Origin of the sequence: uncultured Parabacteroides sp. (assembly GCF_905196875.1) — a bacterium.
GTDB lineage: Bacteria > Bacteroidota > Bacteroidia > Bacteroidales > Tannerellaceae > Parabacteroides.
In genome coordinates, this window is the sequence record NZ_CAJJWO010000031.1 from 1 (window position 1) to 57,671 (window position 57,671).

General features: G+C 45.3%; 38 protein-coding genes (1 of these 38 running past the window's edge). 9 read left to right on the forward strand and 29 right to left on the reverse strand.

The window, feature by feature from the left end; translation table 11 throughout:
- Positions 1-99: 99 nt before the first annotated feature.
- From QZ076_RS11855 to QZ076_RS11895, 9 genes are all read right to left on the reverse strand, one after another.
- Positions 100-1,029 (reverse strand): DUF5106 domain-containing protein, encoded by a 930-nt coding sequence (locus tag QZ076_RS11855; protein WP_293713520.1) that lies wholly within the window; start codon positions 1,027-1,029, stop codon positions 100-102.
- Positions 1,030-1,171: 142 nt separating this feature from the next.
- Positions 1,172-7,576, reverse strand: a complete 6,405-nt coding sequence (locus QZ076_RS11860; protein WP_293713521.1) for a hypothetical protein — start codon at positions 7,574-7,576, stop codon at positions 1,172-1,174.
- A gap of 15 nt (positions 7,577-7,591) precedes the next feature.
- Positions 7,592-9,535, reverse strand: a complete 1,944-nt coding sequence (locus tag QZ076_RS11865) for a fimbria major subunit (RefSeq protein ID WP_293713522.1) — start codon at positions 9,533-9,535, stop codon at positions 7,592-7,594.
- A gap of 101 nt (positions 9,536-9,636) precedes the next feature.
- The gene (locus QZ076_RS11870; protein WP_293713523.1) at positions 9,637-11,319 is read right to left on the reverse strand and encodes an Mfa1 family fimbria major subunit; all 1,683 of its coding nucleotides are present in this window, start codon (positions 11,317-11,319) and stop codon (positions 9,637-9,639) included.
- A 754-nt stretch (positions 11,320-12,073) separates the two neighbouring features.
- Positions 12,074-13,240 (reverse strand): SusF/SusE family outer membrane protein, encoded by a 1,167-nt coding sequence (locus tag QZ076_RS11875; RefSeq protein WP_293713524.1) that lies wholly within the window; start codon positions 13,238-13,240, stop codon positions 12,074-12,076.
- 22 nt (positions 13,241-13,262) lie between these two features.
- Entirely contained in the window at positions 13,263-14,894 is a 1,632-nt protein-coding gene (locus QZ076_RS11880) for a RagB/SusD family nutrient uptake outer membrane protein (RefSeq protein ID WP_293713525.1), read from the reverse strand.
- Positions 14,895-14,906: 12 nt separating this feature from the next.
- Positions 14,907-17,924, reverse strand: coding sequence for a TonB-dependent receptor (locus tag QZ076_RS11885; protein ID WP_293713526.1), 3,018 nt, complete (start codon positions 17,922-17,924; stop codon positions 14,907-14,909).
- 57 nt (positions 17,925-17,981) lie between these two features.
- Positions 17,982-20,192, reverse strand: coding sequence for a glycoside hydrolase family 97 protein (locus QZ076_RS11890; protein ID WP_293713527.1), 2,211 nt, complete (start codon positions 20,190-20,192; stop codon positions 17,982-17,984).
- 16 nt (positions 20,193-20,208) lie between these two features.
- The gene (locus QZ076_RS11895) at positions 20,209-22,065 is read right to left on the reverse strand and encodes a glycoside hydrolase family 13 protein (protein WP_293713528.1); all 1,857 of its coding nucleotides are present in this window, start codon (positions 22,063-22,065) and stop codon (positions 20,209-20,211) included.
- A 207-nt stretch (positions 22,066-22,272) separates the two neighbouring features.
- Between QZ076_RS11895 and QZ076_RS11900 the strand changes: the two genes are divergently transcribed.
- Positions 22,273-23,865: a DUF6377 domain-containing protein gene (locus QZ076_RS11900; RefSeq protein WP_293713529.1), complete on the forward strand. Its 1,593-nt coding sequence runs from the start codon at positions 22,273-22,275 to the stop codon at positions 23,863-23,865.
- A 51-nt stretch (positions 23,866-23,916) separates the two neighbouring features.
- On the opposite strand, the gene QZ076_RS11905 is transcribed toward QZ076_RS11900, so the two are convergent.
- The 8 genes from QZ076_RS11905 to QZ076_RS11940 all read right to left on the reverse strand — a co-directional run bounded on the left by QZ076_RS11905 (position 23,917) and on the right by QZ076_RS11940 (position 32,695).
- A complete protein-coding gene (locus QZ076_RS11905; RefSeq protein ID WP_293713530.1) occupies positions 23,917-24,195 on the reverse strand; it encodes an HU family DNA-binding protein in 279 nt (92 codons plus the stop codon).
- 37 nt (positions 24,196-24,232) lie between these two features.
- On the reverse strand, positions 24,233-24,538 hold the full coding sequence (locus tag QZ076_RS11910) for a hypothetical protein (protein ID WP_293713531.1): 306 nt from the start codon (positions 24,536-24,538) through the stop codon (positions 24,233-24,235).
- 15 nt (positions 24,539-24,553) lie between these two features.
- On the reverse strand, positions 24,554-25,231 hold the full coding sequence (locus QZ076_RS11915; RefSeq protein WP_293713532.1) for a DUF1566 domain-containing protein: 678 nt from the start codon (positions 25,229-25,231) through the stop codon (positions 24,554-24,556).
- 33 nt (positions 25,232-25,264) lie between these two features.
- Positions 25,265-26,935, reverse strand: coding sequence for a hypothetical protein (locus QZ076_RS11920; protein ID WP_293713533.1), 1,671 nt, complete (start codon positions 26,933-26,935; stop codon positions 25,265-25,267).
- Between the two features lie 34 nt (positions 26,936-26,969).
- Entirely contained in the window at positions 26,970-28,646 is a 1,677-nt protein-coding gene (locus QZ076_RS11925; protein ID WP_293713534.1) for a fimbrillin family protein, read from the reverse strand.
- A 26-nt stretch (positions 28,647-28,672) separates the two neighbouring features.
- Positions 28,673-30,424 carry a DUF1566 domain-containing protein gene (locus QZ076_RS11930; RefSeq protein ID WP_293713535.1) on the reverse strand — a complete coding sequence of 584 codons (1,752 nt, stop codon included), beginning with the start codon at positions 30,422-30,424 and terminating at the stop codon, positions 28,673-28,675.
- A gap of 94 nt (positions 30,425-30,518) precedes the next feature.
- Positions 30,519-31,688, reverse strand: a complete 1,170-nt coding sequence (locus tag QZ076_RS11935; RefSeq protein ID WP_293713536.1) for a fimbrial protein — start codon at positions 31,686-31,688, stop codon at positions 30,519-30,521.
- A 155-nt stretch (positions 31,689-31,843) separates the two neighbouring features.
- Positions 31,844-32,695: a DUF4469 domain-containing protein gene (locus tag QZ076_RS11940; RefSeq protein WP_293713537.1), complete on the reverse strand. Its 852-nt coding sequence runs from the start codon at positions 32,693-32,695 to the stop codon at positions 31,844-31,846.
- 689 nt (positions 32,696-33,384) lie between these two features.
- Here QZ076_RS11940 and QZ076_RS11945 point away from each other — a divergent pair.
- Positions 33,385-35,370, forward strand: a complete 1,986-nt coding sequence (locus QZ076_RS11945) for a hypothetical protein (protein ID WP_293713538.1) — start codon at positions 33,385-33,387, stop codon at positions 35,368-35,370.
- Positions 35,371-35,899: 529 nt separating this feature from the next.
- Here QZ076_RS11945 and QZ076_RS11950 read toward each other — a convergent pair.
- A complete protein-coding gene (locus tag QZ076_RS11950; RefSeq protein WP_293713539.1) occupies positions 35,900-36,046 on the reverse strand; it encodes a hypothetical protein in 147 nt (48 codons plus the stop codon).
- Positions 36,047-36,196: 150 nt separating this feature from the next.
- On the opposite strand from QZ076_RS11950, the gene dnaG reads away from it, so the two are divergent.
- From dnaG to QZ076_RS11970, 4 genes are read left to right on the forward strand one after another with little or no spacing between them, the layout of a single operon-like run.
- Complete coding sequence (gene dnaG / locus QZ076_RS11955; RefSeq protein ID WP_293713540.1) at positions 36,197-38,317, forward strand: DNA primase; 2,121 nt, start codon at positions 36,197-36,199, stop codon at positions 38,315-38,317.
- A gap of 16 nt (positions 38,318-38,333) precedes the next feature.
- Positions 38,334-39,260 (forward strand): ABC transporter ATP-binding protein, encoded by a 927-nt coding sequence (locus QZ076_RS11960; protein ID WP_293713541.1) that lies wholly within the window; start codon positions 38,334-38,336, stop codon positions 39,258-39,260.
- Complete coding sequence (locus QZ076_RS11965; RefSeq protein WP_293713542.1) at positions 39,257-40,567, forward strand: ABC transporter permease; 1,311 nt, start codon at positions 39,257-39,259, stop codon at positions 40,565-40,567. The genes QZ076_RS11960 and QZ076_RS11965 overlap by 4 nt, the downstream gene beginning before the upstream one ends.
- A gap of 1 nt (position 40,568) precedes the next feature.
- Positions 40,569-41,093: a histidine phosphatase family protein gene (locus tag QZ076_RS11970; RefSeq protein WP_293713543.1), complete on the forward strand. Its 525-nt coding sequence runs from the start codon at positions 40,569-40,571 to the stop codon at positions 41,091-41,093.
- Between the two features lie 12 nt (positions 41,094-41,105).
- Here QZ076_RS11970 and QZ076_RS11975 read toward each other — a convergent pair whose 3' ends face one another.
- The 6 genes from QZ076_RS11975 to QZ076_RS12000 all read right to left on the reverse strand — a co-directional run bounded on the left by QZ076_RS11975 (position 41,106) and on the right by QZ076_RS12000 (position 47,075).
- The gene (locus tag QZ076_RS11975; protein ID WP_028728583.1) at positions 41,106-41,519 is read right to left on the reverse strand and encodes a PaaI family thioesterase; all 414 of its coding nucleotides are present in this window, start codon (positions 41,517-41,519) and stop codon (positions 41,106-41,108) included.
- 28 nt (positions 41,520-41,547) lie between these two features.
- The gene (xpt, locus tag QZ076_RS11980) at positions 41,548-42,114 is read right to left on the reverse strand and encodes a xanthine phosphoribosyltransferase (protein WP_028728582.1); all 567 of its coding nucleotides are present in this window, start codon (positions 42,112-42,114) and stop codon (positions 41,548-41,550) included.
- Positions 42,115-42,120: 6 nt separating this feature from the next.
- The gene (locus QZ076_RS11985) at positions 42,121-43,500 is read right to left on the reverse strand and encodes a nucleobase:cation symporter-2 family protein (protein ID WP_293713544.1); all 1,380 of its coding nucleotides are present in this window, start codon (positions 43,498-43,500) and stop codon (positions 42,121-42,123) included.
- Between the two features lie 16 nt (positions 43,501-43,516).
- Positions 43,517-45,346, reverse strand: coding sequence for an endonuclease/exonuclease/phosphatase family protein (locus tag QZ076_RS11990; RefSeq protein ID WP_293713555.1), 1,830 nt, complete (start codon positions 45,344-45,346; stop codon positions 43,517-43,519).
- A 58-nt stretch (positions 45,347-45,404) separates the two neighbouring features.
- Positions 45,405-46,427, reverse strand: a complete 1,023-nt coding sequence (locus QZ076_RS11995; RefSeq protein WP_293713545.1) for a low specificity L-threonine aldolase — start codon at positions 46,425-46,427, stop codon at positions 45,405-45,407.
- A gap of 138 nt (positions 46,428-46,565) precedes the next feature.
- The gene (locus QZ076_RS12000; protein ID WP_028728578.1) at positions 46,566-47,075 is read right to left on the reverse strand and encodes an RNA polymerase sigma factor; all 510 of its coding nucleotides are present in this window, start codon (positions 47,073-47,075) and stop codon (positions 46,566-46,568) included.
- 262 nt (positions 47,076-47,337) lie between these two features.
- On the opposite strand from QZ076_RS12000, the gene QZ076_RS12005 reads away from it, so the two are divergent.
- A complete protein-coding gene (locus tag QZ076_RS12005; RefSeq protein WP_293713546.1) occupies positions 47,338-48,723 on the forward strand; it encodes an NfeD family protein in 1,386 nt (461 codons plus the stop codon).
- On the opposite strand, the gene QZ076_RS12010 is transcribed toward QZ076_RS12005, so the two are convergent.
- Positions 48,718-49,371 (reverse strand): ATP-binding protein, encoded by a 654-nt coding sequence (locus QZ076_RS12010; RefSeq protein WP_293713547.1) that lies wholly within the window; start codon positions 49,369-49,371, stop codon positions 48,718-48,720. The two genes, QZ076_RS12005 and QZ076_RS12010, sit on opposite strands and share 6 nt — an antisense overlap.
- Before the next feature lie 70 nt (positions 49,372-49,441).
- Here QZ076_RS12010 and QZ076_RS12015 point away from each other — a divergent pair, with 70 nt between their 5' ends.
- A complete protein-coding gene (locus QZ076_RS12015; RefSeq protein ID WP_293713548.1) occupies positions 49,442-51,703 on the forward strand; it encodes a cation:proton antiporter in 2,262 nt (753 codons plus the stop codon).
- 30 nt (positions 51,704-51,733) lie between these two features.
- A complete protein-coding gene (gene kdsB / locus QZ076_RS12020; protein ID WP_293713549.1) occupies positions 51,734-52,492 on the forward strand; it encodes a 3-deoxy-manno-octulosonate cytidylyltransferase in 759 nt (252 codons plus the stop codon).
- Here the strand turns inward: kdsB and QZ076_RS12025 are convergent.
- The 4 genes from QZ076_RS12025 to QZ076_RS12040 all read right to left on the reverse strand — a co-directional run.
- Complete coding sequence (locus QZ076_RS12025; protein ID WP_293713550.1) at positions 52,473-53,306, reverse strand: DUF6057 family protein; 834 nt, start codon at positions 53,304-53,306, stop codon at positions 52,473-52,475. The two genes, kdsB and QZ076_RS12025, sit on opposite strands and share 20 nt — an antisense overlap.
- A 273-nt stretch (positions 53,307-53,579) precedes the next feature.
- A complete protein-coding gene (yidC, locus tag QZ076_RS12030; RefSeq protein WP_293713551.1) occupies positions 53,580-55,475 on the reverse strand; it encodes a membrane protein insertase YidC in 1,896 nt (631 codons plus the stop codon).
- 11 nt (positions 55,476-55,486) lie between these two features.
- Positions 55,487-57,091, reverse strand: coding sequence for a CTP synthase (locus tag QZ076_RS12035; protein WP_293713552.1), 1,605 nt, complete (start codon positions 57,089-57,091; stop codon positions 55,487-55,489).
- A gap of 113 nt (positions 57,092-57,204) precedes the next feature.
- Positions 57,205-57,671, reverse strand: the 3' end of a protein-coding gene (locus QZ076_RS12040) for a glycosyltransferase family 2 protein (protein WP_293713553.1). It continues 502 nt past the right edge of the window; only the last 467 of its 969 coding nucleotides appear in the window; the start codon falls outside the window, past its right edge; it ends in the stop codon at positions 57,205-57,207.

Below are 57,671 nucleotides of genomic sequence, written 5' to 3' on the forward strand. Positions count from 1 at the left end.
TTCCCTCCGATTTTAAACTGTGCAGAAGCAGTCAGGCTGACACCTGCCAGCAAAATTACTGATAATAACGTTGTTCTCATACTCAATTTTTATATATACTTAGTTTGTTTGCATTTGCAAAAATTCCATCAACTGGTTAAATGTGATATCTTTTAATATAACTCTTTTCGTTTTATCCAACAGGTAGAGGGTTGGTATCGCTTTCAGATCATATATCTCATCATTTTTCAGGCTGACAGTATTATCATATGAATTGATCCAGGCTACCGGGACATCCGGAATATGTTTACGCCAGGCTTCCAGGTCCTCATCGGGATAAACGGCAAGTATTTTCAGTTTATTATCAGACATCATTCGACCGATCAACGGATTCGCCGACAGCTGTTCTGTTATTTCTTTACAGGCATGGCAATCCGGATTGTAGAAAAATAATAAAAGATAATCGGTTTTTACATTATATAATGTACCTGTTTTCCCGTTGGCCAGGGTATAAGTAAAGTCTGTTGCCGGCTCGCCTACCTTATTCTTCAATGCAAGTTCCAGTAAATGGGCGGGACGGATCTTGTTTACTTCGTCGAAAACCGGTGCAGCCAGCACGGATTCAAGCACAGGAATATACAAAGATTCATCGCGCATCGGAGAATTAGGATCGTAAAGATACTTTTCATACAGACCGGCCATATAAGCAAAAAAGGTACTATCGGCCGTAGCCTTGTGCATCATGGCTTTGATAGAAGAAGTCGCAATTTCCGGTGCCACATATTTCATCAGGTCGATATAGTTGGTAAGGGCTTGTTCCGTAATATCCGGCAGATGGATATACGCCGTATCAGTAAAATCGAATTTATCCCAGTAATGCTGGACCAGATATTTAGCACGTTCACCCGGATCGGTAATCATACTGGGAACGGGAACCATTTCAAATGTTTTCGACGTTGTATCCTCTTTTTCTGTTTTTACCGTTTGCTGACCGTGACATGAACTAAAAATCAACGCAAATGCCAACAAGCAAAGTATTCTGACTATCATATCTTTATGTTTTATGGTACAAATATAATAGTTACTAAAGTTTCAAATATAACTTTAACCAATTATTTTACATAAAAAACCATTCTGACTTTCCTGTTTATAAAGAAATGTCAGAATGGCTTCATATCTTAATATTCAGTTTTTAACGAATAATCACCTTTTCAGTTTTCTGCCGGTTGCGGGTGATTACGGTAATCAGAGCGACTTGTTCAGGTATCAAAACGCTGAGTGAAACCGAACTTTGCCGGATAGCTCGTTTGTTATATATCAACCTACCGTTCAAAGCATGTATCTTCACTGATTCAATCGGATCGTCGACAGAACTGCTCGCCATGACTCTGCCTTTACCGACAGCAATACGTATACCCGAATCCGGAATGTCATCCTCTTTTATTTCTCCTATTCGCAGAAATAACCTTCCTTCTACAGAGCCGGTCTGGTTATCGAATGTATACTCGGGATTCTCCCTCATATTTTGCAATGTACCCGTGAAGGTATCCTGCAGATAAATATCCTGGAAAGTATCAAACGTTTCCATTCCGGACAGGCGAAGCATCAGCTTACCTTTGACATCGGTACGGATACCCAACTCAATGGGTTCCGACAAATCGCCCAACGTATGGATGGAAGCAGCCTTTCCATCCAGCAACGTATATAAAACGGCGGGAGTCATGTTGTCTTTCGAGAAGAGGGTCCACATATCCTTACGCACCTGGTACCGATTTTTCTCAAACGGCACATATTTCAGGCGGATATGACTTTGGGCAACCTGGTCGCGCAACACATCCATCCGCAATGTTGCTTCTTCCGGGCTACGGGTGGATCGCGATCGCAGAGTGATATCAGACGTTGTCATCGACATCGAAAAGTTGAATTGAAGACTGGATATCTCTCCCGTTTTTTCTACAATAAAAGATTGCATAGGTGCAATCAGATTCGGATCATCTGAAAAGACTCCCGGATTATAGGCTTCAAACGTTTCATTATCCGTCCATATATAGTAACCGCCTGTTATAGACGGATTCATTCTTTTAAATTCCCCAAAATCCAGATGTGACATAAAAGGATTCCCCAACAGAGCTGTCGTGTAAGTACTTTTATCGTCTTTCACTTCCACATCAAATCCTTCGATTTTCCTGTTCGAAGGCAGGTTGCCATCCATAGCTATACGTTGCTCATAAGTAAACCGCCCCAGACCTGTTCGATCCATTTCCTTTGTTTCCCCCAGATAGACACCATGGTAATTCCACATAGAATAAGTTGCACTGTCTTTTGGAAAACGGAAAGACTGCAATTGCTGCTCAAGATCTTCTCCATCGTAAACCCCGATAGCGTATCCCAGCCCCGGATACAATTCTTCGGTCAGTGTATTGAAAGGATTCGAGAAATCACCAGTCACCTTTGCCGGAGTATCTTGTGTCTGTGGGTTGGTCGTGTTGTATTTCATCATATAGACTGCCGGATTCTGCCGTTTTACACTTCCTTCGACAAAATAATCACCGGAATATATGGCACGCAAAGGAGCCGAGACAGTATACCAACGACCGGGTTTCACATCGAGATCGACTTCGGCAAACCGGTAGTTCAAATAATTCGTACGAGCCACGCCGCCTCCCATCTTGAATATAATGGTATCGCAAGCGGGACGGAGAGAAAAACCGGTATCATTTTGCTTTTCTTTCTGAAGATTCAGATATAACTGGCTATTGGTATAATCATTTACCAAGTTCAACGAATCCACCGTCGGTTCTATCAACAAAGGATAATGATCTAACAGGGTCGTTTGATTCACATCGATCGATCCGTTGGGAATAATCACATTGGTACAGGAACCGGGTACCCCATTATCCCAGTTACGGAAATCGTTCCAGTTATTGGCCTCTCCTTCGCCGGTCCAGGTGGTTACCTTGGGGAATAAAACAAACTCATGCGTGGACGCTTCAGTACATCCAACGGAGTTGTTAGCTGTCAACGAAACGGTATAGAATCCCGGAGCATAGTCTTCCAGCTTCAATCTCATTGTTTTTGCTGTGGTATCGGCGAGAACTGTCCCGCCTACCATCCAGGTATAACTTACATAAGGACTACTTTCACTCACTTGCGTATCCTGATTGGTAATAGTTATATACCCATCTTCATCCACATCGGAATAACAGAATGCTGTTCTGTTGCCGGCTAGTGAAGGTGCGGGAAGAATATCCACGGAAGCTGCAAAAATCAACTCGCGAGGTTCCGACACGGCCAAACAGGCATAGTTCGGAGTATCGTTGAAGGCTCCCGACTGACCTACCACTAAACGATAATATCCATTATTGGCAGCCGTAAAACGATCGATCACGAGGCTCGATTTCTCTGTCGTGATCACTCCGGAAGTCACATTACCGATGGAACCGACGGGTTGCCACGGACCGTCTTTACCGGTAGAACTGAACTCCCATCGATAATCGAGGTAATTTCCCAGGGTACCGTCATCGGTATAAGTTCCTTGCAGGATGGCCACACCTTCTTCTCTCGCACAAACATAACCGCTTACAGACGGTACGAGAGTGACGGGAGGAATGACCAGATAGATTTCGATATCATCCATCAACGCATCATTTCCACCTCCGGTACCAAAGTTATTATTGACTACTTCCAAAGTTATACCTGTTACTCCCTCCGGAACAAAGAATCTGAATCCGTATTGTCTCCATCTATTTCCTTCCGCATCGAGCATATTACCGGAAAGATATTCGGCTAATACCTCTCCGGTATCCGTATTCGTCAATATAAATTTAAGATTCACCTTCTCCAGTCCGTTCCAATTTACAAAGCTGGTAAACCAACCGGTAATAACTAACTCTATATTCCGGCATGCCCCCAGGTTAGTTAGCTGATGGGTATAGAAACGTCCGGGATTTTCCGTCGCGTTCACAGCTACCAGATAGCCATGAGTCTCATTAGGCTGGTCTTCATAAATATGGTCTGCCATCTTCATCCATCCCCCGCTACTACCTCCAGGACTTTCCTTCGTGATTATATAACCGCCTTCCGGCAAATCCTGGTCGTCTATCTTATGCTGTTCATAATCTATTTTAATGTGATCAATAGGTTCTTGCTTTACTTTCGGATCACCGGGATCTGTTCCTCCAAAACTTTCCCGGTGTATACGGCGAGCTTTTGCCGGAGATACAACAGCATCCACACTGCCACACAGATAACCCGGCTGTAAAGAGTATGCGACTCTCTTCATATCGGGAACAGGTATTCCTTGGGCGTCGCATATCTCTACCCAATATGTCCTTTCTTTAAACTGTCCTTCCGTATTTCTTTCGTTCTGGACAGACATGGTATGTGTCTTTCCGTCGGAGACTATAATAGGATCCTTAACAGCCTGCTCTGAAGGAAATTTCTGAGTATAATCATACTCGTCCTGATCGGGTAACAGATCTTCCGCACCTCCGAATTCACTGGTGTACCATTTATACGTAATCCCAGGTATTTCGGGTACTTCCATATGAATAAGCGAAGGTAAATAACCGGGTTCCCCCCTGCTCACCATTCCAGGAGAATATTCACCATTACTTCCTCTGTAAAAAGAAGCCTGTCCATCCGTCATATTATCAGGACAAACAAAATAAATTTTTGACATAGAGATGTCTTTCGGAATAAATTTAACCGGATCGGAATGGGCGGATCCATTATTTCCCGTTATCATAAAGCGATAATAAACAGGTTCTTCAATAGGTACTGTCGTATAATCGGTTGTAAAGTTAGCATTTGCATGAGTTCCGGTAGACCCGGTTCCAGTACAATTGACCCATGCACCGTTTTCAGAGCGTACCTGCCATTGGTAGGTCAGCGTACCGGTCAAATTACCGCACGCATATGACCCCGTAAGTGTTTCTTTCCGGCCGGATAATACAGGGATTTCCGCGCCTGCAGGCGTCAATATTTGTACCGGACCTAATGCCTTTATTTCAATATCATCCAGGGCAAAAGCCTTACCCCAGTCCCATTCTCCTTCCGCAAGTATGGAAAGTGTGGCAGATGTTGCACCTTGCGGTACAAAAAAGTCGATTCCATATTGTATCCAGGGGGCACTACTTCCTCCGTTAATCTCCCCGGTCGTTATTTCCTGTGTACTTCCGTTGTTGAAACTTACAAGAAATTTGAAATTCTGCCTGGTGTTAGGGTTTTTCTCCAAATTGGCAATCCAGGCTTTAAACGACAGCTTCGAGCCGGCACACAGATCAGAAAGCGTAGTCGTATAAAATTTCATGATTTCACCGTCTAATGCTTTCCTCGCATGCACCAACAAAAAGTAACCGTCTTTACAATCGGAATGATCCGTTACATCCGTATACCAGTCTGTCGTGCTTTCAGAACCTCCATTCGACCAGTAATTCGGATACACCTGATTGGTAATTATATAGTAGCCGCTTCCCGGGTTGGGTCTTACAGTTCCCGCATCTACATTTACATAATCATATCCGGGAATAACATACAAATTGTCTGCTTTATAAACAAAATTCTGTGTGGAACCACAGCCTCCGAAATCTTCCCGGATCAGATAATCGGCATCCCGGAACACTTGTACAGGCGCAGAGGTCAAAGCCCCTGTAAAATCGTTACTGGCATTACTTCCATCGATTATCGATACTCTGTAATAATAACCATCTTCCACAGGAGATACATATGTAGCGAACATTCCGCTAAGCCCTGTAGCAGAGCCATCCAAGGCCGTAATATCTGTCCATCCGCTACTGCCGTCAGCACTTTTTTGCCATCTGTATTTTATAGAAGGACTGACATATTTGTAATCCACAGCAAAGTTCACATTGGAACCGACTGTACTCCCTGATGCAGGAGAGGTGATGGTTACATATGATTCATAGTCCGTAAGGGATATGTCATCGAGGCCAAGCCAGAGATTATCGCCTACGGACGAGATACGTATTTTAACGGTACTTCCTGAATAATTACGAGGAATGTAAAACCGTACTTCTCTTTCTTCCCAGTCGTCGCTTACCTCAAATTCTACAGAATTCATTACAGTACCTCCAGCACTCTTCACCTCCAGCTTAAACTGATTACCCGTTACCTTTCCCCAAAGGGCCACCTGCCATGCTTTAAGGGAAAAAGATTGTCCCAACATATCTGTCGTTACCGGAATAACAGCTTCATAAAGGGTCTTCTCTGCTCCTGTTTTATTCACGGCATACATAAAATAGCCTCTCGAATTGTCACCTGGGAAACTATGGTCGTCAAAAACACCTTTGCCACCTCCGTCTGCATATCCCCATTTCCATTTTTCACCAGAGAATCCCGGAAGAGGTAACTGCCATCCGGCCAGTTTTGTGATCGCATATAAGGCTGCTCCGTCTACCTCCAACTCAATCGGCCTTGTACCGTAAGCCTGTTCGGCTTTGTCTCTGTTGCCTTCGGTGTTATCAGGTTGTCCGTAAGTAAAATCCGTTGTCATGGCCGGTTGTGTACCGGTCGTCATCCACCAGTCGTCCGAAGCTCCGGAAAGGGCGGTCTGATCGGTAGAGGGCCAACTTCCGCCGAAATCTTCCCTTAACAGATACTCAGTAGCTGTGTACTTTACCGTGATCACATCCGAATACAAAGTTTCACTACCGGCAGTAACCTTTAGCCTGTAATAGACATTCCCTTCCGTACTTTCCGCCGTCGGAGTGAACCCGGCTGTAAAAGATGATGCATTTCCCGATCCTGTCGCCCCCGTACCAGTAGCCGCAATCCACGAACTTCCATTGTGTTTTTGCCAGACATAGGTATAATTTCCGCTACCTAAAGGATTCGCATATTTCGCCTGGAAAGGAGTAGCAACCTGTGTATTGATTTTTGTATAAGCGTTCAATGATACGGGAGAGGTCATTTGTATGGCCTTCATGGTTACCGTAATATCGTCTACTCCAAACTTATGCATACTACCGCCATCGCCATATCCATATTGATCGACAATACTAAAAGTAATAGCTCCATCCTGTGTAGCAGCAACCGCATACGACCAAAATTTCCATTGACCGCTCGAATCATAAAATAGATCCGACGTTCTTGTCTGATTGTCCAGGCCCGCCCCCGTAGCCTGTATCTTAAAATTATATCCGCCATCCACATCTTTGTAATAAACACCGAACGTTACAAGCTCTCCTTTCCTTACATAAGGGACAGTAGTGGCATATATCTTTTTGGGAATAATACCAGCTTCCTTCACGGCTAAAAGATAATATCCGGTTCCTGTCGTATGATCGGGATGGTCATAATTATGACCGACCCAGGTTGAATTTTTAGTAATAATGCACTCTCCGGCATTACCGGCCATATTTGCTTCAGTAGCATAGCTAAAATCATAGAAATTCCAAAAACCCGGATCGGGTAATATGTAATTGCTGCTGAATACGGCTCTTTCAAAATCTTCCCTGACGACCTTTACTTTTGTTGCCTGCTGCGCTTTTACCTGTCCGCCTATCAATAATAGTCCCAGGAATATGAAGAGTTGTATCCGTTTAAAACAGATTGTCTTTCTTGAAATATTTTTCATAACCCTTATGCTTATTTAGAATATGATTGACTGATTCCTGATCAGAATATTCGAGTTACTTTTTGTCTCCGGTGTAACAGACCGGGTAGCAGTCTCTATTAATTCGGATCGGGGTATCGGCAGAACCGGTGATCCGATAGAGATCATTTTTTCTATATTCAGCTTGTACCAGTTATTCCTGACCACACCGAAACGTCCGTATTTTCCGATACCTCCCGCTTCGGAAACAGAAAAATGTTCGATCGGCACTTCATAATACATTTCACCGTTTTTATAGAATGAAAGATTAGCTGATTCAGCCGGTTCCTCGTTTTTCCAATTGGAAAAATCAAAGCCGGGATGATCCTCTTTAAACTGCCTGATAGCTTCGAGAATACCGTCCCTAAGATAGATATGAATATGTTCCGTCGTAGAGGCAGAGGCATAGATCGCCACATCCTCCGGACGAAGAATAAAAAAGGTGGTATTATCTTTGTTATAGTTATTATATTTATAATTTTCAATATCCTTATTTCCGCCTTTAAAAACGAAAAAGTCACCGATCGGTTTTAACGGAAGTGTCGGATTCACCTCCGTATCGTTCTCTCCGAACTGTTCTCTTTTAAGAATCGCTTTAAAGATAACCCGGGTCACGACATCTCTCTTTTGTTCGCTTTGAGTCATGGTATTTTCAGGTATATACACCGGTTGGGTGCTACCTTTATCCCATGACCAGTAATTATAATATTTGTATCCGGAGAGTTGCGGATACAACTTTTTAGCCGTGCTACCGGTAATGCCCGGAGTCAATTTGTCGCTACCGGATATATAGTTGAAATTATTCCCCAGGTTGGTCCCGCCTGTCCCTGAAAAACCAGAGTAATTAGGGTCCTCGGCATAAAAATATTCCCGGTCGATATCTCCCTGTTCTTCCATTACAGTGCCTCCAGCTTTATAGGTAAGATGTCTGAGCCAATAACTTTTTTTATTGACTATATCGATCTCCCAGGTCAGGTCGGTTGCTACCATATAACGTACCCGGTCAGAAACGAGCCCCAGGCCATCATACGTATGAAGATAAGGATGCGCACTACACCGTTTCGTTTTCCGGTTAAATTTACCGGTACAACCATGTACCGGACAATCGATACAATCTTCCGGTATATCGTATCCATCATCTCCCCAGGGAGCATCAAATTGGTTATTATAATCCAGCAGCATCACAAATCGTCCGTAGGGAGCTACAGCAGTAGATCTGGTATCCGGGACACCTATATAATCGCAGGTCACTTTAGCCGCAACACGTTCCAGATTGACAAAGGCCGGACTATTCTCTGCTTTCTCTTTAGTGGCATAGAAATTTCCCGGTATTAATTCGATTAGTTTCTGGGAATTCAGCATCAGGAAATAAGCCGGTTCTTCATATGTTCCCTCTGCCGTACTCACCGTTCGGAAACGGTACATATCAGAAGTATCGAATGCTGCATCAAGAGCACTGACAGGTTCCCCTTTTTCCGTTTTTTCTTTGATCGAATCATTGGGGTTAATTATGATAAGCATATCATAATTACCTCGCTCAAATGTACGGGCAGTTGTCTGAATAAAAATTCGGCTCCCATCAGTGGCCCAATTATGGAGGTCATTGCCGGTAACTATAAAATCATTGTTGTCCGGTTGCACCTGTATATCCAAATCCAGACTATATTTAACAACTCCACCATTATAAAAAACCATTCTTACCTCATCTATCAGGATTTCCGAAATACTTCCCCTCTCCCCCCCTTCGTAGGCTTTTGTATTCATATAATCATTGGGCAAAGGTATCCTCATTGCTAACGAAAAGAGATTTCCGGTTCCATTGGGAATACTTTCTTCAGGTATACCCCCGGGACCATCAATCAAGGTTTCCGTACCCGTGCAAGAGACAAGCCAAAAGGTAGCCCCCAGCATCAAAAAAATACGATATAAATACTGCTTCATTCTTCTTTTACTCAATTAATCGTTTGGTGCGGCCCGGCATAATTTTAAGTAAACCGGGACTCTGCACCTATAATTTCAAAAATTATATTATCCATATTTTCTCAGAGTTCTATACCCTGTCCCCGCTCCACCCAGGGAAGGATAGTAAATTCAACAGACAGCCAGAATTTATCTCTATCATCCGGGTCAGGCCTGTCTTTCGGTATTTCTGCTGTACCATAATTCTTGATACTGGTCAATGACAAATTATACCAACTATTACGGACAACGCCATATCGCCCATATGCCATAGGTTCACCTTGAAGTTCATCCCTGAAATGACGGATAGGCACATAGTAATAATTAGGAGCGTTTTCAGCAAAGAAGCTTACCGTTCCATTCGATTTTATAACATCTTTGGAGGTGCCGGGAACAGCTGTATATCCATTAAAGTCTCCGGCCCCCTTCATACCCTCTAAAATATCGGGTAAAAAGAGAATACTGCCATTTGCAACCTCTTCAGTTAGCACTTTCCATGTTTTACCTGCACTGGAAATAACCGTTTCCGGATCATTGTAAGCCGCATGAATCTGTTGTATATCAGTAAAAGTGAAAGCCATATTACGGTATAAAAAGTACTGGGCACCCGGTGTCAAAGCCGTTCCAAAAAACGTTGTTTTAGGAGTAATAACTGCGGATATCAGCACACAGGTAGTCACATCCTCCCATTGCTCCGACGCAGCCATTGTATTTTCTGTGACATACACTTCAGTAGGATTATCAGATGTCGAAGGAATCAAGGAAAGGGCTACGGTTCCGGATTTATAAGTAAACTCATTCGTAAGCGGAGCTGTAAGACCCGGATTTCGACTATGGCTGATCCCATCCCAGTTAGGGTCTGTGGCATACATATATATACGATTCGTAGCAATGGCTTCCTCAGGTATTGTTTGAGTGACACTCCCTGATGAAATAGTCGTTTTATCGAGCATGGGAGCCGCGTTTCTCATCCAGAATGCTTTTTTGTTAATAACATCGACATCCCATTTAATTTCGCCAATAGTCGCACCCAGTGTCGCAGAGGCAGCCTCAAGATTATTCGCTACGCTCAAAGTTACTTTAGCAACAGCACGTTCTACGTCTAATTTCACGGGTGCAGCCTCGGCTTTGACTTCGGTATCATATATATCGTTTTCAGTTACATCGGCCAACCCGGCAAAATTACTCATCAAAAAGTTGTCTCTTATTTGCTCTCCCATGGTAAGCTGGTCAACAGTAACTTCAGCCGCAGCAGTCATCATTCCTAATTTTTCACCTTCGGCTGTTAACCCTATCAAAGCTGCGGGAGGATTAATAAATACAGCAAGTTTATAATTATCTTTTACAACCGCCTTCGCTCTCGTTCTATATGTAGTAGTAGTATTCGTTCCCTGTGATATCCAGAGTATATCGCTACCCGGGGATGCCGGAGTACCGATATCCGTCAATGCAAACTGATACTTCACTTCACTATTGGCCGGATCATCGCCATTATACAAAACAATCAGAACAGACTTGACTTTATTCTCATCCGCAGTTCCATAATGCAGGGAGTCCAAAGCTTTTGTCTCCGAACCACGAACACTGCTGTTACTCAATATAAGGGAAATATAACCTACCGGATCATCTTTATCATCGGTTTTATTCTGATCGTTAATTTCATGAGAACAGGAAGTAAAGATCGTCCCAGCCGTCAAGATAGCCAAAGCCACCTTTTTGAAATACACGTATTTTATATAAATATTTTTAATCAATAAAGTTCTCATTCTGTTTTTACTCTATTCAACCGTTCAAGGTTATGAACAATCATCTTTCCCAGACATGGAAAGAATCCCTCCTGGCGTTCGATATGCCAAAAGTTCTAAAATTAAAGCCGAGGGGGTATATTATTCCCCTATGAAAACGCCCTGATAACTTTTCGACTTTTATTTTAAATTTCTATTAGTGGATTAAAAACAATATTCATTAATGTGGTCTCCACTCCATGTCGCATCTATACACCCATTAATATCACGCATCAGGTCATGATATAACGATATTACCAATAAGATTTTTCAAAAATCATCTCATATCCTCAACTAAACAACCATTTTTTTCATTGTTTTGTTGAGTTTCAAATAAACTTAGATAAAAATGCCGACAAGCATACCTTATAAAAAAGGTTTTTTTATTTATCCTCGTATACAAATAATAAGACTACTATCTTTATGTACACAAAGATAATATATTTATGGCATATAATGGATGATTTGGATTAAAAAAGGGAAGAGGAATCCCCTATTTAATATCTGTTTGCTTTTGTTACGTAAAGACACTCCTGACTTATAGGTTAATAATATACAACAAATACCTACAAAATCTATGACTAATTACTATCGTTAATATTACCGATAATTATAAGCAAAATTGTCGATAGCTATCAGTAATATTACCGGTAGCTATCGACAATCAATTTCTTGCTGATGTAATTTTGTTAAGTACCAATACTAAACGGTATCACATCATGTAGTGAGATGTTTTTTATTTGATACGGCCTGTACCGTCCAGGAAGTTCAGATAAGCTTTCTGGCCAGCCGAAACACTTACGGCTTCAGGATCGCCTCCGTTCTTCCGGTATTCTATTTTATTGTTCAGGACAATAAACTCGCTACGCCACCAGTCGGTAGCCGGAAGTTTCACGCAAAGACGCAAATTGCCGTCGGCCACAAAGGCGGGTGAAACGAACTCTCCCTCACCGGACGGAACCGTAAACCTACGGGCTTCATCGAACGTATCCCAACCGCCGGAAGGATCGCCGGTCACATAGACATCAGGAGCCAGGAATTCAAGGGTATAACTCAGTTCTTTTCCGTTCAGTGCAGTAGTAACGACCATGATATACCAGCCTGCATTCTTCACACCGATATTCTGTCCGCCACTGCCATCGTCGACACCGGATACTCCGGCATAAGAGGCTGATGCCGCAGGGACAAGACCTTCGGAGTAAGCCACCTGATTGCCGTCCCAGGTTGGTTGGGCATTGAACTTCATTGCATTATTTCCGGCGAAATACTGTACAGACCAAAACTTGCCCGGCGTATCCGTTACCGGAATCATTTCCACCCATTTCCCCCAACTGCTTCCGGAGGCAAAGTCGCCGACCAGGAACATCTGTCCCGGCAAAGTAACAGGAGGTTCCACATTATAACCCAATACTTTCGGAAGTTCGATAACATTGGACGAGATCTGTCCCGCCCCGTTATTCGTGAGAGAAGCACTCAGACGGACATACACCGGCATAGGTGTTACCGGCAGTTCAGCATTATCGTTCGATGCTTTCCACAAATCCAGCAGAGCCATCGCAAAATCAACGGCATCCACTTTCAGAAGGGGCAGCGTATAAGACGGCGACAGGGTGGCATAATTGGCATTCGTGCCGGCTGCCTCATCGGCATCTTTAAAGGTTTCTTCCAGAGAAAGCTGTACCTTATAAGTGGTCGAAGCCACATATCCGTAGTCGGGCTGCGTGCAGGTCAGTTCGATGGAAGAAAGATTCTTCAGATCATATACATCGGCTGCCTCCGCCGGGGTATCCAGATTGAACTCGGTCGGTTCCTGAAAGACTGGATTATCGTCTCTATCATCTCCGCAACCGGTCCAGAGCAATGAACCGGCTAAAAGGAGCATACATATATTCAGTTTCTTCATTTGTTTACAGATTAAGAAGTTATTATTTCAAAGATTCATATCCCGGGTTCTGATCCAGGTTCGGATTGGCTGTCAGGTCGCGGTCGCTGATCGGATAGATGTTGAAACGGCTATCGATATTGGCTACACCTTCCAATGTTCCGCCTTTATAAGCCCAAGCATAATCTTTCGTAAATTTACCGAAACGAACGAGGTCGGAACGACGCTGCCCTTCCCAATATAATTCGCGGGCACGTTCGTCGAGGATGAAATCGAGCGTCAGGTCGGCTGCTGTAATGTTGGCACTCTTATCGCCATTGGCACGTTCACGAAGCAGGTTTACGTATTCGACAGCCTGTTCCTTATTAGTTCCGGCAGCATTGCGAGCAGCACATTCCGCATAGATCAGATAGATATCAGCCAAACGGAACAACGGGAAGTCGGTATTCGGATCGGGAGTCGGCGTTACAGCGGCACCGTTCCAGCCTAAGTTTGTAAACTTATAACAAAGGTAACCGGTGTTCCAGTCCTGCATTTTCGATTCCGGGGTACGTGTTCCGGCACCGTCGAAGAAAGCATAACGTTTGTCTTTCTTGACAAGGCTACCATGACTGTCGGTTCCTGCATCCGGGCTTCCGCTGAAGAATTCGATCATCTGCTGCGTCGGCTTCAGGCAAGTCCATGAAGAAGACATTCCGAACCAGGTTTGATCCATATCGCCACCATAAGCAGCAGCTGTCAGCATGATCGTGCTACCGAAACTCTTCGCATTGACGTTATCGAAGGGGATCGCATAAATAATTTCGTTCTTATGCATCCCGGTCAGGTGATTTTCACCACAGAACAGGTTGGCATAATTATCTTCCAAACCGAAGCCGGCATCGATCACTTTCTTTGCATAGGTAGCGGCTTTGTCGTACATTGGAGTGCCGGTGTACACTTCCGCATTCAGATACATTTTAGCCAGCAATGTGTTGATAACCGGCTTCGTTACACGACCATAGGTCGCCATAGAAGGAGTTTCGTCCAAATTGCCGTTTTCGGAAAGGTCGAGCAGTTCAGCTACGATCTTATCGAAAACAGCCTGTGCTCCTATCTGCGACGGTTTCCATGATTTGTCGTCCGTAGGGCTGTCGTCCCAGACAACTCCCGGATTACGGTAGAGGTCGATGAGGTAATAATAATTCATCGCACGCAGTCCGCGTACCTGATCACGGTATTTTCGAACATCAGGGATGTTGTCCCCTTCGGAATAAACATCCAAGAACTCTTTACAGTAACGGACATTCAACATGGCACGCTGATAGAAAGAATAAGCATACGGCAAGGTATAATCCCAGTTTAACTGGCATAATTCGACGATACCTTCGTCCGCCCAATTCCAGATTGCCTCATCGGAAGGGAATAACTGCAAAGAAAGTAATCCGCGGAGGAATACCAGCGAACCCTGGTCGCCGCCCTGCAAGTCAGGTTCGACATTCGTATCGGACGAGTTACCCGACAGGCCGAAGCCGGAATATATCTTTGCCAGGAACGACTGGCAATCGGCTTCGTTATGAATAGAATTGCTGGATTTATCCAGGATAGGCTCCTGATCGAGGTCTCCCAGACAGGAAGTAGCCCAGACGCAACATAAAGAAGCAATGCCTAACGATATATATTTTTTCAGTTTCATGATCAATACGTTTTAGAAATTAATGTTAACTCCGAATAATACAGTCAGCGGACGGGGATAGACATTGTTGTCCATACCATCGTTTACCTCAGGATCCAGGCCGTCATATTTAGTGATAATGATCGGGTTCTGTACGGTAGCGTAGAAACGGGCATTCCAGCCGGTCTTGATAAACTTGTCGACATTATATCCCAGTGTGATATTATCTATCTTCAGGAACGAGGCATTCTGGATATAGTAATCCGACAGACGCTGGCGTGACTGGAAACCGGTCTTCAACGCTGATACCGGTTTGTTGCTCAACGCATTGTTACCGAACAATTCGTTGACGCCCAATGCAGCATTGGCAGCTGTTGCGTTAAAGTTGTAATTACCCAGGCTGACACGTCCGTTGAAACCGAGATCCCATTGCTTATAAGTAAACTTCGAATTGAAGCCCATCAGGATATCCGCTACCGGATTCTTATAACGGTAGAGGTCGTTGTCTGTTATCACGCCGTCGCCGTTACGGTCTACATATTCGCCTTCGATCGGATTGCCGGCGTCATCATACACCTGCTGGAATACATAGAATGAACCCGGAGCATATCCTACACTATGAATTTTGAGACGCAGACCGCCATCACCACCAGTCGACTCGTAACGTTTCCCGGGAGAGTCCGAGTTATCGTTGTAGGTCAGTTCGGTGATCTTTGTTTTGTTGTAAGCGATATTGAAGCCCAGATCCCAGCTGAAATCACGGCTTACGACCGGACGGGTATTGATAGAGAACTCAACGCCCTTGTTTTCCAGTGAACCGATATTCGAAACCACATACTCGGCAAAGTCCGTTCCGGCGGGAACGTTCACCTCGGCATTGATCAGGTCTTTCGTCTTGCGGTAATAACCGTCGATAGCACCGGTGATGCGTCCGTTGAGGAAGCCATAATCGAAACCGACGTTGTAAGTCGTTGTTGTTTCCCATTTCAGATTCGGGTTGGCTGCCGTGGGAGCCATTACATTGACCCAGGTTACATTGCCTGCCGCATCATAAGTCGGATACATCGCTCCACCCTTTCCGTCACGGTAGAAAGAAAGATACGGATAGTCGCCCTGGTTGATATCCTGCTGTCCAGTGACACCCCAGCCTAAACGCAGCTTCAGTTCATCCAGCTTGCTGAAATCTTTCATGAAACCTTCTTCATTGATCTTCCATCCCAATGCCAGTGAAGGGAAAAGACCCCAACGTTTGTCTTTGGCGAAACGGGAAGAGGCATCGTCACGCAGGGTGAACGTCAACAGGTATTTATCCATCAACGAATAGTTCATACGTCCGTAGAAAGAAGCAAGTACATATTTCGTATCGGTTTCCTTAAACTCATTGCTTACCGTTGTGTTCTGTCCGAATGTTTCGGGCTTACGCGACAGATAGTAAGTTACATTATCCGTCTTTGACTGGTAGCTCTGGTAAGAGTATCCTGCCATGATGTCGAAACGGCTGGCAAGGGTGGGCAATTCTTTCGCGTACTGTGCATAGAAATCAAACAGTTTGTTGTTGTGCGAACTGCCATAGATGCGGTTGCTTCCGGTGGCATCATCGTCCGGCTGGTAAGAACCGGGAGCGTTCGGATCGATATATTTCGAACCGTCGACAGTGGCATAGTCGATACCCATATTCATATTGAAACGTAATTCCGGAAGGAAGTGCAGTTTATAATCAAACTGCGCATTTCCGATGAACGACTTAGCAGTCGAACGATCGTTCACCATTTCCAGCATGGATACCGGGTTAACTCCTGCCGAAGTCGCTCTTGTTCCGTCAGGCATATAATCGCCCGTCCAGGTGAAAAAGCCGCCGAACTTACTGTTATTATATACCGGCTTGGTCGGGTCGAAAGAAACGGCACTGCCCAGAGCGCCCGTATCGGCAAAACGGTTCTTGATATAAACGCCTTTACCGTTCAGGTTTACATGCAGATGATCGTTGAAGAAAGTCGGGGTCAACGAAACACTTCCCGTATAACGCTGGAAATTGGATGTCTTCAGGATACCGTTCTGATCGGTATATCCGAAAGAGACACGGTAAGGCATAAACTCTTTTACGGAGCCGTAGGCACTGATATTATGATCGGTAGAAACAGCTGTGCGCAATACCTCATCCTGCCAGTCTGTACTGACACCCGGATGCAGGTTCAATGCGGTCAACATACCTTCGGTCGTATTCGGTGAATTCGTTATATAATTGCGGAACTCATCAGCACTCATCACATCCACGGTGTTACGCTTGGTGCTGATTGACATATTTCCGCTATAATTAATCTTCACGCTACCGCTCTTACCTTTCTTCGTCGTGATGATGATAACACCATTCGATGCACGGGAACCGTAGATCGCCGTAGCCGAAGCATCCTTCAGGACTGTAAAAGACTCGATATCGGCCGGATTGATCGTACTCAGCGGGTTACTCAAGCCGTCGGGGGCAGTGTTGCTCATAATCACACCGTCGATAACCACCAACGGATCGTTCTTAGCCGACAGGGAGGAGCCGCCACGAATACGGATCGTCGACGATGAACCGGGCTGTCCGGTAGAAGAGGCCACAGATACACCAGCCACTTTACCCATCAACATATCCTGCGGGCTGACCTGCAATCCCCGGTTCTTTTCGTCCGGTTTAATGGCAGTAACAGATCCGGTGGCGTCGTTCTTCTTTACCGTACCGTAACCGATAACGACTACGTCTTCCAACATCTGGGAGTCTTCTTCCAGCAAAATATTCATATTCGCGGTAGCCGGAAGTTCCATTGCTTTATAACCGATAAACGAAACCGAAAGAATATCTCCTTTGGATGCAGACAGAATAAACTGGCCGTCTATATCGGTAACAGTACCGTTCGTCGTACCTTTTATTATCACATTCGCACCGATAACCGGTTCTCCTGTCGGATCTTTCACAACACCTTTCACTGTTATTTGCTGGGCAAAAACAGAAAGAGACATACATAAGCCTGCGATCAATATCAACAAGGCTTTAAACCTTAAATGTTTCATGTACTTAAATTTAAGTTCTTTACAAGTTTACTTAATAACCTTAACAATCCTATTGCCTTACAGACTTTTTAACCCTTTTAGTTCTTTCGGGTTATTCACTTCCTGAATACTGATAGCAAAACCACCTCCGCTGGCAGCCTTCAAATTCAACTTACTCTTGTTTGTCAATATACCTTTCTTAATAGTATATGCCTGTGGATTATTTTTCCAGTCGGCATCTTTTGCATCGGCATATACCACAGCCACATATTTCTTTCCCGGATCGAGGAAGTCGAAAGACAGGCGGGACTCATGTCCGTTCTCATCTGCGGTACAGCCTACAAACCAGTTGTTCGCTCCTTTTTCCTTGCGGGCAATCGTGATATAATCGCCCGGCTCTGCTTCCAGATAAAGGGATTTGTCCCAGTCGAGAGCTACGTCTTTGATGAACTGGAAGGCATCGGCATATTGCTCGTAATGTTCGGGAACGTCGGCTGCCATCTGAAGCGGACTGTACATAGTCACATAAAGTGCCAACTGGCGTGCCAGCGTAGAACGAACCTGTGATGTGTTCGATGGATTCATCGCGCTGCAATGAGTTTCGAAAATACCCGGCGTATAATCCATCGGGCCACCGATCAAGCGGGTGAAAGGAAGAATCGTCGTATGATCGACATTGTTACCGCCGAATGATTCGTATTCTGTTCCGCGAGCCGATTCGTTGCCGATCAGGTTCGGATACGTGCGGCACAAGCCGGTCGGGCGGGTAGCTTCGTGAGCATTTACCATAATCTTATAATCGGCAGCTTTCTTTACGGCATACAGGTAATGGTTACACATCCACTGTCCGTAATGATGTTCGCCGCGAGGAATGATGTCGCCTACATAACCGCTTTTCACACTGGTATAACCGTTGTCTACCATAAACTGATAGGCCTGATCCATGTGGCGTTCGTAGTTGCGGACAGAAGCGGAAGTTTCATGATGCATCATCATCTTTATGCCTTTACTTGCTGCATAACGGTGTATTTCCTGTACATCGAAATCGGGATACGGAGTGACAAAGTCGAATACATAGTCCTTGCTTTTACCGAACCAGTCTTCCCAACCTTCGTTCCAACCTTCCACCAGAACGGCATCGAAACCGTTGGCGGCTGCAAAGTCGATATAACGTTTCACATTGGCGGTATTGGCAGAGTGGCGACCGTTGGGTTTTGTTTTTGAATAATCGGTTTCGCCCAGTTTTACGCTGCTCAGCTCGTCGGTATAAGCCCATGTTCCTTTATTAGTGATCATATCCCACCATACACCGATATATTTGGTCGGTTTAATCCACGATACATCATCCAGTTTACAGGGTTCATTCAGGTTCAGTGTAATGCGTGAAGCCAGGATATTACGGGCATCATCGCTTACGATAACCGTTCTCCACGGTGACTGGCAAGGGGTTTGCATATAGCCCTTATCGCCTTTAGCATCCGGAGTCAGCCACGATTCGAAAGTCATCGTTTTATCATCCAGATTCAGATGCATGCAGGAATAGTCTACCAAAGCTGCTTCATGCAGGTTGATATATAATCCGTTATCCGACTTCATCATCAACGGAGTCTGTACGCCGGTTTGGGAGAAAGGTGTTTGTGAGGAGTTAGGAGTAACAGCTTCTTTCATCAAACCGCGGATTTCGCTCAGGCGGGAAGTCATAGTGCTGTATTCCTGTGTATCATAATCGCCCGGCAACCAGAATGTTTTATGGTCGCCCGCCATGGCGAACTGCGACTTTTCTTCTTTAATAACAAAGTAGTTCAACTCTTTCTGTTGCGGAAACTCATAACGGAACCCCAGTCCGTCGTTGAACAGACGGAAACGGACTACAATAGAACGGTCGTTGGAAGGTTGTTCCAGTGTAACAGCCAGTTCGTTGTAGTTATTCTGAATTTCTTTTTCCTCGCCCCAGACCGGTTGCCAGGTTTCATTGAAAGAAGAGGTCTTCGTGTCCTTTATCTGAAAACCGTTGTACAGATTGGTTTTCTTATCCAGAGCATCTACGTCCTTGCGCTGTTTGAACTCAAAGTCGACAGCGGCATCCGCATCTTCTTTCTTCAATTCCAGACCCAGGTGGCTGGGTTTGATCACTTCTTTTTGTTTATAACTCAATTCATAAACGGGTGAACCTTGTGCATCGAGACGGAAGTCCATTTTCAGGTTTCCATCCGGCGACAACAATTGCTGTGCATAACTGATCGTGCTGCACCCGAGCAGGGCGATCATCATTAAAACATTACTTCTCATGGTGTTATTATATGATTTAATTAACTTTTCCGAATTCAAGGATCAACACGCCTTTACCTTTCAGCGGCAAAGAGGTCTGTACATCTATCTGCCGGTCGTTCAACAAGTCGTAAGCCCGACGAGCGGGAAGAACTTCCTGATAAGGAGTCAGGTCGACCGTCCGGTCAGCTTCAGAACCATTCAGGAATACGACAACGGAGTGATTTCCATACTTACGTTCATAAACATATACTTCGTTCTGCGTAATAAAATGTTTAAACGCACCTTTGGCTATCGCATCATTACCTTTTCGCCAGTTGAGCAGCTTACTTATATATGTATAGGCTTCGTTCTGCTGTGGGGTACGACCGGCAGGAGTAAAAGCGTTTTGCTTGTCACCACTCCATCCGCCGGGGAAGTCACGGCGTAGAACGCCATCGCCTTCGGCTTTATCGGCTGCCATCAGTATTTCCGTTCCATAATAGATCTGCGGGATACCGCGAACGGTCAGCAGGAAGGCCAGAGCTTGCTTGTAACGGTTCAGGTCGCCTGTTGGCGGTACTTTATAGAAACGGGATGTATCATGGTTGTCGAGGAACACTAAAAGATTCATAGGGTCGGCATACACGATATCCTGTGTCAGGTAATCATAGATGCGTGCCAGTCCCCTATCCCAGCTGTTCGTCTCTTCATCGAATGCCGACGACATGATATTCATCAATGGGAAATCCATTACCGAAGGCAGGTAAGAATTCCGGGGATAGGCCACTTTGCTATCTTTCTGCCAGAAGGAGACACCTACATTATTTCCGATCCACGTCTCTCCTACGATATTGAAATCAGGATATTCAGCATTGACAGCCCTGCACCAGCGTGCCATCATATCGAAATCGGCATACGGATGCGTATCCTGACGAATACCGTTGATCCCGGCGTATTCAATCCACCAGATACTATTCTGGATCAGGTAAGAAGCCACGTGCCGGTTGCGTTGGTTCAGGTCGGGCATCGACTGGGTGAACCAGCCGTCTATATTCTTTACTTTATCATAATCCGAACGGTAAGCATCAACCTGCGGCATCGTCTGATAACCGGTCTGCACAAAATTATCCTGGAAGTTGAACCAGTTGTCGGACGGCTTATCGGTAAAGAAGAAATGTTCGCTTCCGCAGTGGTTAAAGATCATATCCATTACGATCTTCAATCCTTTATCATGGGCTGCACTAACCAGTTGGCGAAACTCTTCATTATCACCGAAGCGAGGATCGACTTCATAATAATCGGTAATGGCATAGCCATGATAAGAACCCTCTGCCATATCGTTCTTCAGAATAGGATTCAGCCAGATGGCGGTAACGCCCAGGTCGGAGAAATAATCCAGATGATCGGCTATCCCTTTCAGGTCACCGCCGTGGCGAGCGTACATATCCGTACGATCCACTTTCGACTCGCGCATTCCCGGAACAACATCATTCTTCGGATCACCGTTAGCGAAACGGTCGGGCATAATCAGGTATAAAACGTCTGAAGCATGGAAACCTTCCCGGGCGGACGAATCCTTTTCACGTTCTTTGATCTGATAAGGGACGATCGTTTGTTCCCCGTTCTTTGTCAGTTGAATGTTGAATTGTTGCGGAGCTGTTTCCGACAGATCCAGATAAAGCAGTAAGTAATTCGGATTTTGTAGTTTCACGATTTCTTTCACGCGAATATCGGAAGCAGTTATCGATACGCTATCGGTTGCGATATCCGTACCGTATAATAAGATTTGTAGTTCGGGGTTCTTCATACCCGACCACCAGAAAGCAGGTTCCACTTTCTGAATCTTTATACCTGATAAAACAGGCAGGCAAAAGCCCAGACATAATACAAAGGTTACAATTATCTTTTTCATGGAGCGATTTGTTGGTGAACGATGCAAATGTAGCGGGAAGGGCCACCGGGAAAACGCATTAGAAAAAAAATCAAAACCCTTCAAACATCTTTTCACCTGTAATACAACGCAATAACCTATTTCAACCAGGCAAAAAATCAAAACACATTAGAAGGTATTTCAAATGTATTTCACTATCTTTGCGCTAGATGAATCAAATCAGCAACAATGAAAAACACAATATATCTTCTTTTTCTATTCCTTTTGTCGATACTGACGGTGCATGCATCCGACAGCGAGCCGACGATCAAGTCCCTGCTTAAAGAGCTGGATCGTACCATCACAATAAAAGCTGACTTTCATAAACAGCGGGAACATGAAATAGACAGTATCAAAAAACTGGCATATACAACATCTTCACCGGAGGAAAAATATCACCTGTACAGTTCTTTGTATGGTATCTACCTACATTATCAGGCCGACTCGGCACTGCATTATCTGGAGAAAAGAAAAGCACTTCTTCCGTCTCTTCAAAATCCGCAGTATGAGAACGACTTATGGATTGCAAGAGCCGAAGTGCTGGGAATAATGGGCCTTTACAATGAAGTTGCCGCCCAACTGGAACAAGTACGCCGCGATCAACTTGATAACCAGACTCTGCTTTACTACTATTATACCTGTCGCACTTACTACGGCTGGATAGCGGACTACACCCGTACCGACGAACGGCATAAGTATATCGAAAAAACAAACGCTTACCGCGACTCTATCTTATCCCTCACACCCAATCAACTCGACCACAGTGTGGTACTTGCCGACAAAATGATTGTAGACGGACAACCTGATAAAGCAATCGAACTGATAAATAAAGAGTTGGAAGGTTTGGACAACCAGGAGTCACTGGTCTATCTGTTGTATAACCTGTCGCAGGCTTATGCCCAGAAAGGGGACACCGAAAAACAGATCTATTATCTGGCTCAGACGGCAATATCCGACCTGAAGGAAGCCAAACGCGAATACATCTCCCTGCAAAAACTAGCGTTACTGATGTTTGATAAAGGAGACATCGAACGAGCCTACGAATACCTGAGTTGTTCGATGGAAGATGCCGTTGCCTGTAATGCCCGGCTTCGCTCGGTGGAAGTAACCGAGTTTTTCCCGATCGTAGACAAGGTGTATAAACTGAAAATTCAGAAAGAAAAGCAGATATCGCGCACGTTACTGATTAGCGTGAGCTTTTTATCCTTCTTATTACTGATAACGATCGTTTATCTGTATCGTCAGATGAAGAAACTTTCTTCTATGCGGAGAGAGTTGAGTATCACTAACGAGCAGTTGCAAGGTATCAATAAGGAACTGAACCAGGCCAGCAAGATAAAAGAGGAATATATCGCCCTCTATTTGAACCAATGTGTCATTTATCTGGATAAATTGGATGCCTACCGCCGTTCACTGGCTAAAATGGCAATGGCATCACGGCTGGAAGATCTGTTCAAAGCCATCAAATCCGAACAGTTCATACGCGACGAACGGAAAAACTTTTACAACGACTTCGATAAATCATTCCTGCGACTGTTTCCGCATTTCATCGAGTCGTTCAACGGATTGATGGCAGAAGAAGGAAAGCTATATCCCAAATCCGGCGAAATCCTGTCTACCGAACTGCGTATCTTCGCCCTTATCCGCCTAGGAATAAACGACAGCAGCAGTATCGCCCATTTCCTCGGCTATTCCCTGGCCACTGTTTATTCTTACCGAAGCAAAGTGAGAAGCAAAGCACTCAACAAAGAACAGTTTGAAGAGTTGGTCGCTTTGCTTTAAATTTGAAATACTTCATTTATGAACCGCCCGGAACCCCTGGACGGTATTATTTCATTTACGGTTCACCGCCTCGAAAAGATCTTTGCCGACTTTGAAGCGAACCGTGGTGCGTTCTTCCATCATAAATGAAGCTCCCGTGCGGGGGTTCCGGACAGGGCGCGATGCTTGTTTACGCGGATAAAAGCGTCCGAAACCAAGAAATGAAATATCTTCTTCCCGTGTCAGAGTATCGGCTGTGAGCGTAAGGAAACTGTCCACGAATTGGCGGGTCTCTGTTACCGACCGGCCCGTACGGGCTGCCAACTCGTTGATAAATTGCATTTTGTTCATAATTTTATATTTAATAGTATACCTGAAAAATGTTCTACTACTCACTAAATAGCTCCTCCCTGCGGCATATTTCTTCAGGAAGCGTTATAAAGATACAATCGTCGCTTACCAACGTGGTGTATTGCTCCGAGAGCGATAATAGGCGATCGTTCGGCAGGCAGGTGTAAAGAAACGTTCCTTTTTCGGAATTCTCTCCCTGCTTCACTTCGAGGTCCGGACAAAGCAATGCGGCATGCCGGGCCGAACGACCGAAAGCCATAAGCCGATCTTCCTGCCACAGGTACAAATAGATCCTGTCCGTATTGTTTGTCTCTTTTTTAAGAATGTTATTTATCCAGTTCATATCTCTTTTTCGGGGTTAATAGTCTCTTACGCAGCGGTAATAGATACCGGAACTTGCCTTCGATGCAGACTTAAACTGAGGTATAGTCGTGTTGTATTCCAGAAGCCATGCATTTGTGGCATCTTTTTCCGTCGCACTCCAATAGGATCGTGTGTTCGTCATCTGTCCGGCTGGGTAGATGGTATTGATCGCATCGCGGAACACCCACATCAGCATCAGTTCCCGTTGGGTGGGCAGACGCCAGCCGTCACGGAATTCCGTGGTGGCGTAAGGTAGGCATCCGACAGCGTAGGGGCCACTTCCATTTGGATTCAGGTTGGTGTTGTCTCCTCCTGTTCCGGTGTTGAAGCTCATGGCTGCCGCCCAGTATCTCTCAGCATTCCCGTCGTTAGGGGCTATGATAAAGCGGAAAGGCACTTTGTCGTTTACGTTTATATTATCTCCGTTTCCTTTCTCGACGGTATGACGTATGGTGGATTTGTTGCGGGACAGGTTCATGCCTATGGGCCAGACGGCATCTGCCGGCATACCCGCGGAGTAAAAGACGGCATACACACTGCCACCACCGCTGCTACCCCCTTTCAGCGTCTCTTTTCTCATTTCCTGTCCGAGGGCGGCTGCCGCCGGAAGCAGGCAGGCGATGATTGCCGTTATAAACAGTCTGTTTATCCTGTGTACTGTGATATGGTTCATGTCAATGTTGTTATGAGGTTGTTATTAGGATTGTTACGGGGTTGGATCGGTTAATTCCCGGATACATCTCAGGCGGCGATCATTTGTTGTCGGGCCGGCAAGACCGGTTTCTCCATCCTTTACTTTTATACTGAAAACACTGCTCGAGCCGGCGGTGGAAGATGTCCAGTAATATACATCCGGGAATGCTTTGACGGTAGACGAGCCGGCGGTATAGATTCCGAGCGCCTGGTCGTGAGCGGGTAGGTACCACATCAGGGAGGCTGCCGAAGACGGTGAACCGGGGGTCAGGTTGATGCAGTTTTTTGCCGCCGGATAGTTCGTGTTATTCAGAGCCCAAGTATTGCTGCGCCCGTTGATAAGGCTGTTTTGAGCAGCTGCGGTTCCATTACTCCAGGCTCCGGTGTATGTGTCCGCGCTGTAAGCTACATCCATTATATAAACCTCGATCCGTTTCTCATACCGCCAGACAGCCTTCTCTGACTCACCGCTTGTTTCGGTGAGACCGTCTGCTTTATATGTTTTCAGGCTACCGCCGAAGTAGCCGGGGATGAATTTGACTACGCGCGAGTCGTCCGTGTTTTCGTCGGTTATCGTGATGTTGTAGGTGTAGTTGTGGTTGGGCGAGATACTGTAATTGTCGGTGAAGTTGCCGCCCAGGTGTATCTGGTAGATCACCGAGTTGCTGATTACACCGCCTGTCCCCATGGTCAGCCCCATTATCTGCAAAAAGGTAGCATCGATCGGGGCGTTGGCACCGCGCAGCTCGGGTGTCGTAAAGGGAACCAGCTGTTGCAAGTTGACCGGCAGGTAGGCTGTCTGGGAAAAGCGTTTCGTGCCGTCCGCTTGTGTAGGAATACCAGTGGACTGTACGGTTGTTGCCGGATAATTGATGTATCCTGTCGCCGGCCGCGGGAAAACAGCGTCCCGGCCGATGGAATAAAAGAAGCTCTTCGCCGGCACGTGCATGAGCTGTCCCTGCCAGAGAGTGTAATTCTTTTCGACCATTTTCTTCGACACGGTGAGGTTCACCGTTACTTTGGCTACGGTGCGGTAAAGCGTGATGTCGGCCTGTTTGTCTGCCGTCACGATCATGTCTGCACTCCCGGCCAGGACGACCAGGTCGTCGGCAGCGTTTCGGAACAGGGGGAAGCCGTTACTTAAAGGGTTGTCGGTGGCAGCAGCTGCAATCCCTTCGTTTTCAAACACGGAGAGTGCTGTGCCTGAAGATGGATCTGCGGTCAAACTGTTAAACGTATCGTTTTTGACATTCGCTATTACGATGATCCTGTTCGGTGCCGCAGATGTGTTCAGTTCGACATTTTTCAGGGCGCCGTCCACTCCACCTATGGAAGGTACCGAATGAAAAGACTTCTTTACCAAGCGGCTGGTTCCGGTCGTGCCGTTAAACTGGAGCACCCAGAAGTTTTTTATTTCGTCTTCGACGATGGCCCGGGTCACCGGGGTTTCCACCAGGCTCACTTCCAATCCCTTGCAGACTTCCGTGGAGCTGAATACGGAATTGCCTACCTTGCTTTGCAGGAACAGGGGGGATTGCACCGGCTGTGTTTTGAGCAACAGTTCGATGGATACCGGCTCGCCGGTTTCGCCGCTGCCGGAAGGGAGCGGGCCGTCGGTGAACTTCTCGTCCGTGCAGGCGGCCGCCAGGGCCACCAGGACTATTGTATAGAGTATATGTTTCATATCTGCCTTTTTTATGAGGGTTTATATCGTGGGGTTACTTGGGCTTGGTGGCATCCCGTACGCAACGTACGTACAGGGGGATCGTTTTCTCCCTTGGGTAGGGGAGCAGCCAGGCAACGGTAGCTCCTTTCGTCAGAACCCAGGCGGCACTAACACCGGATTCTGTTCCGCTCCAATATTCGAGACTGCTATTCATACCGCCACCCTGATCGATTATCCGCTGATTTATTACGTACAATTCATTTATTCTGGGCAGGCGCCAGTCTTTGTATCCCCCTTCCCTGAGCGATGCACAGGCCTGTCTGGCGACAAGCACTCCGGTTGCGGGATCCTTCCAGGGAACCGGGGCTCCGCCAGCTCCCCAGGCGCGGGCAAGCATCAACTGCGGGTTGATTCTTTCCTGCGAACCGGTAGCCCGCCAGGCGGTAATGAGTGAACCTCCAAGGTCGACCGTAGCTATCAGATAGCTTCCGTTATTGCCATTGGCTACCTCTCCCAGATAAGTATGGAAAAGGTGATTATTCGGGTTTGGCGTATCACCTATGTTGGTAACCCCGAAAGGCCTCATTCCGTTGTAGTAATCCTTAGCATTTCCGGCGCTACCGGCCACATAATCCGTTCTCAGCGGTGTATAGCCCTCCATTCCTACTCCCAGCGAACCGTTAATGGGATAGCTTTGCCAGTCGGATAGTTCAAGGATCATGGCGGCGTTGTTGTATATGATGTTATATTCGTTTTTCCAACCTTTCCGGAAACCGTATATATCATCTGTACTAACGTCATCGTCGCCGTTCAGGTTATTCCGGGTCAGCGGGAAGGTGAGCACTTTGTCGTCCGAGGTCATGATGCGGATCACGACTTCGCCGTCCTTGACACGACCTAGAAACGAGGGTACCAGGAAATCGAATTCAAGGGGCAACGCCGTTAAAGAGCCGTCGATCGGCACGTCTTCAGCCGGGCTGCAGTTTACCTCAAGCGGGCCGGCGGTGAAACCGACGGTGTTCACTTCGCCGGTCTTCGGGTTGATCGTCCCCTTGTTCTTTATCCAACTTAGGTTGGCATGAAGGTTGTCGATGGAGACGGATTTAACCGCGACTTCATTTAGGTCTGACAGCCTTGTAAGCTTGACCTTTACCCAGCAGTAGGCGTGAGAGAAGGTCAGGGCGATATTCCCGTCAGCGGGCATTGTTATCGGGGAGGCGGGCAACGAGAGATAAAGCAGCTCCTTCTTTCCGTTCATGCTGCCGGTCAGATCGAAAGGAACAGCGGTGGCCGTGGCTCCCGCGACCCACGGATAATAGCCGTAGATGTTGATGGACTGCGCCGGCTCGGCTTTCGGGGAGATATCTGTGTCGCCGCTTGTGGTATGCGTCCAGGTGTCTTCGCCCGCCGCGGCTCCGCGTGTAAGGGTTGTTTTCATATTGCTTTGGGTACCGTCGGGCAAGCCGGCTCCCGAATCATCGGTGATAAACATTCCGAATATATATGTGCCGTTAAGCGGGAAAACGGTTCCTTCTAGGACATCTGGTTTGCCGATCGTTTTCGTGGACTGGCTTCCTTCAAGAGCGGCAGCAAAGCACAATTCGGTGCTTCCCGGTTTCTCCGGCTTCTCGCCGAGCGACTCTTCGCGGTCGCACGCGACCAGGCACAGGCCGGCCAGACACGTGGCGGCGATCATCCCTGTTATTTTCACCTTGTTTCTTCTGATCATATCTGTGTGCATATTGTCTGTTGGTATTATCTGATTTCGCGGACGCATCTGACAGAATGTGTAGATCCTTTGGCGGATGCGGTGATTGCTCCGTCCGAATTGACGGTCCAGGCATCTGCTGCGTCTTTCTCCGAGGCGCTCCAATACGTTATCGTACCGGTGTCGCTGCCAAGCGGGGTAAATCCTTTTGAGCTCTCGATTGTCACTCTGTTGAGGTACAGGAGGTATAACTCCGAAAGCCGTGGCAGTCGCCAGTCGCTGCGTCCCTGTCCGCGGTAATCACGGCAGAGCTGCTTGGCGTTCAGCACGCGCGAGGTTCCACTACCGGTTCTCCATGCGGCCTGGCCGGCGTTCTCGGGGGCGATGACCAGTTTTGGGGCAGGGCCCTCGCGCTCGAATGCGTTTGAGGCAGCGTTGTAATAACCGCCGTTGGCTAATCCGGTATAGAGGTTGTCGGCGGCTTCTCCCAGCAGGGTGTTATAATCGAGGGCATCCCACTGTTTGCCGTCCTGATTCGACCATTTATCTTTTTTCGCAGAAACCGTCCATGCACCGCCGGTCTTTATCGTTCCGTTTTCCCCATTGAAATCCATGTGTACCAGCATATTGGGTTTAACTGAGGCGGTGGTTCCTGTTTCCCAAGGGGTAATGCTTGCCGTGGTGAAGACCAGGCCGATTCCCTTGCCGGAATAGGCGGCATCGGGAGAGTCGTATCCTGCCTTGGTCACGGCGGTGATGGAGTAGCGGTAGAGGTGGTTGCGCAGCACGTCGTGCAGGACGGCTGCATCGGTGTTGACCTCGTCAGTGGTGAAGTCAATCCGGTAGTAGCTTTTAGAGCCGGAACGATTGTAATGCCCGCCGATAACGAGGGCCGTGCGGTTCTCGTGGTTTTCATCGTAAACGGTGCTTCCCGCAAGGGCAACTTCGGGGAGGTAGATTTCGGCTTTGCAATAGGTATTATCCGTGATGGCGGTTCCTGTATATGTAAAGCTGCCGGAACTCAATGTTCCCGCCTGCGATGCAGCTGTAACGGAAGGCGTGCCACTCGTATATAATAAACTGGTTTCTATAGGCAGAAGGGCATAGCGGTCATAAGGCTTGTAGACGAAAACGTCGGTCAGGTTGAATGGGACGCCACTTTTATCCCAGGTACCTGAACCAGCGTTGTACGTGCCTACCCCCACATCCACCCGGGCTACGGCGCGCAGCAGGTTGGCGGTGAGCGGAGCCATTCCTTCGGTTATTGCAAGCGGTGTATTGGGGCTGTCGCCGGCAAAGCCGAACATCGGTATCCCGGTGTCGGCAAATGCCGGCGCAGTCCCCAACTCCCCACTTATCAAGGCTGATTGTGCCTCACCATATGTCATGCCCGCGCTAACCGAGGCGAATGGGTTGCGGTTGGCCACCAACAGCAGCCGGGTATCGGCTGCGCCCGAAACGCTGCGGCGGAGCGTGAAGCTGAAACTACCGCCGGAACCAACTTTTCCGGCGGCGTTATACTTTAATTTATATGCATCTCCCGCATCCGGGTCTGGCTGAAAGGCCAATATATATAGTGTCGTAATGGCGTTTTCCTCGTCCTCGGTCATACCTTTGGTGGAAAGAGGTTGATCACCTGCAACTGCATTGACTGAGAAAGTCACCGTAGCGAATTCGGCGGCAGTTCCGTCACCATCCCCCTTTTCTATCTCATTAGTACAGGCGCATAGGAAAAGGGTGGCACACAAGCTTGCGGCGGCCCTTCCGATCATCAATATGTGTGAACTTTTCATGTGCATATATCGTCTGTTTGTTTTTTGTGATTACCTCCTCCCGCTTGCCGGTTATCGGGGAACAGGGGAGGATGTATTACCAGAGAGTTATTGCCTTCGGTTAGAAAGGTTTGTTGGTTGGAGTATCAGTCCAGTCTGCCGGAGTAACAGTAACCGTTACATCCAATTTCACGTTTGGTTCATCCGGAGTGTCGGTACCACCACCACCGCTACCACCGCCTTCATCCGTAGGACGGAAGTCGCCATTAAGAGTGATGCTTACATTATATGCTTTACCGGCTTCGATCACACCTCCTTCACCCGGAGCAAAGATGACGTTAAAGTATTTCTTAACTCTATCTTCCGGAGCACCTTTCTTTTTCAACCAGTCAACCTGTAACACCAGCGTTGTCGGGTTTTGGGCTTTATCTGCTGAGGTCGGCCTGTTCTCAAAAACGTAGAAGTGTCCGGCGTTTGTAGCAGGAGGTGTTACAACACCTGAGAGGTCAAGATTGAATTCGGGAACTACCGTGTAGCCGGGATCAGTACCCCAACCTACTACCCAGTTTATCCCGTTTACATAATTTTGAGTAGCAGGGACATGGCTTCCGCCAGCAGAAGGAAAATAGAAAGAGTTTGTCTGTACATTCAGTAAAAAGGCACCATCGAAGGAGAAATCTTCAGAAGAGCCGAAGGTTCCTTGTGCGCCAGTACCTACAGCAACACTGGCCAAAGTGATTTTAGCAGCAACGAACTTAGCCGTAACTTCAGCTTTGGCTGTGTAAGGAGCAGCAGTCGTTTTATCTGTCAAAGTTCCTTCGGCCGACATAAGCAAGTTTCCTTTTACCTGGGTTTGAGTCGTACCGTTCACAAGGCTTCTTACTACCGCTTTCAGTTGGGTTTCGGTAGATGCATTTAATGAACCTGAGGCTCCGGTAAGATCACTTCCCAGATTGCATATTGCCAGCATTTTGTTAGCCGTACTCTTTGTTTCCACGGTTGCGGATTTAACTCCGGCAGCATCCGACAAATCAGAGGTTTGAAGATACTTTTTAGTAATGATACTCCCCGTAGCATCTACGAAGAATACGGTGATATCAGAAATAGCCTTATCTTCATTGGTTCCGGGAACTCCTGTTGCTTTTGTTTCAACACCGGTGTTAATACTGAAATTGACCGTCATCGGTTCCCCCTGTGGCACCGGAGGTGACGGGTCTTCTCCGTTTTCTTTTGAACAACTTGCCAAGGCTGCTATCGCCAGCATCGACAAAAAAATAGATTTCGCTTTCATTTGCTTTACTTAATATTAATAATAGTGAAACTAAAAAATTTGTGTATTCAATAAGATTTTTATCGCGCATCTTACGTGATCTCCTTCGCGCGAGGTCCGTGATCCCTATCGCGCGCTTCGCGCGATTACTATCACGTGAGGTTCGTGATTTCTTTCTATTCTATTACCGGTCTGTCATCCTCGCCGGTGCCGCCGCCGGGTGTTTCCGTCACCTCACCTACGACAAAGTTGCCCAACATCGTTGCCGTGCGGGATTCTTTGAGCAAGGCGGCACCGTTGCTGCCAAGTTGCGTGCAGAGCGTAACGCTCCAGACAGAACCGTCGGCTACAGTGGCGGGCAATACAAAACCGACCTGCGTAGGCGTGTTGGGATAGAGTTTCGACACAGGGAAGAAGAAGGTTTCGCCCGAGTCGCCATCGGTACGCCGGATGGTGACACCGATCTGCTCGTCTGCGCCACCCACCTTGATGTGCTTACCTTTGATGATACAGGCTTGTCCGGCACTAACCGGCACACCTTCACCACGGGCTGCGGCTTCGGGATTCTGTGCATCCTGTGCACTAACCACCGTAAACAGTTGTGGGCCGCTGACAGATTTCTGTATCTCGACGTCGATCTCGGCATCGGCCAGTGCCTGACGCATTTCTTGGCTCATGGAGTAGGCAACACCGAGTTTCAGACGCTTGCGGTCGGGAGCCGACATAAGTTCGCTTTCAAGGAAAACACCCTGTGAGGTGGGACGAAAATAGCCCAGCACCGTGCTGATACTATATCCGGCGGAGAGATACCAGATCATGCGTCGCATGATCTGGTTGCCCGTACGGGTGATTTCTTCCACGTCTTCCTGGCGGGTGCTGAGGGCAGCAACTTCACCGGCGAGGTCGTGCATATTAAGGCACTTCTGCAACTTAGGTTGCAGGTAACAGTCGTTTGTAATGTCCTGGGTAAGGGCCAGGTCGAGGGCTTTGAGCGTGAGCTTCGCCTTCTGGGTCGGGTCTTTTGCCATAACTGTCTGTTTTTTAGTTATTGTTATATTGTTTTTTCTATCGTATTACGAATTAGCCGGGGTTTAAAGGACAATTGATTTATATCAGTAGCTCCCGAGTAGAAAAGTAGGGGTAAAAAAACTGGATTCTTCCCCTTTTTTGATACCAGGATGGTCTGACGCAAAACATAACCACGTGTGCCCTAGTGCTTGCATATTCGTAAGACAAAACGACTTAGTTCATTAGAAACTATGTTTAAATGATTATAATTCAAGGTCTTCACGTAATCGTATATTGTTAGCCACAGATAAGTTAGATTGAAAACAGGAAGGTCGGTAATGATTAAAAATACTCTCTTTTGGTACCGGATAGGTATGAAAAAAATGAACAAATAAGGTCATATTTGTTCATTTTTTCTCTCATGCGATGAATTTTAATCGCCATAAATTATGAGAATCAAATAATTTATATATCTTTGCGCAGTCCTGACATAGTTTCTAATGAACTAAGTCAATTTCTCTCCACACAAATTCTTTCATTATATAAATATATAGCTCAGAAAATAGTACACTATCTTATTTAATTGCTATTTTTGTTGGCATAGTTGAATCTGCCGATTTCTTTTTGATAATCAGCAGACCAGGATTTCTAAATTTGACGAATTAAGCTAATACTTGTAGATGTAGGGTAATAATAAAAAGAGTGGATTATGAAAACTTATGTCAGACAAAACATTCCGGAGAGAAATAACAGGGGTTCATTTACTCCGATACGAAAACAGAATACTGCTGCTTTTGTGGATAATCGTCCGAAAAACAAGCTCATAGTTCAATTGGCCTCCCGCGAGATCGGCGATCTTGATTATGGAGGTGCGCATCACAGACAGGTTGCCTTAGATGTCGCTGAAGCCACCGGAGAGGAACATCGTGGAGGTCGGCATACTACGATTGACAGCCTGAATGCTTCGACAGGTGTGACCAAATATATGGAAGATTTTAGGTTTCATAGGTTATTGGAAAAGATAAACGCCCTTTCCGGCAATTTTGAGAGTAAACTTCGCACTGTTAATTTGAGTACTCTCACTAATAGTGAACATCAACATTTATGGTTACTTTTCTTAAAGAAAAATATAGCTTATATCGATCTGAAGAAAGAAGTCGATGCGACTATAGACCCTGCCATTAGTGCCACCAAGGCCGACAGGCTATCAAAAAATGCACAAGGGGGGAAGCCTGCCAGACCGACCATTGAGGCTTGGTATTATAAACGATCCGTTCCTGCTAATTACGATGAGTATAAACGACTTTACTTCTGGGTTTGGAACGCCTTCTTCAGGCGGACATCCAAACTAGGGATCGACTTTACAGCGGCACTTGGAAAGACGATTCACTTCAACCTGACCGGTGATGTCTATCGGCGGGCTTTGGCCGAGAGGACAGGAAGAGCACATACTCGCCGAAGCGCGATAACTTATTCGGAAATGCGGCATTTACGGAAATTGTGGGATAGAAACAAGGCGCCCAGTGTCCGTTTCCAGCAGAACACCCACCCTACCCCAACGACTGTATCGGTTCAGGATGTAAGTAGACCGTTTCGTTTACTCGATTTATTCGGCCCTGTAGCCATTAAAAGGATATTCCAGACCCCGCAATGGATCACTGCCTCCCGTGAATATGAACTCAATTTAGGTAGCTATGCAGCCAATGGCAGGCCTGAGGCAAAAGCGGCTATCCAGGAAGGATTGAATAAGATGGACAGAGTTTGCGCAAAATATCATAAGGCGGATTGTCTCAGGAAGTTTCAGGCTTCCAGAGCGGTATTCGGGCTTCTAAATCCAACAAGTGCCGGGCAGGTAGGCACCCACTATGCGACGGTAAGGAGTGTTATAAAAGGAGTGCCCGAAGCAGGGAAAGACCCTGTGAACATGCGTGAACAGATGACTGCCTTTTTTAATGCCGGGCTGTGGAACCCCAAAGGTTATACAATAGCCAGAATACTGACAGAATTGAGAGCTATGCCTGATGATGCCAGAAAAGCAAAGGCTGCTGAACTCGGCATACCGGAAAAGCAGTTAACCGATATATGCGACACATCACGCGGAAGATTATTGGATACGCCTATTGATCAGGATCCCGGACGGAGAGAACGAATACCCCGGCCGGCTGCAGAAAGAGATGCAATGGCTGTATCGGCTCAGGAATACGAAAAAAGAGGTGTGCCTTTATCGTCCAGGGAGATGGCTTCTGCCGGAGCAGATCCGGCTCGTAAAGCCGATCCACTAACGTGGCGTGAGGGTATCTGTTGTTTCAGTATTGACGAAACAACCGGTTGGGGAAAGCAGATGAAAGAGGATGGATTCCCCACAATAGCAGGTGGTTCAGGAACGGCAGCCCGGTTACTAAAGATCTACCAATGGATAGGTGGCGAAAACCCTATTAATTTCAGGTTGGCTTTAATGGGTTGGATGTTGCCTTGCAAAGATCATTCATTGATTGAAATAATGCAGGGTGCGGAAGCTGTTGGAGTAAAAGGCCCATCAGATAGGCTTGACAATCCGATCTACATGTACCGTTCTATAGCGCCAATAAGAACCCAAGAACTGAGAGCGAATGTGGCCAAAGAGTCTAAATTCCCTGATGAACATGTTCTTCATAAGGTGGATGATGCAAGTTATAAAAGATTGATAGAGGTTTAGTTGTGATGAAATGTTCCGCCGTCGGCTCCTTTGGAGGGGCAGGCGGGACAGAGATAAGGAGAGAAATCGAATGTAATTACGACAATTTTCCCGTTTTTATTTCTGTCTTAAGAAAATCATATACATACCGAGAACTCCTGAAAATAAAGACCAGTCTTTTTATCCTGCAATTTAGAATATGTTTATCATACGAATGACTTTTTGCAAATTCACTGATAAGGATAATTATATATTCCACTTTATCTTGTATGCTAAAATCACTATTCATATAATATTCTTTTCTATACGGTATATTAATTTATAATGCACAGGCTACTAAAGAACGATAATTCTTGGGGGTGTATCAAGATGCTTGACGGCACATTTCATCCATCTTAGTTTCATTTGTTGCATAACGGATGCTTTTTGCGTAGCTCTTCTGTTGTGTAATACCGATTGTGACGATCATCGTCTTCCGATAATTAGATCTCTTCTTTAAGTTCTTCCACTGTAAAGCGACAATGTGTATTAGTATCCAGAAAGACTTTTTTCATTTGTATTTTTCTTCTAAATATTTGTGATAAGCAGTTCTTCTATTTAAATCGCCTTCTTCCAAAGGTTCACCTGCGCCTAATAAGCTTAAAACAACGTCAGGGATTGCATCTTCAGAAGATTTCGGTATCTGTGTTGTCTCCATATACTTATCCTTTTAGTCAATGATTCTTTTATCTTTATGTCTTAACAGTCACAAATATAATCATTATTTCTATTTCCGGCCTGTCAAAAGGCGTTGTTTTGGAGACAAAATATCACTACATTTGTGACCTGTTTAATAGAAAGGAAATAAATGATCGATCAACCTACCATAGACCGGATACTTGACGCTGCAAACATTGTGGATGTTGTTTCAGAATTCGTTACCTTGCGTAAGCGAGGGATCAACTATGTAGGATTATGTCCTTTTCATACTGATAAAACACCCTCGTTCTACGTCTCTCCGGCTAAAAATATATGTAAATGTTTTGCCTGTGGCGAAGGCGGTACGGCCGTTCACTTCATTATGAAGCATGAACAACTGAACTATTTCGATGCCCTGCGCTACCTGGCCAAGAAATATAATATCGAGATACAGGAACGGGAACTGACCGAAAAAGAAAAGCAAAAGAAAAGCGACCGCGAAAGTATGCTGATCGTCAATAGCTGGGCGCAGCAATACTTTACCACCCAGCTATACGAACATGTAGAAGGGAAAACGGTCGGACTGCGCTACTTTGCCGAACGTGGCTTCCGCGAAGACACCATTCGCAAATTCCAGCTCGGATATAGTCTCGATCAACGGGATGCCCTGTATAAAGAAGCGACAAAGAACGGATACAAAAAAGAATTCCTTGAAAAGACCGGTCTGGTGATTGCCTACGATAACAGAGGCGTGAACGATCGTTTCCGTGGTCGTGTAATCTTCCCGGTTCATACATTGAGCGGTAAAGTTGTCGCCTTTGGGGGACGTATACTCAAAAAGGATGAAAAGACAGCCAAATACGTCAACTCTCCCGAAAGTGAGATTTACCATAAGAGCAACGAGCTCTACGGCATTTTCTTTGCCAAGCAGGCCATAGTCAAAGCAGACTGTTGCTTCCTGGTGGAAGGATATACGGATGTGATATCCATGCACCAGGCAGGCATAGAGAACGTAGTCGCCTCTTCCGGTACGGCTCTTACGCAGGGACAGATACGGCTTATACACCGTTTTACCAGTAATATAACCGTGCTGTATGACGGCGATGCCGCCGGTATCAAAGCCGCCCTGCGCGGTATCGACCTGTTATTGGAAGACGGCATGAACGTCAAAGTAGTTCTCTTGCCGGACGGTGAAGACCCCGACTCGTTCGCCCGCAAACACAACGCGAGCCAGTTTGCCGAATTTATCAAACAAAACGAAACGGACTTCATCCGCTTCAAAACCCGTTTATTACTGGATGATGCAGGAACCGACCCGATCAAGCGTTCGTCGCTAATCACGGATATTATCCGCACGGTAGCCATCATCCCTGATAATATAGCCCGCTCCATCTATATCCGCGAATGCAGCAGTATGATGGAAATAGACGAGCAGGTGTTGCTTAACGAGGTCAATAAAATACGCCTGAGCAAAGACGAGAGACAGACGCAGCAAGCACCTTCGGTACAACCCCAGGTAAGCCCTCTGCCGGATTATCCGGATATACCGGATTATCAGCCGTTCGTCGGAGAAGCGACCGGGGAAGAAAGTTTTCTTCCGCCGGACGATAATATGCCCCCTCCGCCACCACCGGAGGAATATCCGTCGGAAGAGACTGGTCCTATGGAGATTCCGCCAATGGCTCCCCCTCCTCCCCAACCGCAGATGCCGCAGCCGCCTAAACGTTCGCCCTACGAGGTATACGAAGTAACCTTGCTGAAATATATCGTGCGCTATGGCGAAAAGGTGCTGTTCGACTATGTGGATGAGGAAACGAACGAGCATATCGTTATGCATGTTGCCGAATATATCCGTTACGACCTGGAACGTGACGATCTGACCTTCTATACCCCGATCTTTAAAAATATGCTCGACGAAGCTGCCGAGAGATGCAAGAACGAGGGATTTATTGCCAACCGCTACTTCCTGGCTCATCCGGATCCGAACGTTAGCCGTCTGGCAGCGAACCTGATAAGCGAAAAATATCAGTTGAGCAAATATCATAGCAAATATCGTGAACTGGAACAGGAAGAGGACAAACTGGATCAGTTGGTTATACGTGAAATATATGCCATGAAGGATGCTTATATCATACGCCAGATCAAAGAGACCCAGTTGGGTATCAAGGAAGCGCATCTGAAAGGGAATGAAGATCAGGTGTTCGAGCTGATGAGAAAGCTGACCCACCTGAACGAGATAAAAAATGTATTGAGTAAAGAATTGGGAGAACGTATCGTATTAAAAATGTAAAAACAACTCATAGCCTATGAACTTTTTGGAAACGGAAGATGTGGTAAAACAGTATGCCAATCATCTTGCCCTGAACAAAGTCAGCATCCAGGTACCGGAAGGAAAGATATTCGGACTACTCGGACCTAACGGTGCCGGCAAAACCACACTGATCCGTATCATCAACCGCATCACGGCTCCCGACAGTGGGATCGTTCGTTTCAACGGACGTGAATCGCAGCCAGAGGACATATACCAGATCGGATACCTGCCGGAAGAACGTGGTCTTTATAAAAAAATGAAAGTCGGCGAACAGGCGATCTACCTGGCACAATTGAAAGGATTATCGTACCCAGAAGCTCGTAAACGCCTTACCCGGTGGTTCGAAAAGTTCGACATCATGCCCTGGTGGAACAAGAAACTGGAAGAGTTGTCGAAAGGGATGCAACAGAAAGTTCAATTCATCATTACGGTTATCCACGAACCGGCACTGCTTATATTCGACGAACCGTTCAGCGGTTTCGACCCGGTGAATGCAGAACGGCTGAAACAGGAGATCCTGGAACTGAAAGAGAAAGGCCATACCATTATATTTTCTACCCACAATATGGCTTCGGTCGAAGAGATATGTGATAATATCGCCCTGATCAACCGGTCGCAGGTCGTACTTTCGGGGAATGTAACGGAAGTAAGGAACCGTTTCCGCAACAATACGTTTACCCTGCGTATCACTTCCGACAGCTCTCTGCAGGACGACCAGACAAATATCTTCACGTTACTTTCCGAAAAGGAACAGAGCGGGATACGCGAACTTCAGATACACAAGGCCGAAGGTATCAGTAATTCCACCTTACTATCCGCCCTTTCGGAACAGGCTGAAATTCTTTCATTTGCAGAAGAGCTACCATCCATGAACGATATATTTATTAACACCGTATCAGGTACAAACACGACACAGGCATGAATAAAATAGGACTTATAATCAAAAGAGAGTATTTGCGCCGGGTAAGTAAAAAGTCGTTTATCCTGCTTACGTTACTGACTCCGTTCCTGTTCGCCGCATTGGTATTTGTTCCATTATGGTTATCCACGATCAAAGGAGACGAAGTGCGCAATATTGCCATTATCGATACGACCGGGAAATATGCCCAACTGTTTGAGAATAACGAAAGTTTCCACTTCATCCATAGCGACAAGACGTTAGACGACTATCGCCGGAACAGCGACAAGGAAATATTCGCTTTCCTGAGTATTACAGATGATCTGTTGAACAATCCAAAGGCAGCAACCCTCTACTCGGAAAAACAGGTGCCTGTCGAACTGAGCCGGTTGGTCAACCAGACATTAAGCAAACAACTGGAAAGCGAAAAGCTTGCTTCCTTCAATATCCCCAATCTGAAAGAGATCATTAAGGAAAGTAAGATCAACTTCAATATACAGACTATCAAATGGAGTGAGGACGGGCAGGAAAGTACCTCGTCGGCCACCGTAGCTTCTGTGATCGGAATGGTATTTACCTTTATTATCTACATGTTTATTATGATGTACGGAGCGATGGTGATGCAAGGCGTCATGGAAGAAAAGACGAACCGTATCATCGAAGTAATGATCTCTTCCGTACGGCCGTTCGACCTGATGATGGGAAAGATTATCGGTATCGGTTTCGTCGGCCTGACACAGGTATTCCTGTGGGGTATTATCACGACCATACTGGTTAGCGTAGGTGGTTTTATGTTCTCCGGTGGAGTCGATGTGGCATCCCTGCAAGCCGGGCCTCAAATGGGGATGGTGGATGCGAATGCACTGGCATCTTCTTCGGGCAATGAGATTATGGGGATTATCAATTCGATCAATATCGCAGAAATCGGTATTTCCTTTATTATCTACTTTATTGGCGGCTATATGTTGTATGCATCCATATTCGCGGCTATCGGTTCGGCTGTAGACAGCCAGGAAGATACACAGCAGTTTATGGCGCCTGTTACGATCTTTATGATCTTTGCGCTGTATGCCGGCATTTACAGTATGGAAAATCCGGATGGGCCGCTGGCTTTCTGGTGTTCGATGGTTCCGTTCACTTCACCGATCGTCATGATGGTACGTATCCCGTTTGAAATTCCTTTGTGGGAAAAGTTATTATCGGTCTCTTTATTGTATGCTTCCGCCATCGGCATAGTCTGGCTATCCGCCAAAATATACCGGGTAGGTATCCTGATGTACGGTAAAAAGCCGAGTATCAAGGAAATGGTGAAATGGATCAAGTATAAATAATATGGACTCAACGATATCACTCATATTAAGCCGTCACGGAGAGACGGAAGAAAACAAACTGCGTATCATGCAAGGACAAATGCCCGGTCATCTCTCCGAGTTGGGAAAACAACAGGCGGAGCAACTTGCCGACCTGTTGGAAGGAGAAGAGATCGACGTGATTGTCAGTAGCGATCTGGCCCGTAGTTACGACACTGCTATGGCTGTTGCCCGGCGCAAAGGACTGGAGCCTGTCCAGACTCCCCTTCTCCGCGAAATGGATTGGGGAATCTATACCGGAAAGGTCGCCAATGAAATGGATTTCAAGAATCTGCCGGAAAGTGTGGAGAGCGTGGAGGCATTATACAAAAGAGCCGGAGAGTTCCTGCAATTCCTGCAAACGAAATTCCCCGGCAAACGTATCCTGGCCATCGGACACGGCGGGTTCAACCGGGCCATTATCGTACGGATAGAAAAAAGGCAGCAAGAGGATATCCTGAAGCTGCCAATTATGAAAAACACAGCTTGCCTGCATTTTTCGATATAAAACCGAATTTGTTTATACCTGTGGTTGTACGACACTGAATGTGCCGGATGCTTTGCTGACGAGCTTATCGTCGCAGTAAATCTCGCACTCGCTGAAATGTACATGCCGTCCGGGTTTGATAACCGTGCCTCTGGCAATCAGTTCTTTTCCCCAGGCTGCCCGCAGGAAAGAAACTTTCAGTTCTGCTGTCAGCACATCCTTGTCCAGCGGGGTCATCGTATAAGCGGCAAAACCTGCGATCGTATCCGCCAGAGCAGCCAACACACCACCGTGGATAACACCGCTGTATTGGCGTTGTTCGTCATGCAGGGGCATACGCGCCTCAACGATCCCGTCTTCGACAGTGGTGAATTGTACTCCCAGATGATTTACATAGGGATTGGTCTTCACTCTGTCGAGCAATCTTTCTTTTACTTCTGTATTCATTATTTTTACTCAATTAGTTGGTCTCATTCTAGCGGATGGTGATCTTGCAGTCGTCCAAACTGTCGATAATAGCCAGGCTTTCCACATGGATACCTGATTCCCGCAAAGCTTTTCCTCCATCCTGAAATGCCTTTTCGATAATAAAACCCATACCGGCAATCGTTGCGCCTGCCTGCCCGGCCAGGTCGATCATTCCCATAGCGGCATTACCGAATGCGAGGAAGTCGTCGATAAACAGGATATGGTCGTCTGCCGTCAGAAAATTATTGCTGATACAAACAGAATAATCACGGTCTTTGGTGAAAGAGTGAACTACCGTGCTCAGCATATTCTCCATTGTCTTAGGTTGCTTCTTCTTTACAAATACCACAGGCAGTTGCAGGATATATCCGACCATGATAGCCGGGGCGATACCACTTGCTTCGATCGTTACGATCTTATTGATATGCTCTCCTTTAAATCGATTGATAAATTCTTCGGCAACCTTATACAGAAGCATCGGGTCCATCTGGTGATTAATAAAACTATCCACTTTCAGGATACCTCCCGGATAACATCTGCCGTCTTGCAGAATACGCTGTTTGAGTAATTCCATTTGTTTTTATTGTGTTTTATCTTCTTTATCTTCCTTTACACGAATGAATATATTAGCTATAATTGCAGTCAGACCGCCGGTCGTAATACCGGATGCAAAAATACCTTTTATAGCCTCCGGAGCCGTTTTCAGGATATCCGGCATTAATTCCACTCCTAATCCGAGAGAAAGGCTGACAGCCAAAACTAATGTAGCCTTCCGGTTAATCTCCTGCGAAGCAATAATACGGATACCCGCAGCGGCCACAGTACCGAACATCAACAAGGTTGCACCTCCCAATACAGGGTCAGGCATTAATGAGAACACCACACCTACAATCGGGAATAATCCCAACAGGATCAGCATTCCGGCTATGTAGTAACCTACGTACCGACTGGCAACGCCGGTAAGCTGGATAATTCCGTTATTCTGTGCAAAGATAGAGTTTGGAAATGAATTAAAGACACCGGCAACAAAAGAATTTACGCCGTCGGCCAATACACCGCCCGATACTCGTTTCAGATATCCCTCACCCTCAATGGATTTACCTGAAATCATAGAATTAGCAGTAACATCGCCGGTAGCTTCAATCGCAGTGATCAGGTAAACCAGGCCAATAGCAATAAAAGAAGATATATTAAAATCCAGTCCATACTTAAAAGGCATCGGGATATTGAACCCGACCAGATTCTGGGATGCGGCGGCACTCATATCGACCATTCCCAGTGCAAAAGAAAGCCCGTAGCCGATACATAAGCCCAGCACGATGGAACTCATGCGCAGGTATTTATTCTTACAACGATTGAAGAATAACACACTTAACAGGACTGTTGCTGCTACACCTATATTTTTCAGGCTTCCGAACGTACCGTTATCCATAGCGGCAAAACCACCTCCGCAGGATACTACCCCTACTTTGATCAGACTCAACCCGATCAGCAATACTACAATACCAGAAACAAGCGGGGTGATAATAGAACGCATATACTTAAATGTACGGCTGATAACCATCTCGACCGGGGCAGCAGCCATACAAACACCAAAGATCAGTGGCAAACCGCCTGCCAGTCCCGCCGAAATGATCGGGCCGATAAAAGAGAAGCTTGTTCCTTGAATACAGAGTAGCCCGGCTCCTACCGGGCCTATCCGTTTACATTGTACAAAGGTTGACACACCCGAAGCGAAGAGAGCCATCGACACCAGAAAACCGGTTGTTTCGAGATCGAGTTTCAAAGCTCCGGCAATAATAAGAGGCGGAGTGATAATCGCGACAAAAATAGCCAGTAGATGTTGCAAGGCTGCAAACAAAGCCTCTTTCAAAGGCGGACGGTCATCTATGCCATAAATCAGATCTGTTTCTTTTACCGGAATGATAGTCTCTTCTAACTCTTCTGTGTTAATCTTCATATTTACTTTTTATATATTACAATTTTAAATCCTGGAGGGTTTCACCTTTGACATTCAGTACCCGCAACGTCATTTCCTTTCCTTTCTTCTGAAGAACCATGACTGTTGCTCCGTCCATCCGGTAACCACCCCCTACAACAACCGGGAAGTTGTTATTATTGGCTTCTCCCTTCGGATAATAAGCATGGCGATGCGTATGCGCATTGATACACACATTGAACGGGGCCTTAGCCAGTAAACCTCCCCATAACTCCAGACAAGGATTATAGCGGTCTACATCTTTTCCATAAATAGGTACATGGTGGATCAAAACGCGTTTAGTCGCTTGTTTGAAAGGTTTGGAAGCCAGTTCTTCTTTCAGGAAACCGACCTGTGCTTCACGCAAAGCGGAAAAATCGTTCAGTCCGTAATAGACCCAGAAATCATCGGGCTTGTCTTCACCGCAATCGAGCATAACGATACGGGTATCTCCCCAGTTAAAGGAACCATATGTTTTATCTCCTACATAGTCAAACAGGTTACGCAGGCCGATCGAATAAGCATTTCTGATCTCATGATTTCCACGCAGATAGAAGACGGGGATATCGGCAGCACCGACTGTCTCGTTCAGTTCCGAAAGAAAATGAGTTGCTTCATCGTGATTGGCCGGGTCATCGATACAGTCGCCGTTGAAGATTACGAAATCATAATCTACATCCTTTACCTGTTTATACAAAGCCTGTAATGTTTCAGAGTGTTTGTGCAAATCATTGAAGATAATTGCAGTGAAATCAGTCTCCGAAGAGGTTGGCAACGTGAATGTATGGAAATCCGAAACGGCTGTTTCGCCGAACACCTTTTTATATGCCTGATAAAGCATGATCTCCTGTGAACAGATACGGTAATAATAGGTTTTACCCGGTTCCAGATTATCCAGTCTTATTTTATTTTGCAGGTCATTACAAATAACCTGTCCGTCGACGATCGTACGGGCTTTCTTCAATTGGTTCTTGTCCGTGCCATATTCTACCCAACTGTAAGTAGGTACGGTTGTCTGCCACATAACAGTGATACCGTTCCCTACCGGGTTCTGCAGATAAGGCTCTGTACGGAATATTTTAGCAGCAGGCTGCATAAAAACAATATCCGTAACGATCGGACGATGATCCGAAGCGGCCGGTTCGTCTACCACCCAGGAAGAAAGACGGGTAAAAGCGGTAGTATCTTTTGCATAAGCAGCAATATAATCGATTGTTTCCGTCGGTTTATCGGCAGGCCAGGTAAACTGTTTGGTATTGGAAAGGATAACAAAATCCTTTTCCAGGCCTTTTATCACTTCCGAGTCGGGATGAGCATTCAGGTCGCCGGCTATAAATAAAGGTTTATTTGCCTTAGCCGCTTCTTTACGAATAATTTCCAGTGAAGCAAGGCGATCTTCCCCAGTCAGGGAAAGGTGAGTACAACAGTAGATATAATTTTCAAATTCAACGATCAGCAGAGCACGCGCTTCTTCTCTTCCCGGCAGAGGCAAGTAACGGGTAGTAAGCGGTTTTTCTTTGCTCAACATACCGATCCCGTATTTACCACCATCATAATCGATAGCCGGGGCATACGTTGGATACATCAAAGTTTTTTCGCCCAGAATACGTAGCACATCCATCTGTCCGCTTCTTCCGGTTACGCTATCCACTTCCTGTAAAGCAACGACATTCGGACGCACTTTATTAATCACATCGGCCGTACGCTGATAGTTTGAAACATCATCCATCCCCTTTCCGTTGCGGATGTTATAACTCATAATACGCAAGGTATTATTCTCCCTCGCTCCATTCTCCTGTGAATGAAGACTACATAATGGCAGTAACATAAAAAGTATTGCCATTAACCCGCTACTGTGTTTCATGATATTTAATTTTAGTGGTTTATTATTCCATTACCTCTTTCAAGTCCTGTTCAAACCGAGCGATATCTTCTCCGGTCGTATCCCAGGAAGTTACCAGGCGTGCCTCGTTGTTTTCTTCATTCCACATATAGAAGAAATAACGCTCCAACAGCTTCTTTAAGGGTTCGGAAGGGATTGTAAAGAATATCTGGTTTGTTTCCACCTTTTGAGTAAACTGTATCTGAGGATATTGCTTGAGAGCTTCCGCCAGTTTAGCAGCACTGATATTGGCTTTCATAGCGTTTTCAAGCCACAGGTTATTCTCCAGATAGGGAATGAACTGAGCTGATAAATAACGGAGCTTGGAAGCCAGTTGAGCTGATTGCTTTCTGTAATACTGCAAATTTTCCGTGATCTCAGGGCGAAATGAAATAACAGCTTCACCCATCATCATACCGTTCTTTGTTCCACCAAAGCTAAGGATATCCACACCTGCATCTACCGTAACCTGTTTCATCGAACATTTCAGATAAGCACAGGCATTTGCCAGACGGGCACCATCCATGTGAAGATACATATTGTGGGCATGCAACAGATCGGCTATAGCCTTCACCTCTTCTATCGTGTAAACGGTTCCCAGTTCAGAGACCTGCGAAATATAGACAGCTTTAGGTTGCGAATGATGGCATACGCCAAAATTGTGTAAACGGGGTTTGATCAGTTCAGGGGTCAGCTTCCCGTCTGTTGTCGGAATAGTAACGACAGCACATCCGGTCATCCTTGCCGGAGCACCGCACTCGTCGACATTAATATGTGCCGTTTCAGCACAGAGTATACTATTGAAAGAATGTGTAACGGCCTGCAGAGCTACCGAATTGGCTCCGGTCCCGTTAAAAACAAAGAAAGGGGACGCCTCTTCGCCAAATATACTTTTAATCTTCGCTACTGCGGCTGTTGTCCAGGGGTCATCACCATAACCTATTGCGTGATCCTCATTTGCCTTAATCACGGCTTCCATAATCAACGGATGAACGCCGGAGTTGTTATCACTTGCAAAACTTCTCATTATATTCTTGATTTTTGCGGCAAAAGTACGGATTTATTCATTAATATGTCATTTTTATAATCCATATATTAAAAAAAGAAGGAGCACTCTTTCGAACACTCCTTCTTTTTATTAACTTGTTTGTTAGAATATTAACCATTATCCAAGGCGAAAATCCTTCAAAACTTTCTGCAATTCCTGGCGGGCAAAGAATATACGACTCTTTACTGTTCCCAGCGGTACATTCAATTTATCTGCGATCTCATTATATTTATAACCACTCAAAAACATTGAGAAAGGAACTTTCAGTTCATCGTTCAATCCATTGATGGCCTTGGTGATCTCTTGAATCTGATAGGCTCCGTCCGGAGAGTCAAATCCTGAATCATTTACGACGTCCAAATTATACAAATCGACACCTTGGTCTACTACTGTTTGCGTACGAACTATCTTATGATAATTATTAATGAAAATGTTACGCATGACGGTCAAGACCCATCCTTTGAAATTAATATTGTCAACGAACTTTTCCTGATTGTCTAAAACCTTCAGCGTTGTGTCTTGCATCAAATCTTGGGCGTCATCCCGATTTGCAGTGAGCATTAGTGCAAAATTCATCATGTTTTCTTGCATGCTCAGTAATTTTTTCTGAAATTGCAACGCATTCATACTATTACTTATTTATAAAAGGTTAATACCGGTTAAGTATTGCCTCCCACTATCGAGAGACAATACAAATATAGGAATTTATTCTGAAATAAATAAGGCATTGAGGAATATTAATATTAAAAACCGTAACTTAATATATTTATAGTAAATATCACTGAGAATGAACAGTATTTGCAAGTTAAAGACTTGTGATATTATAAAATTTACAAGTTTCAGGTTACAATTTTCAACAATGTATAAAAAATATAGATAATTAGACAAAATGATGAAAAATTCAGGAATCTTGTGCGTGTTATTAATACTACTGGTAACAACCTCTGTTTCAGCAGCTAAAGACACGCCACTCATTTACCAGATTGATATAAAAAAAGAGATAGATAATACGACTCGTATTTATCTTAGTAACGGATTGACAGAGGCTAACTCGCTGGGTGCCGACGCTGTCCTGATCCACATGAACACATATGGAGGATTGCTCGAAGCAGCAGATTCAATGCGTACGGCAATCCTGTACAATCCGGTTCCCGTTTATGTTTTTATCGATAACAACGCAGCCTCAGCCGGAGCACTCATTTCGATTGCCTGTGAAAAAATCTTTATGAGGAAAGGAGCCAATATCGGTGCAGCTACGGTAGTCAATCAGACCGGAGCCGCCATGCCCGACAAATATCAGTCGTATATGCGTTCCATGATACGTTCCACAGCGGAGGCTCATGGAAAAGACACGATCATCCAGGGAAAAGACACCACTTTTAGATGGAAAAGAGACCCTCTGATTGCAGAAGCAATGGTAGACGAACGGGTAGTCATCCCTAACCTGATCGATACAGGAAAAGTACTCACCTTCACCGCTGACGAAGCGCAACAGTGGGGTTATTGTGACGGGATAGCAGAAACTCCCGACGAAGTAATCACCAAATATCTGGGATATAACACCTATGAATTGAAAACATATAAACCTTCCTGGTTCGACGATCTGAAAGGTTTCCTCATGAATCCGATGTTACAATCACTGCTTATCATTATTATTATAGGTGGGATTTATTTTGAAATGCAAACACCGGGATTAGGGTTTCCGTCGGCGGCAGCAATTATTGCCGCTATCTTATATTTTGCACCTTTGTATCTGGACGGATTGGCTCAAAACTGGGAAATATTGGTATTTATCATCGGATTGTTACTCATTGCTGCAGAAATATTTGTTATTCCCGGCTTTGGGATAGCCGGGATCAGTGGTATAATTTTCCTGGTTGCAGGCCTGACCCTCAGCCTACTCAATAATACGGATTTCAACTTTGAAGGCGTTTCTACCAAAGAAATCGGAGAAGCCTGCCTGACAGTATTGGTCGGACTCGGTCTCGGATTCGTTTTAATGATCTGGTTATCCAATAAAATCGGAGCAAAAGGTCTGATGCGGAAAGTGGCACTCCACAAAGATCTGGAAGAAGCCCACTCCTCTCCTTCCCTCACACCTCTTATCGGAAAAGAGGGAACAGCCTTTACAGTGCTCCGTCCTTCCGGCAAAGTAATCATTGACGACGAATTATACGATGGTGTATCCGATTCCGGCTTCATAGAAAAGGGAACAAAGGTCAAAGTCGTTCGTTTCGAGAATGCCCAGATATACGTAGAAACATTACATTTATAAAGGTAGATCTGCCCCCGGTATACGCTGATACAGGATACGCTTGTCTATAACCACATACTGGAGGGCATCGATTGCCAGCAGATCACTCAGGATATTCTTGGCCGTGTAATAATTTACGCGGCCTACCCGGCAAAGCTGGCTAACATTAATATATGGGTGCTCGTCGAGATAGACAAACAAACGTTCCACAGGCTTACTTATCTTCAGTAAAGTTCCATCCGGCTTATGCTTCTTTTCCCAGGACAACATAAGTACTTCATTCGCCAGGATGTTTTCATCTGCTACACGGATATAGGCTTTATATTTATCTTCTTTATCTGGTGCCAGATGAGGTTTCTCTTCACTGGGTGCTATATAAACCTCCAGCACTGTTTTTCCGTTTATCTCCCAACGGATAGCTTCAAAAGGGACCTCCGGACGGGTGTACATTTTCGAAGCAGCCTCTATCATATAATATTCTTCTTCACTTCGGACGCCGGATATATTGCCGTTGTCTTTCACTCCTATCAGCAACCGACCGCCATCGGTATTGGCAAAAGCAGACAAGGTGCGGGCTATCTTTTTACTGTCGCTCACCTCGAACTTAAAATCGAGTTGTTGATGCTCGCCCTGTTCAATCAATGCTTCTATCGGATGTTTCTTCTTCATTTTGGCATATTATTTGACCGGCAAAATTAAAATAAATGTCTAACTTTGCCAACGGAAAAAGAATGAAAGCATGTCTCAGATTCCTTCATTAATTTCAGACCTGGCAGTAATATTGATTTCTGCGGGGCTTGTCACTTTGCTTTTCAAGAGATTGAAGCAACCAGTCGTACTTGGCTACATTGTTGCCGGAATTCTGGCCGGACCAGCCATAAAAGAAATTCCCACCGTTACAGACATAGAAAGTATCCGCATTTGGGCGGATATAGGTGTTGTGTTCCTGCTTTTTGCGTTAGGACTCGATTTCAGTTTCAAAAAACTGATGAAAGTCGGGGGGACTGCTGTTATCGGAGCAATAACGGTCGTGATCGGAATGATGACATTCGGATATATCACAGGCCTTTCGTTGGGTTGGGGGCATATGAACAGCCTTTTTCTGGGTGGGATGCTTTCCATGTCGTCTACAACAATTATATTTAAGGCCTTTGATGATATGGGACTCCGCAACCAGCGGTTTGCAGGTGTTGTATTCGGAATTTTGGTGGTAGAAGATTTATTTGCCGTCCTGTTGATGGTACTGCTTTCCACTCTGGCCGTCAGTAAGCATGTCGAAGGTATGGAGCTACTGGACAGCGTGATCAAGCTCGGCATTTTCCTGCTTTTCTGTTTTGTTGTGGGTATTTACCTGATTCCCTCTTTCCTGAAAAGGGCCAGAACATTTCTCAATGACGAAACATTACTGATCGTCAGCCTCGGCCTCTGTCTCGGTATGGTGATGATTGCGACTAAAGCCGGATTCTCCTCAGCATTAGGAGCCTTTGTAATGGGATCGATCCTGGCTGAAACGATCGACGCCGAACATATCGAACATATAGTAAAACCGGTAAAGGATCTTTTCGGAGCCATCTTCTTTGTTTCGGTGGGCATGCTGATAGATCCGGTATTGCTATGGGAATATAAAATACCGATTCTGATATTAACAATCGTTGTAATGGTTGGACAGATATTATTCAGCAGTTTCGGTGTCCTATTATCAGGGCAGACAATAAAAGTCGCTATCCAATCCGGTTTTTCACTGGCACAGATAGGTGAATTTGCCTTCATTATTGCCTCTCTGGGCCTGACTCTTGGAGTGACGGACAATTTCCTCTATCCGATCGTTGTTGCTGTTTCTGTTATAACGACCTTTTTCACTCCGTATATGATACGAATGGCTGAACCTGCTTACAAAATAGCAGAACGTACCATTCCTGCCAGTTGGAAAAGTTTTCTGGAACGTTATTCCTCCGGTTCGAATACGATCCGGCAGAAAAGTGCCTGGAACAAGCTATTGAAAGCGCTGATACGTATTGTCGGAACTTATACAGCAGTCACACTGGTTCTGATATTTATCTGGTTACAATTCATCGCTCCATTCATTATCAGCAAGCTACCCGGCATACGAGGAGAAGTCATCTCCCTGGTCCTGATCCTCATATTGATCTCACCGATGTTACGGGCGATCATGATGAAAAAGAACCACTCCGCCGAATACGAACAATTATGGCACGACAGTAAATACAACCGTGGCCCGCTGGTTTCCCTGATCGTATTACGCATCATATTATGCATAGGCCTTGTAATGCTTCCTGTCGCGCGCCTGCTGAATGCCGCTGCCGGAATAGCTTTTGCTATCGCTGCAACAGTAATAACCCTTGTAATTCTCTCTAAATGGCTCAAAAAGCAATCGATCCTGATGGAGCGTCACTTTTTCACTAACCTCACAGCACGGGAAATGGAAAATGAACGCAACGCTCCCATCAAACAAAAGTTTGCAAGCCACTTACTGGAACGTGATCTCCATCTGGCCGACTTCGAAGTCAAACAAAATTCACCCAGTATGGGAAAGACACTGAAAGAATTGAATTTCAGGCAAAAATGTAACGTAAACATCGTTACTATCATCCGGGGAGACCGACGTATCAATATCCCGGGTGGAAACGAACGACTTTACCCTTTCGACAAACTGATCGTAGTCGGTGCAGACGACGAACTGAACCACTTCCGGCAATACATAGAAGAGCGTTATAAAGAATCGTTGAGTAACCGACAGGAAACAAAAGAGGTAAACATGGAGCAGTTCTTCATCAGCGAAGGTTCCGGACTGATCGGACGAACCATTCTCGAATCAGGAATACGTGACAATTCCGGCTGCCTGGTCATCGGTATCGAGCGGGATGCCCATTCGATCAAAAATCCTCCTCCTACTACTGTCTTTGAACAAAACGATATTGTATGGATTGTAGGTGAACACGAAAAAGTGGTACGTCTCAGTGAAGGAAAAACAGTAAAATAACGATATAATAAACAAATAAATAACCGGAGTATGAAATTTATCGGAATAATACCGGCAAGATATGCCTCAACCCGCTTTCCGGGAAAGCCTTTGGCTGATATGGCCGGAAAGCCTATGATACAACGTGTTTATGAACAAGTAAAAGATGTTCTGGATGCAGTATGTGTTGCAACTGACGACGACCGCATTGAAGCAGCTGTAAAATCTTTCGGCGGAGAAGTTGTTATGACTTCCGATCAACACCGAAGCGGAACAGACCGTTGTTACGAAGCTTATACTAAAGTAGGTGAAGGTTACGACGTAATCGTCAATATTCAGGGAGACGAGCCTTTCATCCATCCGGAACAAATAGAAACATTGAAAGCCTGTTTTTCGAATGCCGACACACAAATCGCCACCCTGGTGAAACCATTCCGTCCGGACGATGACTTCGAAACGATGCTATTCAATGCCAACTCACCGAAAGTCGTCCTGAATAAAAACAGTGAAGCCATGTACTTCAGCCGTTCGATTATCCCCTACATGAGAGGCAAGAACTACCAGGAATGGCTACCCAATCACACCTATTATAAACATATCGGATTATACGCCTACCGCGCCGATACACTAAAAGATATTACCCGCCTGCCACAATCACCGCTCGAACTAGCCGAAAGCCTGGAACAGCTCCGGTGGCTTGAAAACGGATATAAAATAAAAGTCGGCATTACTTCACAGGAAACGATCGGCATCGACACCCCGGAAGACATGGAAAAAGCCCTGGCTTTCCTTAGGGAACAGCATGGCTAAAAACAGAAGCTATTACAAATAACACCAGCAATCCGGACATGATAGACACTGACCATACGTTGGCAGGCAAATGCCGGATTGCCTTGAACTGTGTAATAACCAATACAGAAGCAATTGTTATAGCCGGAAAGAAGGCCGGAAGCCACGGACTTGGATATTGATATGCCTCTGCTTCCGAAAGAGCATATACACTTTTAAGAAATTCAGGTAAAACAATCCCTGTTATCAGTAGTAAAGCCCAGTACACCCATCTTTTTTCTCCTATCTCCGCTTCATACAGCAAGACCAGGATGACATAAACAAACAGCCTGCTGCCAACCAGCGCATACACTATAAACAATAAGGCAAACCCAACCAGCATCGACAACCGTTTTTTCTTTATAGCCATATAGCCACAAAACAATAATAAAACAATCACCAGCGATAAGATAGAAGCCAAATGATACCTCTGGCTGCAATAACTACCCCACTCCAGCACGACAGGTAGCAAGGCATATAAAAAAGCCATCTCTCCTACATGAAAACGTTTCAATATATAAGTAAAAGCCCACCACTCTAATAACAGGACAAGAGTAATCAACAAGGCGCCTCCACCGATAGGAACCATTAAAGATGAGAGTATTTTAGCCAAAGAACAAGCCAGCAATGCCGGTTTACCCTGACATTCGGACACAGCATCGGATAGCGACGATAAGTCAACGACCTGCTCCTTTTCAAACAAATGATCTGAACCGAAAAACTGGAAAAAAATGATACATGATAATACAAAGACCCCAGTTACAACTCCTTGTAAAAGCATTTCTTTCTTACTCATCTTATATGTTTTTTAGAAACGACAAAACAAGATTCTGCCGTCGATCTGCAAAAGTCGTCAACAATAACCTAACAACCACACGTTGACCAATAACCTAATATTGCAAATATATGAATATAAAACAACAAATCTCACGTCCAAGCATTCAAATTCAACAATCTGATCAAAATATGCAATCTTTTTATTAACATCTTCAACTTTAAGAAAAAGAAAAGGTGTGCCTGACCTCTTGGGTCGACACACCTTTTCTTTTATACTAACCCAAAAAGGGTTTTATCTCTTTTTCTGCTGTTGTTGTTTCTTTAACTGCTCCTGCTGAGCACGTTGAGCTTCTTCCAAACGTTTCATGAAACCTGATTTTTTCTGCGGTTTCTTCTTGTTTGCTTCCAGTTTAGCCAGCAACTTATCTTCATTGATCGTATAACGGAACACTAATGTCTGAACGATCGTGATCAATGTAGAGATGAAGTAATAATAAGTCAAACCTGACGCATACTGGTTAAAGAATACCAGGAACATCAGTGGCATCATATACATCATAGCCTTCATACCCGGCATTTGTTGCTGCCCGGTATTAGTCATTTCCATATTATACTTGGTATAGATAACATTGGTAATCGTCATCAGTAAACAGAATAAACTGATATGGTTACCGAAATACGGAGTAATAATAGGTATGTATTTGTTCCAACTGAAGATTGCATCATAAGTCGACAGGTCATGCGCCCAAAGGAAACTCTGATGACGCAACTCGATAGCAGACGGGAAGAACATGAACAGTGCGATCAACACCGGCATCTGCAATAACATCGGGATACAGCCAGCCATCGGACTTGCCCCGGCACGACTATATAATTCCATTGTCGCACGCTGGCGTTCAACCGCTTTATCCTGTCCCGGATATTTAGCATTCAACTCTTCCACCTGAGGACGCAATACACGCATCTTTGCAGATGACATATAAGACTTATAGGTCAATGGGAATAAGATCAATTTCACGATTACCGTCATCAGGAAGATGATCAAGCCATAGCTACTGATATATTTACCCAGGAAATCGAACATCGGAATAACGAAATACTGGTTCACCCAACGGAATACGCTTGCACCCAGCGGAACCAAACGTTCCAGATCCAACTGATCGTCCGTAGGAACACCTTTATCAAATGATTTCAACAAGGTATAGCTATTCGGTCCGAAGAAATAACGGAATGTCGTTGCTTCATTTCCCCTCAAGTCGAAAGGGACAGCAGTCGCAGTCTTAAATTCTTTTACAATACCGTCTGCCTCGACCATCTTTGAATCGAAAGTCGCACTTTCGAAACCTTCTCCGGAAATCATTACAGACGAGAAGAACTTATCCTTATAACCGATCCATTTCAGACGGCCCGATACCTTCTTATCCTCACTTTTGCTTTCGCTCAACTGCTCTACGCCATCGGCCAGGAATTTATAATACAAAGCAGTATATCTGTTTTCGTATTTGATACCCTGTTCCTGTTGGCGAATCTTCTGTTTCCAGACCATATCCAAAGCAGTTGTGCTTGGAGCCAGTACACCGTTCAGACCTGAACCTTTAATGTCGAACTGAACCATATAATCATCCGGCTTGATCGTATAGATAAAGTCCAGCGAACTACCCTCACCAGTATTCAGACGCATGATCAACTGATTCGGATCTTGTGTCTTTACCGGAGTAAAATACATTTCACCGGTATTCAATACACGGTTAGTAGCCGTCACCAACGTAAAATCAAGCGATGCATCTTTTCCTTCGAAAAGAACCAGCGGCTTATCATCGTACGTTGTATAATCTTTCAGGCGAGCGTAAGAGATACGTCCCCCTTTATTGCTGACATGAAGTTCAATGAGATTATTTTCCAAAACAGTAACATCGTCGGTACCTGTCATTGCGTCGGCAAATACTCCGAAATTACTTTTCAGCCGGGCCTCTCTCACAGAATCCGGCAAATTATCAAAAGAGTTATCAGCTATGCTTTTGCTATCCTCTTTTTGCATATCAAGCTGTTTGCTCAGTTCAATCTGGGCGATTGAGTCCTGATAACGGCGCTGCGCTTCCAACTGCTCAGGCGTCGGTTTGTTTAACCAGCTGAATGCAAATAAAACAATACCAATAAGCAGAAAACCTAATAATGTGTTTTTATCCATCTATAACGTTCTTATTTATTATCAATAGCGGCTTTTACAAAGCTGACAAAGAGTGGGTTCGGATTAACAACCGTACTGTTATATTCCGGGTGGAACTGAACACCTACGAACCATTTAAGTGCAGGTATCTCAACCACTTCAACCAATCCTGTTTCGGGATTTTCACCTGTACACATCATACCGGCAGCTTCAAACTGTTCACGATACTGGCCGTTGAACTCGAAACGATGACGATGACGTTCCTGGATATGTTCTTTACCGTATGCTTTATAAGCTTTGGAATCTTTTTTCAAAATACAATCGTATGCCCCCAGACGCATAGAACCACCCATATTGGTTACGTTCTTCTGCTCTTCCATCAGGTCGATCACTTTATATTCCGTATTCGGCTCCATCTCGGTAGAGTTGGCATCTGCCAAACCTAATACATCGCGTGCAAATTCAATAACCATACATTGCATACCCAAACAGATCCCCAGGCAAGGCACATCGTGTTCGCGTGCATATTTCAATGCAGCAAACTTACCTTCAATACCTCGTTGTCCGAATCCCGGAGCGATCAGGATACCGTCCATATCCTTCAATTGTTCGGCTGCATTCGCTTCGTTCAGTTTTTCAGAATGGAACAAATGTAGATCCAGTTTACGGTCGTTGTAAATTGCAGCTTGCAACAACGATTCATCGATCGACTTATAAGCATCTTGCAATTCTACATATTTACCCACCAAACCGATCTTAACCGTTTCGGTAGCATTGGTCTTCTTCTGTAAAAACTCCTTCCAAGGCTTCATTTCAGGAGTCGGACCTACTTCCAAGCCCATTTTTTTCAGGATAGTTACATCCATATTCTGACGCTGGAGAACCAGAGGAACTTCATAGATTGTCGGTACGTCGACAGACTGAACGACTGCATCTGCATCCACATTACAGAACAAAGCAACCTTACGTGTGATGTCATTGCTCAATAAATGTTCGGTTCTCAATACCAGGACATCCGGTTGGATACCCAGTTCCTGCAATTGTTTCACGGAATGCTGTGTCGGTTTTGTCTTAAACTCTTTTGCAGCCGCGATGTAAGGTACATAAGTAAGATGTACACACATACAGTTCTTACCCAGTTCCCATTTCAACTGGCGTACACTTTCGATGAAAGGCAGTGATTCGATATCACCTACCGTACCTCCGATTTCAGTGATAACAAAGTCAAATTTATATTTCGAGCCCAACAGTTTTACATTACGCTTGATCTCATCGGTAATATGGGGAACCACCTGTACTGTTTTACCCAGGTAATCTCCTTTACGTTCTTTATTTATTACACTTTGATAAATACGTCCGGTAGTAATGTTGTTCGACCGCGTGGTCGGCACATTCAAGAAACGTTCGTAGTGTCCCAAATCCAGGTCCGCCTCATGTCCGTCTACGGTTACATAACATTCACCGTGCTCATAGGGATTCAATGTTCCCGGGTCGATATTAATGTAGGGGTCAAACTTTTGGATAGTAACCTTATAGCCTCTTGCCTGAAGGAGTTTACCCAATGATGCAGCAATAATTCCCTTACCTAATGAAGAGACTACGCCGCCCGTAACGAAGATGTACTTTGTATCTGCCACGATAGTAATATTTTAATTGTCTTTATTTGCTCACTCGCATTTCCAAACTGCAAAGTTAGTCATTTTCGTTCAGACGGCAAGGGTCTCGGATATTTTTTCAAATATGACAGTAATCATCTATTATACCTACGCCATAAAACAATCATCCACAAGTACAACTTTGCTATCCAACCAGCCATAGATGGATAGAGAAAGAATAGTTTCATAATCAAATAAAAGTCTTTTCTCTTTTTCCACAAAAAGGTCTTTATTTCCTTTTTGCTCCAATAATAATCATAGAAAATAGCTTTAACCTCCATTTTCTTTTGACTCATACACTCCAGAAAAAAAGAGAAGAACATCAAATACACTCTATCTTTAACGGCTTGACTATAAGGATACATGTCCAAAAGAGAAAAGACTGACCTGATCATATAAAACTTATGTTTCCAACTAATTTCATCATTCCGTTTGGTTATAGAACCTGTATGCCTAACATAATTATACAGACAAGCATCAACCACTACCGGTTTCTTTACTTTCGGCAAAATCTGCATAGTTGTAAATAGATCTTCTCCTATAACAAGAGGTTTATAAGCGA

Bases quoted from the DNA above. Each gene is read 5' to 3' on its own strand.
- dnaG (WP_293713540.1), top strand. From the start codon at position 36,197: ATGATCGATCAACCTACCATAGACCGGATACTTGACGCTGCAAACATT.
- QZ076_RS11870 (WP_293713523.1), bottom strand. From the start codon at position 11,319: ATGAGAACTTTATTGATTAAAAATATTTATATAAAATACGTGTATTTC.
- QZ076_RS11910 (WP_293713531.1), bottom strand. From the start codon at position 24,538: ATGAACTGGATAAATAACATTCTTAAAAAAGAGACAAACAATACGGAC.
- QZ076_RS12015 (WP_293713548.1), top strand. From the start codon at position 49,442: ATGTCTCAGATTCCTTCATTAATTTCAGACCTGGCAGTAATATTGATT.
- QZ076_RS11920 (WP_293713533.1), bottom strand. From the start codon at position 26,935: ATGAAACATATACTCTATACAATAGTCCTGGTGGCCCTGGCGGCCGCC.
- yidC (WP_293713551.1), bottom strand. From the start codon at position 55,475: ATGGATAAAAACACATTATTAGGTTTTCTGCTTATTGGTATTGTTTTA.
- QZ076_RS11860 (WP_293713521.1), bottom strand. From the start codon at position 7,576: ATGAAAAATATTTCAAGAAAGACAATCTGTTTTAAACGGATACAACTC.
- QZ076_RS11950 (WP_293713539.1), bottom strand. From the start codon at position 36,046: ATGGAGACAACACAGATACCGAAATCTTCTGAAGATGCAATCCCTGAC.
- QZ076_RS11935 (WP_293713536.1), bottom strand. From the start codon at position 31,688: ATGAAAGCGAAATCTATTTTTTTGTCGATGCTGGCGATAGCAGCCTTG.
- QZ076_RS12025 (WP_293713550.1), bottom strand. From the start codon at position 53,306: ATGAGTAAGAAAGAAATGCTTTTACAAGGAGTTGTAACTGGGGTCTTT.
- QZ076_RS11940 (WP_293713537.1), bottom strand. From the start codon at position 32,695: ATGGCAAAAGACCCGACCCAGAAGGCGAAGCTCACGCTCAAAGCCCTC.
- QZ076_RS11900 (WP_293713529.1), top strand. From the start codon at position 22,273: ATGAAAAACACAATATATCTTCTTTTTCTATTCCTTTTGTCGATACTG.
- QZ076_RS11990 (WP_293713555.1), bottom strand. From the start codon at position 45,346: ATGTTACTGCCATTATGTAGTCTTCATTCACAGGAGAATGGAGCGAGG.
- QZ076_RS11905 (WP_293713530.1), bottom strand. From the start codon at position 24,195: ATGAACAAAATGCAATTTATCAACGAGTTGGCAGCCCGTACGGGCCGG.
- QZ076_RS11895 (WP_293713528.1), bottom strand. From the start codon at position 22,065: ATGAAAAAGATAATTGTAACCTTTGTATTATGTCTGGGCTTTTGCCTG.
- QZ076_RS12000 (WP_028728578.1), bottom strand. From the start codon at position 47,075: ATGAATGCGTTGCAATTTCAGAAAAAATTACTGAGCATGCAAGAAAAC.
- xpt (WP_028728582.1), bottom strand. From the start codon at position 42,114: ATGGAATTACTCAAACAGCGTATTCTGCAAGACGGCAGATGTTATCCG.
- QZ076_RS11970 (WP_293713543.1), top strand. From the start codon at position 40,569: ATGGACTCAACGATATCACTCATATTAAGCCGTCACGGAGAGACGGAA.
- QZ076_RS11925 (WP_293713534.1), bottom strand. From the start codon at position 28,646: ATGATCAGAAGAAACAAGGTGAAAATAACAGGGATGATCGCCGCCACG.
- QZ076_RS11855 (WP_293713520.1), bottom strand. From the start codon at position 1,029: ATGATAGTCAGAATACTTTGCTTGTTGGCATTTGCGTTGATTTTTAGT.
- QZ076_RS11915 (WP_293713532.1), bottom strand. From the start codon at position 25,231: ATGAACCATATCACAGTACACAGGATAAACAGACTGTTTATAACGGCA.
- QZ076_RS12010 (WP_293713547.1), bottom strand. From the start codon at position 49,371: ATGAAGAAGAAACATCCGATAGAAGCATTGATTGAACAGGGCGAGCAT.
- QZ076_RS11875 (WP_293713524.1), bottom strand. From the start codon at position 13,240: ATGAAGAAACTGAATATATGTATGCTCCTTTTAGCCGGTTCATTGCTC.
- QZ076_RS11890 (WP_293713527.1), bottom strand. From the start codon at position 20,192: ATGAGAAGTAATGTTTTAATGATGATCGCCCTGCTCGGGTGCAGCACG.
- QZ076_RS12005 (WP_293713546.1), top strand. From the start codon at position 47,338: ATGATGAAAAATTCAGGAATCTTGTGCGTGTTATTAATACTACTGGTA.
- QZ076_RS11865 (WP_293713522.1), bottom strand. From the start codon at position 9,535: ATGAAGCAGTATTTATATCGTATTTTTTTGATGCTGGGGGCTACCTTT.
- QZ076_RS11885 (WP_293713526.1), bottom strand. From the start codon at position 17,924: ATGAAACATTTAAGGTTTAAAGCCTTGTTGATATTGATCGCAGGCTTA.
- QZ076_RS11995 (WP_293713545.1), bottom strand. From the start codon at position 46,427: ATGAGAAGTTTTGCAAGTGATAACAACTCCGGCGTTCATCCGTTGATT.
- QZ076_RS11945 (WP_293713538.1), top strand. From the start codon at position 33,385: ATGAAAACTTATGTCAGACAAAACATTCCGGAGAGAAATAACAGGGGT.
- QZ076_RS11880 (WP_293713525.1), bottom strand. From the start codon at position 14,894: ATGAAACTGAAAAAATATATATCGTTAGGCATTGCTTCTTTATGTTGC.
- QZ076_RS11985 (WP_293713544.1), bottom strand. From the start codon at position 43,500: ATGAAGATTAACACAGAAGAGTTAGAAGAGACTATCATTCCGGTAAAA.
- QZ076_RS11930 (WP_293713535.1), bottom strand. From the start codon at position 30,424: ATGCACATGAAAAGTTCACACATATTGATGATCGGAAGGGCCGCCGCA.
- QZ076_RS11965 (WP_293713542.1), top strand. From the start codon at position 39,257: ATGAATAAAATAGGACTTATAATCAAAAGAGAGTATTTGCGCCGGGTA.
- QZ076_RS11975 (WP_028728583.1), bottom strand. From the start codon at position 41,519: ATGAATACAGAAGTAAAAGAAAGATTGCTCGACAGAGTGAAGACCAAT.
- kdsB (WP_293713549.1), top strand. From the start codon at position 51,734: ATGAAATTTATCGGAATAATACCGGCAAGATATGCCTCAACCCGCTTT.
- QZ076_RS11960 (WP_293713541.1), top strand. From the start codon at position 38,334: ATGAACTTTTTGGAAACGGAAGATGTGGTAAAACAGTATGCCAATCAT.